Source organism: Pigmentiphaga daeguensis (genome assembly GCF_039523035.1).
Lineage (GTDB): Bacteria > Pseudomonadota > Gammaproteobacteria > Burkholderiales > Burkholderiaceae_B > Pigmentiphaga > Pigmentiphaga daeguensis.
This window is the reverse complement of record NZ_BAAAEN010000011.1, coordinates 131,851-185,435: the sequence shown is the minus strand read 5'-3', so window position 1 is coordinate 185,435 and position 53,585 is coordinate 131,851. Positions and strand designations below refer to the sequence as shown.

44 protein-coding genes and 1 pseudogene are annotated in these 53,585 nt (G+C 69.7%); 16 read left to right on the top strand and 29 right to left on the bottom strand.

The window, feature by feature from the left end; translation table 11 throughout:
• Together ABD104_RS15770 and ABD104_RS15765 are read left to right on the top strand one after the other, a co-directional pair.
• Positions 1 to 102 (top strand): annotated as a pseudogene (locus tag ABD104_RS15770) (IS481 family transposase); the annotation flags it as partial.
• 14 nt (positions 103 to 116) lie between these two features.
• Positions 117 to 2,012, top strand: coding sequence for an ATP-binding protein (locus ABD104_RS15765; RefSeq protein WP_343927800.1), 1,896 nt, complete (start codon positions 117 to 119; stop codon positions 2,010 to 2,012).
• 12 nt (positions 2,013 to 2,024) lie between these two features.
• On the opposite strand, the gene ABD104_RS15760 is transcribed toward ABD104_RS15765, so the two are convergent.
• The 3 genes from ABD104_RS15760 to ABD104_RS15750 form a co-directional block, all read right to left on the bottom strand.
• Complete coding sequence (locus tag ABD104_RS15760; RefSeq protein WP_343927799.1) at positions 2,025 to 9,212, bottom strand: two-partner secretion domain-containing protein; 7,188 nt, start codon at positions 9,210 to 9,212, stop codon at positions 2,025 to 2,027.
• 67 nt (positions 9,213 to 9,279) lie between these two features.
• Positions 9,280 to 10,920, bottom strand: coding sequence for a ShlB/FhaC/HecB family hemolysin secretion/activation protein (locus tag ABD104_RS15755; RefSeq protein ID WP_343927798.1), 1,641 nt, complete (start codon positions 10,918 to 10,920; stop codon positions 9,280 to 9,282).
• A gap of 3 nt (positions 10,921 to 10,923) precedes the next feature.
• A complete protein-coding gene (locus ABD104_RS15750; protein ID WP_343927797.1) occupies positions 10,924 to 13,032 on the bottom strand; it encodes a CHAT domain-containing protein in 2,109 nt (702 codons plus the stop codon).
• Between the two features lie 135 nt (positions 13,033 to 13,167).
• On the opposite strand from ABD104_RS15750, the gene ABD104_RS15745 reads away from it, so the two are divergent.
• Complete coding sequence (locus tag ABD104_RS15745; RefSeq protein ID WP_087837645.1) at positions 13,168 to 14,070, top strand: LysR family transcriptional regulator; 903 nt, start codon at positions 13,168 to 13,170, stop codon at positions 14,068 to 14,070.
• A gap of 45 nt (positions 14,071 to 14,115) precedes the next feature.
• On the opposite strand, the gene ABD104_RS15740 is transcribed toward ABD104_RS15745, so the two are convergent.
• The 10 genes from ABD104_RS15740 to ABD104_RS15695 all read right to left on the bottom strand — a co-directional run bounded on the left by ABD104_RS15740 (position 14,116) and on the right by ABD104_RS15695 (position 26,067).
• Entirely contained in the window at positions 14,116 to 14,907 is a 792-nt protein-coding gene (locus ABD104_RS15740; RefSeq protein WP_087837644.1) for an alpha/beta fold hydrolase, read from the bottom strand.
• Positions 14,907 to 16,109, bottom strand: a complete 1,203-nt coding sequence (locus ABD104_RS15735; protein ID WP_343927796.1) for a sulfurtransferase — start codon at positions 16,107 to 16,109, stop codon at positions 14,907 to 14,909. The genes ABD104_RS15740 and ABD104_RS15735 overlap by 1 nt, the downstream gene beginning before the upstream one ends.
• 2 nt (positions 16,110 to 16,111) lie before the next feature.
• Positions 16,112 to 17,086 (bottom strand): Bug family tripartite tricarboxylate transporter substrate binding protein, encoded by a 975-nt coding sequence (locus ABD104_RS15730; RefSeq protein ID WP_132979023.1) that lies wholly within the window; start codon positions 17,084 to 17,086, stop codon positions 16,112 to 16,114.
• A 31-nt stretch (positions 17,087 to 17,117) separates the two neighbouring features.
• Entirely contained in the window at positions 17,118 to 17,624 is a 507-nt protein-coding gene (locus ABD104_RS15725) for an aromatic-ring-hydroxylating dioxygenase subunit beta (RefSeq protein ID WP_343927795.1), read from the bottom strand.
• A gap of 13 nt (positions 17,625 to 17,637) precedes the next feature.
• Positions 17,638 to 18,891 (bottom strand): aromatic ring-hydroxylating oxygenase subunit alpha, encoded by a 1,254-nt coding sequence (locus tag ABD104_RS15720; RefSeq protein ID WP_343927794.1) that lies wholly within the window; start codon positions 18,889 to 18,891, stop codon positions 17,638 to 17,640.
• Between the two features lie 538 nt (positions 18,892 to 19,429).
• The gene (locus ABD104_RS15715; RefSeq protein WP_087837639.1) at positions 19,430 to 20,746 is read right to left on the bottom strand and encodes a TRAP transporter large permease; all 1,317 of its coding nucleotides are present in this window, start codon (positions 20,744 to 20,746) and stop codon (positions 19,430 to 19,432) included.
• Positions 20,743 to 21,273, bottom strand: a complete 531-nt coding sequence (locus ABD104_RS15710) for a TRAP transporter small permease (protein WP_243724374.1) — start codon at positions 21,271 to 21,273, stop codon at positions 20,743 to 20,745. Before ABD104_RS15710 ends, ABD104_RS15715 begins: the two co-directional genes overlap by 4 nt.
• Entirely contained in the window at positions 21,270 to 22,262 is a 993-nt protein-coding gene (dctP, locus tag ABD104_RS15705) for a TRAP transporter substrate-binding protein DctP (RefSeq protein ID WP_087837638.1), read from the bottom strand. The genes ABD104_RS15710 and dctP overlap by 4 nt, the downstream gene beginning before the upstream one ends.
• Positions 22,263 to 22,321: 59 nt before the next feature.
• On the bottom strand, positions 22,322 to 23,890 hold the full coding sequence (locus ABD104_RS15700; protein WP_343927793.1) for an indolepyruvate oxidoreductase subunit beta family protein: 1,569 nt from the start codon (positions 23,888 to 23,890) through the stop codon (positions 22,322 to 22,324).
• Entirely contained in the window at positions 23,887 to 26,067 is a 2,181-nt protein-coding gene (locus tag ABD104_RS15695) for a thiamine pyrophosphate-dependent enzyme (RefSeq protein ID WP_087837636.1), read from the bottom strand. The genes ABD104_RS15700 and ABD104_RS15695 overlap by 4 nt, the downstream gene beginning before the upstream one ends.
• 292 nt (positions 26,068 to 26,359) lie before the next feature.
• On the opposite strand from ABD104_RS15695, the gene ABD104_RS15690 reads away from it, so the two are divergent.
• The 4 genes from ABD104_RS15690 (at position 26,360) to ABD104_RS15675 (ending at position 32,321) form a co-directional block, all read left to right on the top strand.
• Positions 26,360 to 29,146, top strand: a complete 2,787-nt coding sequence (locus ABD104_RS15690) for a xanthine dehydrogenase family protein molybdopterin-binding subunit (RefSeq protein ID WP_132979153.1) — start codon at positions 26,360 to 26,362, stop codon at positions 29,144 to 29,146.
• Positions 29,143 to 29,691, top strand: a complete 549-nt coding sequence (locus ABD104_RS15685; RefSeq protein WP_087837635.1) for a (2Fe-2S)-binding protein — start codon at positions 29,143 to 29,145, stop codon at positions 29,689 to 29,691. Before ABD104_RS15690 ends, ABD104_RS15685 begins: the two co-directional genes overlap by 4 nt.
• 1 nt (position 29,692) lies before the next feature.
• Positions 29,693 to 30,973: a c-type cytochrome gene (locus ABD104_RS15680; protein ID WP_343927792.1), complete on the top strand. Its 1,281-nt coding sequence runs from the start codon at positions 29,693 to 29,695 to the stop codon at positions 30,971 to 30,973.
• Between the two features lie 373 nt (positions 30,974 to 31,346).
• Positions 31,347 to 32,321: a LysR family transcriptional regulator gene (locus ABD104_RS15675; RefSeq protein WP_087837633.1), complete on the top strand. Its 975-nt coding sequence runs from the start codon at positions 31,347 to 31,349 to the stop codon at positions 32,319 to 32,321.
• On the opposite strand, the gene ABD104_RS15670 is transcribed toward ABD104_RS15675, so the two are convergent.
• The 9 genes from ABD104_RS15670 to ABD104_RS15630 all read right to left on the bottom strand — a co-directional run bounded on the left by ABD104_RS15670 (position 32,315) and on the right by ABD104_RS15630 (position 37,694).
• Entirely contained in the window at positions 32,315 to 32,623 is a 309-nt protein-coding gene (locus ABD104_RS15670) for a type II toxin-antitoxin system RelE/ParE family toxin (protein ID WP_338617624.1), read from the bottom strand. The two genes, ABD104_RS15675 and ABD104_RS15670, sit on opposite strands and share 7 nt — an antisense overlap.
• On the bottom strand, positions 32,620 to 32,898 hold the full coding sequence (locus ABD104_RS15665) for a YlcI/YnfO family protein (protein WP_087837676.1): 279 nt from the start codon (positions 32,896 to 32,898) through the stop codon (positions 32,620 to 32,622). The genes ABD104_RS15670 and ABD104_RS15665 overlap by 4 nt, the downstream gene beginning before the upstream one ends.
• 73 nt (positions 32,899 to 32,971) lie before the next feature.
• Positions 32,972 to 33,742 carry a lysophospholipid acyltransferase family protein gene (locus ABD104_RS15660; RefSeq protein ID WP_254914558.1) on the bottom strand — a complete coding sequence of 257 codons (771 nt, stop codon included), beginning with the start codon at positions 33,740 to 33,742 and terminating at the stop codon, positions 32,972 to 32,974.
• Positions 33,743 to 33,744: 2 nt separating this feature from the next.
• Positions 33,745 to 35,037 (bottom strand): dihydroorotase, encoded by a 1,293-nt coding sequence (locus ABD104_RS15655; RefSeq protein WP_087837631.1) that lies wholly within the window; start codon positions 35,035 to 35,037, stop codon positions 33,745 to 33,747.
• Positions 35,038 to 35,040: 3 nt separating this feature from the next.
• The gene (locus ABD104_RS15650) at positions 35,041 to 36,036 is read right to left on the bottom strand and encodes an aspartate carbamoyltransferase catalytic subunit (RefSeq protein WP_087837630.1); all 996 of its coding nucleotides are present in this window, start codon (positions 36,034 to 36,036) and stop codon (positions 35,041 to 35,043) included.
• Positions 35,981 to 36,520 (bottom strand): bifunctional pyr operon transcriptional regulator/uracil phosphoribosyltransferase PyrR, encoded by a 540-nt coding sequence (gene pyrR / locus ABD104_RS15645; RefSeq protein WP_087837629.1) that lies wholly within the window; start codon positions 36,518 to 36,520, stop codon positions 35,981 to 35,983. Before pyrR ends, ABD104_RS15650 begins: the two co-directional genes overlap by 56 nt.
• Positions 36,521 to 36,532: 12 nt before the next feature.
• On the bottom strand, positions 36,533 to 36,943 hold the full coding sequence (gene ruvX, locus ABD104_RS15640) for a Holliday junction resolvase RuvX (protein WP_087837628.1): 411 nt from the start codon (positions 36,941 to 36,943) through the stop codon (positions 36,533 to 36,535).
• Entirely contained in the window at positions 36,936 to 37,502 is a 567-nt protein-coding gene (locus tag ABD104_RS15635; protein WP_087837627.1) for a YqgE/AlgH family protein, read from the bottom strand. Before ABD104_RS15635 ends, ruvX begins: the two co-directional genes overlap by 8 nt.
• Before the next feature lie 27 nt (positions 37,503 to 37,529).
• Positions 37,530 to 37,694, bottom strand: coding sequence for a rubredoxin (locus ABD104_RS15630; protein ID WP_087780643.1), 165 nt, complete (start codon positions 37,692 to 37,694; stop codon positions 37,530 to 37,532).
• Positions 37,695 to 37,829: 135 nt separating this feature from the next.
• Between ABD104_RS15630 and thiD the strand changes: the two genes are divergently transcribed.
• The 6 genes from thiD (at position 37,830) to ABD104_RS15600 (ending at position 44,412) form a co-directional block, all read left to right on the top strand.
• A complete protein-coding gene (gene thiD / locus ABD104_RS15625; protein ID WP_343927791.1) occupies positions 37,830 to 38,720 on the top strand; it encodes a bifunctional hydroxymethylpyrimidine kinase/phosphomethylpyrimidine kinase in 891 nt (296 codons plus the stop codon).
• The gene (thiE, locus tag ABD104_RS15620; RefSeq protein WP_343927790.1) at positions 38,717 to 39,400 is read left to right on the top strand and encodes a thiamine phosphate synthase; all 684 of its coding nucleotides are present in this window, start codon (positions 38,717 to 38,719) and stop codon (positions 39,398 to 39,400) included. The genes thiD and thiE overlap by 4 nt, the downstream gene beginning before the upstream one ends.
• A 2-nt stretch (positions 39,401 to 39,402) precedes the next feature.
• Positions 39,403 to 40,686 (top strand): glutamate-1-semialdehyde 2,1-aminomutase, encoded by a 1,284-nt coding sequence (gene hemL / locus ABD104_RS15615; RefSeq protein ID WP_087837624.1) that lies wholly within the window; start codon positions 39,403 to 39,405, stop codon positions 40,684 to 40,686.
• 51 nt (positions 40,687 to 40,737) lie between these two features.
• Positions 40,738 to 41,964, top strand: a complete 1,227-nt coding sequence (argJ, locus tag ABD104_RS15610; protein ID WP_343927789.1) for a bifunctional glutamate N-acetyltransferase/amino-acid acetyltransferase ArgJ — start codon at positions 40,738 to 40,740, stop codon at positions 41,962 to 41,964.
• A 326-nt stretch (positions 41,965 to 42,290) separates the two neighbouring features.
• Positions 42,291 to 43,157, top strand: coding sequence for an ATP-binding protein (locus tag ABD104_RS15605; protein WP_132979155.1), 867 nt, complete (start codon positions 42,291 to 42,293; stop codon positions 43,155 to 43,157).
• 145 nt (positions 43,158 to 43,302) lie between these two features.
• Positions 43,303 to 44,412, top strand: a complete 1,110-nt coding sequence (locus ABD104_RS15600; protein ID WP_343927788.1) for a thiamine phosphate synthase — start codon at positions 43,303 to 43,305, stop codon at positions 44,410 to 44,412.
• A gap of 46 nt (positions 44,413 to 44,458) precedes the next feature.
• Here ABD104_RS15600 and ABD104_RS15595 read toward each other — a convergent pair whose 3' ends face one another.
• Both ABD104_RS15595 and ABD104_RS15590 read right to left on the bottom strand, forming a co-directional pair.
• Positions 44,459 to 45,421 (bottom strand): Bug family tripartite tricarboxylate transporter substrate binding protein, encoded by a 963-nt coding sequence (locus ABD104_RS15595; protein WP_343927787.1) that lies wholly within the window; start codon positions 45,419 to 45,421, stop codon positions 44,459 to 44,461.
• A 61-nt stretch (positions 45,422 to 45,482) separates the two neighbouring features.
• The gene (locus ABD104_RS15590) at positions 45,483 to 46,631 is read right to left on the bottom strand and encodes an FAD-dependent monooxygenase (protein WP_343927786.1); all 1,149 of its coding nucleotides are present in this window, start codon (positions 46,629 to 46,631) and stop codon (positions 45,483 to 45,485) included.
• Positions 46,632 to 46,751: 120 nt separating this feature from the next.
• Between ABD104_RS15590 and ABD104_RS15585 the strand changes: the two genes are divergently transcribed.
• Positions 46,752 to 47,660, top strand: a complete 909-nt coding sequence (locus ABD104_RS15585; RefSeq protein ID WP_087837620.1) for a LysR substrate-binding domain-containing protein — start codon at positions 46,752 to 46,754, stop codon at positions 47,658 to 47,660.
• Between the two features lie 7 nt (positions 47,661 to 47,667).
• On the opposite strand, the gene ABD104_RS15580 is transcribed toward ABD104_RS15585, so the two are convergent.
• The 3 genes from ABD104_RS15580 to ABD104_RS15570 form a co-directional block, all read right to left on the bottom strand.
• Positions 47,668 to 47,883, bottom strand: a complete 216-nt coding sequence (locus tag ABD104_RS15580; RefSeq protein WP_087837619.1) for a DNA gyrase inhibitor YacG — start codon at positions 47,881 to 47,883, stop codon at positions 47,668 to 47,670.
• Between the two features lie 38 nt (positions 47,884 to 47,921).
• Complete coding sequence (zapD, locus tag ABD104_RS15575; protein ID WP_087837618.1) at positions 47,922 to 48,677, bottom strand: cell division protein ZapD; 756 nt, start codon at positions 48,675 to 48,677, stop codon at positions 47,922 to 47,924.
• Between the two features lie 167 nt (positions 48,678 to 48,844).
• On the bottom strand, positions 48,845 to 49,810 hold the full coding sequence (locus tag ABD104_RS15570; RefSeq protein WP_343927785.1) for a LysR family transcriptional regulator: 966 nt from the start codon (positions 49,808 to 49,810) through the stop codon (positions 48,845 to 48,847).
• A gap of 126 nt (positions 49,811 to 49,936) precedes the next feature.
• Here ABD104_RS15570 and ABD104_RS15565 point away from each other — a divergent pair, with 126 nt between their 5' ends.
• Positions 49,937 to 50,893, top strand: a complete 957-nt coding sequence (locus tag ABD104_RS15565; protein WP_279818099.1) for a Bug family tripartite tricarboxylate transporter substrate binding protein — start codon at positions 49,937 to 49,939, stop codon at positions 50,891 to 50,893.
• A gap of 15 nt (positions 50,894 to 50,908) precedes the next feature.
• Here ABD104_RS15565 and coaE read toward each other — a convergent pair whose 3' ends face one another.
• Complete coding sequence (gene coaE, locus ABD104_RS15560) at positions 50,909 to 51,550, bottom strand: dephospho-CoA kinase (protein ID WP_087837615.1); 642 nt, start codon at positions 51,548 to 51,550, stop codon at positions 50,909 to 50,911.
• Complete coding sequence (locus ABD104_RS15555; protein WP_279818150.1) at positions 51,544 to 52,398, bottom strand: prepilin peptidase; 855 nt, start codon at positions 52,396 to 52,398, stop codon at positions 51,544 to 51,546. The genes coaE and ABD104_RS15555 overlap by 7 nt, the downstream gene beginning before the upstream one ends.
• Before the next feature lie 192 nt (positions 52,399 to 52,590).
• Between ABD104_RS15555 and ABD104_RS15550 the strand changes: the two genes are divergently transcribed.
• Entirely contained in the window at positions 52,591 to 53,409 is an 819-nt protein-coding gene (locus ABD104_RS15550; RefSeq protein WP_132979039.1) for a copper resistance protein NlpE N-terminal domain-containing protein, read from the top strand.
• The last annotated feature ends 176 nt before the right edge of the window (positions 53,410 to 53,585 follow it).

The window sequence follows — 53,585 nt, the reverse complement described above, 5'->3', positions numbered from 1 at the left end:
CTGCAGAGCAAGACGCCTATGCAGGCTATGAGTGGGTGGTATGATTCACACCCTCATTTGTTCCATCGGCGGCCTTATGATCGTCCGGGACTCGACAACTAGGCCTGTTCCGCTCCATGGCTCTCATGCTCCCCGCCGCGCTTCGATCGGACAGTCTGCAACGGGACCTCATACGCCTCGGGGTGCTGCCGTGCGCCACCGCCGCCGTGGCGCTGACCCTGTGGTTCACCCACGAACGGCTGGACGCGCTGGAGCAGGCCTTCCGCGCCAACGGCGCGGCGATCGCCCGGCAGCTTGCCGTGGCCAGCGACCTGAGCCTGTATGCGGGCGACGTGGAAACGCTGCGCGACCTGGCCGAGAACATGGTGGCCAAGGGGATCGCGTCGCGCGTGGAGATTGGCAACGGCGCGGGCATCGCCATCGCGGCGGGGCCGGAGTCCGGCAAGCTCAAGCACGCCCGCCCTTTCGCCGAACCGGTGCGCCTGCGCGCCACGCGCGGCCTGACCGACTACCCCCGCCCCGGCGGACCGGCGCTGGACATCGGCACGGTGCGCGTGTTCCTGGACGATGCCCAGCACCGGAGCGCGCGCGCCGCCTCGATGCTGGCCGGCGGCCTGATAGGCGGCACGGCCCTGTTGCTGGCCTGGCTGTCGGCCCGCCACATGGCACGCGCCGTCGTCCGGCCGCTCAAACGGATCTCCGCCACCGTCTCATCCTTGCAGGAAGGGAAGCTGGACGCCCGCTGCGGTCCGTGCGGCCGCAACGAGATCGCCGCCCTGGCCAGCGACGTCGACCACATGGCGCAACGCCTGCAGGACGCCTACTCGTCCCAGGAAGAGCGCATCCAGGCCGCCACCCAGGAGGCGCTCGCGCGGCTGTCGCAGGCTGAACAGGCCACGCGTTCTCGCACGCGCTTCCTGGCCACGGCCAGCCACGACCTGCGCCAGCCGGTGCATGCGATGGGACTGTTCATCGACGGCCTGCTGCCCACCGCCAGCCCCGCGCAGTTGCCCGCCATGCAGCGCCTGCAGGAAGGCACCCAGGTCATGAGCGCACTGCTGGACGCGTTGCTGGACATCTCGCGGCTCGACGCCAACGTGCTGTCGCCGTCCTATGCCCCGGTGCGCGTGCGCGACCTGTTCGACCAGCTCGACGCCATGCATGGCGCGATTGCGCGCGAGGCCGGCGTGGAGCTGGTGTGGCGCGACCGCGGTCGCGCGGTCATGACCGATGCGGGCCTGGTCATGCGCGTGCTGGACAACCTCGTGCGCAACGCCGTGCGCCACAGCGAAGGCGGCAGGGTGCTGGTGGCGGCCCGGCGCGACGGCGCCGCCACCCGGATCGAGGTGCGCGACAACGGCATCGGGATCGCGCCCATCCAGCAATTGCGCATCTTCGAAGAGTTCTACCAGGTCGCCAATCCGCAGCGCGACCGGCGCAACGGCTTCGGCCTGGGCCTGTCCATCTGCGCCCGGATCGCCCGCCTGCTGCAAACCGACATCGGCGTGCGATCCGCGCCGCGCCGGGGCAGCACATTTTCGCTGCTGCTGCCCAGCACCGACGCACCGCCCGTGGCGCCCATGGCCGCCGCGTCCGAGGCCGCAGGCACGACCTCGCTGGACCTGGACTGCCTGCTGATCGACGACGACGAGGCCATCCAGGAAGGAACGGCCCACCTGCTGCGGCAATGGAACTGCCGCGTGGACCAGGCCCTTACGGCCGGCGACGCGCTGCGCAAGCTGCGCGACGCCAGCCGGCGCTACGACGTGATCCTGTGCGACCTGCAACTGGGCGACAGCGACGACGGGCTCGCGCTGCTGCTGCAGGCGCGGGAGCTGCGGCCGCGCGCCACCGCCATCATGATCTCGGGCACGACCACGCCGGACATCCTGCAGCGGATACGGGAAGCCTCGGTCACGCTGCTGACCAAGCCGGTCGCGCCCGCCAAGCTGCGGGCGCTGCTGGGGCGCTGGACGCCGGCCGGACGCGGCGCCCGGTCGGCCAGTCTCTAGAACCTGTCCCCCTTAGAAGTCCGAGCAGGCGTTGCGGCGATCGGTGGACACGCAGTTGCTCAGGTTCGGCCGTGTCCGCACCCGGGACCATTCCCGGGCCAGCACGTCGCCCGCCTGCTCGACCCGGTCGCCGGCTATCGGCCCGGTGGCGAAGCACATGGCCACGGGCGCCAGGTTCCGGTCGTACAGGTAGGTGGTCGGTATCTCGCGCTGGAGGTCCACGCTGGGCAGGGCGTAGCTGTTCACGGTCAGCACGCCGGGCACGACGTTGATGAGATACCCCTCGGCCGAGACGAAGGGCGTGACCGCCGTCACGGCGTAGGTGCCGGCCGGGCTGGCGGCATTGGCGGCCGAACCGGCCGCGCCGCTGATGCCGGTCCCGGTATCGTCCAGGATCAGGCCCTCCAGCGTGTAGCCCAGGGCGGGATTGCCGATGCCGGCCGGCCGCGAGGCGCTGTCCAGCGTCACGGTCACCGTCGGTTGTTGCCGGTAGATGAAGTGGTTGTCCGCGTCGGCGATGGATGCGCCATAGGCGCGGCCGTACAGGTTGGGCAGCGTGCCCGAGCCGGCCATGCCGCCGCGCGTCTCGCCCTCCCAGGTGTCGGCCCATACCCGCCAGCGCCCGGAAGTATCGATGCGCGCGCCGTCCGGATTCTGGAAGCGCGCCGCCGCCACCAGGTCGGCGGTGCCGCCGGTCACGCCGGCATCCAGCGTCAGGTCGCCGGACTGGGTCCGCACGACCGTGGTGGCGGCGGAAATGCCTCGTTCCGAGCCGGCCACCACGCCTTCCCCCGCGCCCAGTGTCGGCAGCGTGACTTCGCCTATGCGCAGGGCATCCGCGTCGGTGTAGGCGAACCCGCCGCGCGCCCCGCCCGCCACCGTGCCGACGCGGTTCGATGCCTGGTCCAGGACGACGCTGCCGTCCGTGCTGCGGGCCGCCAGTTCGTCGGCGATGATCGAGCCCGACGCATTCTGGCCGATGTCGCCGCCGGCAAGCAGCGCGACCGTGGCGGCCTGCACGGACTGCCCCAGCGTCACGTTGCCGGCGTCCGCCTGGAGCACCATCGACCCGGCCGCGGCCGAGGCGGCGGCGATGGACAGATTGCCCGAGGTGGCCCGCACGAACGCATCGCCGGCCGTCACGCCCGAGGCGGAGACCGTCTGCGGCGCGCCCGCCCCATCCAGCCCGGCGGCCGTCACGGTCGTCACGGCCAGGTCGCCGGTGCCGCGATAGGCCAGGCTGCCGGCCGCGCTGCCCGCCAGCGCGCGCACGTCGTTGCCGCCGTTCTCCAGCCGCACGTCGCCGCCGGTCGAACGCGCCAGCAGCGCATCCGCCGCGATGCCGCCGGACGTCGATTCGGTGATCCCTCCCGTGGCGAGCAATGCCACGGTCCGGGCCCGCACCGCGGCGTTCACGGCCACGGCGCCGGCATCGGCCTGCAGGCTGGCGGCATCGGTGGCCGTCACGCCCGAGGCGACCGTCAGGCTGCCCGTCCGCGCCGCGACCCGCACCGTGCCGGCCTGCGCACCGGCCACGGTCGATGACGACAGCCCACCCCCCGCATCCTGGGTGGCGACAGTGGCCTCGCCGACGGTCAGCGCATTCGCGTCCGCGTAGCGCAGCTCGGTGGCCGCACTGCCCGCGAACACGCCGGCGTCGTTGCCGGGGGCGGTCAGCGTCACCGACCCGGCCGTCGACCGGGCCGCCAGCGTGTCCGCCGTGATGCCGGCGCCGGCCTGCTGGCCGATGTCTCCGCGGGCCAGCAGGGCCACGGTTCGCGCCTGCAGCGATTGCCCGACTTGCACGCTTCCCGCGTCCGACTGCAAGGTCAGCCCGTTGGCTGCGTTCGAAGCCGCCTGGACCGACAGGTTGCCCGTGGTCGCCTGGACGATCGCATCGGTGGCCGTCAGGCCCGAAGCCGCGACGGTCTGCGGCGTGCCGCTGGCGTCCAGCGCCCCCGCCGTCACCGTTGCCACCGCCAGGTCGCCGCTGCCGCGATAGCGCAGGTCGCCCGCGGCGGATGCCGCCAGCGTACGCACGTCATTGCTCCCCGCCGCCAGTTGGACGTCGCCCGCCGTGGACCGGGCCAACAGCGCGTCGCCGGCAATGGCGCCGGCGGCGGCCTGCGTGATGTCGCCGCCGGCCAGCAGCGCCACCGTGCGCCCCTGGACCGCGGCACCCACTCCGATCGCCCCGGTGTCGGCCTGCAGGCTGAGCAGGTCGACGGCCGAGACGGCGGCGGCGACGTCCAGATCGCCCTTGCGAGCCGCGATCTGCGTCGTATCGGCCGAGATCCCCGACGCGGCAACGGCCTGCACGTTGCCCGCGGTGTCATGGCCCACGACGGCGGCATTTCCCAGGGTCAAGCCGTCGGCGTTCGCATACCGGAAATCGGTGGCCGCGCTGCCCGCCAGGATCCCGACCCGGTTGCCCGCGTCCGTCAGCGTCACGCTCGCGCCGGTCGAACGGGCGACCAGCGTGCCGGCGGTGATGGCGGCGCCCGCCTGCTGGCCGATCGCGCCGGCCGCCAGCAGGCCCACCGAACCGCTGTCCAGGGTCCGGTTGAGCTGGATGGCGCCGGCATCCGCCTGCAGCGTGATGGCGGTCGGCGCGGTAATCGCGGCATTGGCCGTGATGTTCCCGGCACGGGCCTGCACGATGGCGCGGTCGGCCGAAATGCCATCCAGCGCCCGGGTCTGCACGCCGTTGGTCGCGGCGTCCATGCCCAGGGCCGACACGTTGCCGACCGTGATGCCGTCGGCATCGACGTAGCGGAAGTCGCCCGCCGCGCCGCCGGAAACCGTGGCCACGGCATTGCCCGCGTTGGTCAGCACGACGTCGCCCGTGGCCGACCGGGCCGCCAGCGCGTTCGCGGCGATCGCGGCGGTGGGCGATTGGGTCACGTTGCCGCCCGCCAGCAGCGCCAGCGTGCCGGCCGTCACGTTGCCGCCCAGCGCGATCGCCCCGCCTCCTTCGTTCTGCAGGGTCAGGTTGCCGGCCGTGGCCACCGGCCCGTCCACCGAGATGTCGGCGGCGTGGGTATTGCTGCCGACGATGACGTTGGGCGCATCCAGGTTCCCCATGTCGGCGTCCGACAGCGAGAACCCGTTGCCGCCCGCCCCGCCCACGGAAATCCGGGTCGCCGTGTGGTCGGTGGCATTGCCCGCGGCATCGACGCCGCCCGGCCGCAGGTTGATCGACGCACCCGACCGCACCGAGGCCGCGAGCGCGATCGCATCGGCGCTGCCGTCGTTGTCGGCCCGCAGGACGACGCCTTGCTGGCCATCGATGGCATGCGACGACAGGCTGGACGAGCCGCCTTGCAGGTCTATGCCGGCGCCGCTGCCTTCGGACTGACCCGCCACGCGCACCCGGCCGGCCTGCGCGACCAGCGAAGAGTCCTCCAGGATCACGCCGGAAGCGGTCGTGCCCGCCCCCCGCGCCAGCCCGCGCACGTCCACGTCGCCACTGGCGGACTGCACGTGCGCCCCTTCCATCCTGACGCCTTCCGCGCCCGTCGACGAATCGCCGCCGCCGATGCCGACGATGGCGATGTTGCCGGACGTGGTCGTAATGATGGTGTCGTCGCTGCTGCCCGACGTCATCTGCACGCCCTCTCCATAACTGGAAGAGACGCCGCGCACCGTGACGCTGCCGCTGGCCGCGTCGATGCGTCCGCCTTCGATGTCCACGCTGGCCACCCCGTCGCCCGCGCCCCGCAGCAGGACGTTCCCGCCGGCGCCGGCATCGCTCTGGCCGACACGCGTGTCGATGACGCTGTCCACCAACCGGATGGCCGGCCCGCGATTGGAGCTGGCGCTGCCCGCCACCGGGTCGCTCTGGCCATACAGGCTGACCGATCCGCCGTTGGTGGTCAGCGTCGCGTTCTGGAAGGCGATGGACTGATCGCCCGACAAGGTGCCGCTTGCGTTGCTGTTGAACGCCAGGTCGAGCGCGCCCGCCTCGGACACGATGCTGAACGAATCGCCTCGTATGCCGCGGTACGCGTCCAGCGCGAACGCCAGCGGCGCCGCGCCGGTCGTGCGGCGGATATCCACGCCGCTGGCTATGGTGATGTCGCCGCCCGTGCCGCTGCCGGCCCCCGTCCCTATGCGTACGCTCGTGCCGGCATCCAGGGCGGTGTTGATGCTGGAATCCTGGATCGTGGTGTCGGCCACCGCCTCGAAAGGATCGGCCAGCGGCGCGCCCGGCCCGGTGCCGTGGACGATACGGACGTCATAGGGATCGACGATCCAGTTTCCCGCCGCGCCGGTGACGGTCCCGGCATTGACCCGGACGCCGCTCGCGTCGACGCCGCCGCCGGAAGTCTCGATCCGTCCGCCGTGGCCCGCGCCCGTGCCCCGCGCCTGGAGCGAGCCGTGGACGCGCAGGCCATCCTGCCCCGTCAACAGTACCTTGCCGCCATCGCCCTCGGCGCCGGTCGAGTTCGCCTGCACGCGCGCGAAATCGTCCACGGCCGCCACGGCCTCGGCCCGCACCGTCACGTCGCCCCCGCCGCCGGCGCCGTCGGCCAGCAGCGCGGTGGCGCCCAGCACGCCCACGTTGCGTCCGGTGACCTCGATGCTGCCGCCCCGGCCGTCCGCGCTGCCGGCGTCCACCTGCAACGTCGCGCCCACCTTGGTCGGTTCGCCCGCCAGCCAGACGTCGCTGTCGCGGCCGGCGATGCGTATGCGGCCACCGTCGGTGGCGATGTCGGGCGCCGTCCCGCCCGGCGCCTCCAGGGCCTCGACGCTTTTCTCGATGCGCACGCCGCGCGCGGCGATGGTGGTGAAGGTCGCCCCCGAGGCGCCGTCGCTCTGGATGAGCAGGCCGTCGCCGCCCGCCGCCCCGGTGATCAGGATGTCGCGGCGCGGACCGGCCAGCACCCGGGTGTCGAGCATGTGCACGCCATCGACGGCCTCGATGGTGTCGTAGCCCAGCACGCCGAAGATGTCGGGCGACTGCGTCAGCGCGTCCAGGTTGGAGCCCTTGCCGTCGATCGTCACGTCGCCGCCGGCCGCCACGGTGGTGTTCCGGATCGCCACGCCGGCTTCCGGGACCTCCACGGGAAGATTGTCGGCCAGCGTGGCATTGGCCGCCGTGCCGACGATGGTGATGTCGCCCGCCGCGTTCAACCGGTGCTGCGTGCCCCCTTCGCGGCGCCCGTCTATCCGTACGCCCGCCGCCGCCACGCCGCCGTGGCCGGTTATCGTGATGTCGCCGCCCGCCGCCACGCCGGTCCCGCTGAGGGTGACGCCCTCGCCCCCTTCCACGCCGCGGCCGGACGTCGCGTCGACGGTGGTGATGCCGGCCCCCGCGGCGGCCAGCGAACCGCCCGCCGAGCAGGCATCGTCGGCGCACAGCGACACGTCGCTCCAGCCGACGAAGATGCCGGCGCGGCGGGTCTGCGCCCGGCCATTCACGAAGGACGTGCCGCCGGTGGCCTTGCCGTTGGCGGCATCGCCTTGCCCGAACAGGCGCAGGTCGCCACCCCGGGTAGCGATGGTGGCGCCTTCCACGTCGATGCTGCCCCCGCTTTCCTCGACGAAATCGCTAGCGCCCTCCGGCCGGCGCATCGCGGCCTTGCCCGAGGAATCGGCGTTGAACTCGACGTTCAGCGCGCCCGCCTGCGACTCGATGCGCGCGCCGTTCCACATGTCGATGTTGCGCATGGCGTCCACGCGCAGGGTGGAAGTGCCGCCCTGGGTCTTGACCACGCTCGCGTCGCTCTCGAACACCACGTTGCCGCTCTGCCCCCGGCCGCCGTCGAGCGCGAAGCCGGTGGCGGCCACGGTCACATCGGTACGGTTCCCCAGCGCTTCGCCCACGGCGCCGCCGGATACCCGGCTGTCGTCACCGGCCACGGACACCTCGGTGGCGGGCCGTGCCGCCGGCGCGGTACCCACGGTCACGTCGCCCTGCGAGCTTATCGTCCATTTGCCGTTGGCGCCGCTGCCGGCGCCGGCCGCCGAGACATGGGCCGCCCCGACCTCGACCACGCTGCCCGACGTCTTGACGACGCCGCCCGCTCCGTCGCCCGCGGCATTCGCCGTCATGATGCCCGCCGCATGCAGCCCCGGGGCGCCGACGTCGACGGTGCCGCCGTTGCCCGCAGCCAGCGCATCCGCGTGCAGGCGGCTGGCCTCGTCCATAGTGACCGCCCGCCGGCCCGCCAGTTCGATGTGCCCGCCGCCGCCGTCGCCGGAGGCATCCAGGCGCGCCGATCCGGTCCGGATGCCGCCGGCCTCGATGCGGAGGGTGCCGCCCGACGCCCCCGCGGTGCCCGACACGTCCAGCGTGCCGCCCACCGTCACGTCGGCCTGGCCCGAGGCCCCCAGGATGATCTCGCCATTGCGCGCGGTCAGCGATTGCGCCCGGATCGTGCCCTGCTGGTTGACCACGCGCTGCGCCACCTGGGCCGAGTCCGCCAGCACCGCCACCCGGCCGCCGTTGGCCTGGAGCACCGCGCCGCTTTCGTTGGCGACCGCGGCCATGCTGGCGCCGGCGTCCGGCGCGAAGCGGAACGTGGTCAGTCCGTCGCCCTGGAAGTCCAGCGTCACCTGGCGGGCCGACACCAGCCCCACGGTGCCACCGTCGGCCACGATCTTGCCTTCGCCGCCGTTGACCACGGTAGCGGCCATCAGCGCGATGGTCGATCCCGGCGCGGTCAGGGTGCCCAGGTTCGTCACCGAAGCGGTGTTGGCGTCGTCGCGCTCGAACCGGAAGCGGCCCGCCATGAAGTCGGCATTGGAGATGTTGAGCGTCGAGGCGACCAGGCCGCCGGTCTCCACCTTGGAGCCCTGCCCGAACAGCACGCCCGCCGGATTGATCAGGAAGATCCGGCCATTGGCCGACAGATCTCCCGAGATGCGCGACAGGTCCCCGCCCAGCACCCGGTTCAATGCGATGCTGGAGGCGCCGGGCTGCAGGAAGCGGACCGCGTTGCCCGCGCCGATCGAGAACGTGCTCCACTCGATGATGGCGCGATCGCTCTGTTGCTGGATGGACATGACGTTGCCGCTCGTGACGGGCGCGAGCACGCTGCCCTGCACGGGATTGAAGCCGGTCGGCATCTGGGCGCCCGCGCTGGTGCCCACCAGGGCGAGCGCCAGCGCCAGCGGACGGGGACTCCAACGCTCCTGGGGCACCGCGGAAACGGGCCCGCGAACCTTGCGCGGGGAACGGATGGCTGCACTCATGTGATTCTCCTGGTCCCGGAGCGCGGTCCGCGCCGCCTTGGGCGCCGGTCTCCGCCGCCCCGGTTCCTTAAAACACTTTCTGGAATTGCACGAAGATCCTGGGCTTGCGATCGCCGCCGTCGGTGACCGGCGCCGAGGTGTTGCGGCGCCACGCCAGCGAGACGTTCACCATGAAATCGCCGGGCCGCGACCAGACCGCGCCGATGCCGAAGCCCTGCATGCTGCGGGTATTGTTGGTGTCCAGGCTGGTGGGCGAATGGAACATCCGGCCCTTGCCCACGTCGTAGAACACATAGGGCGTCAGGTCCTCGGTGGCGGACCAGCGCCACTCGACCACGCCCAGCACCCCCTCGTCCACCAGCAGTTCGCTGGACGGGAAGGCGCGCACGGCGCGGGCGCCGCCCAGCGCCAGCTTCTCGGACGCGTCCAGGTTGCCGTTGGTGAGCTGCCCGCCCAGGGACACGTACAAGGTGTGGCGCGGCAGCACCGATTGCAGGCGCGACACCTGCCAGGTCAGCTTGGTGAATCCGCCGTCCGTGCGGTGGCCCGCCGGCCCCTGGTCCATCGCGCGCGTCAGGTCGTCCTTGATGTCCAGGCGCCCGTGGTAAAGGGTACCGGTGCTGGCCCAATAGCCGCCGCCGAGCAATTCGTCGCGCCGCTCCCAGCTCCAGCCCAGTCCCACGCCGACGATGTTCTTGCGCGCCGAATACGAGAACATGGAAAGATCGTCGCGCAGGTCCTTGTGGTCCACGCCCAGGCGCAGGAACAGATTCTGGCCACGCTGCCGGATCACGGGGTAGTTCAGCGACAGGTCGGCCACCGTCGCCCGGCCCTTGGCGCCCAGTTGCGACCAGGGCTGGCCCAGTTCATAGCGCACCCGCGAGATGCCCGCGCCCAGGCGCAGGCCGTCCGTGCCCAGCGGCGCCTCGTAGCCCAGCCGTCCGAAGTTCAGCGAATTGCCCTCGGACATCATGAGCCGGGCGTCCAGGTTGTCCCCCAGCCCCAGCGGACTGGCCACGCGCATGGTGCCGCCCGCGCGGACCCGGCCCGACTCGCGCGTGCCGTGGTTGTCCGCGTCGAAGGCGAAGGTCACGCGCCGCGCCTGCGTCACCTCGACCACCAGGTCCGTCGTGCCGGGCTCGCCGCCCTCCTGCAGGCCGGACGACACCTTGATGCCGGGCAGGTCGGACAGCAGCAGCATGGCGCGTTCGTAGCTTTGCGCGCTGACCGGCTGGCCCGGCTGCAGCGGCGCGAGGTAGGCGCGGACGCGTCCCTCGGAGATCGGCGCATCCGGCGCGACCTGGATGTCCACCTTGCCCAGGCGCCCCTCGACGACGCTGATCTCGACCCGTCCCTCGCGCACGGTCTGCACCGGCACCAGCGCCTGGGCCAGGAAGTAGCCGCGGCTGCGGTACAGCCCGGTCACGTCCCGCGCCAGCGCTTCCAGGTCGGACAGCGAAACATCGCGCCCCACATACCCGGCCGCCAGCGCCTGCAATTCGTCCGCCGGTATGGCCGCGGCGCCGGTGAAGGTCACCTGCTGCAAGCGGAAGGCCGTCTGCGCGGCTGACGCGGGCGGTTCAGGCAGGCGCTGCGACGGCGCCTGCGCCAGCGGCCCGGGCGTCTGGGCCAGCGCGGCCGAGCATGCCAGCCCCATCGCCGCGGCGGCGATACCTCGGCGATTCCATGTCTTGTCGGCACCCCGCATGCTTCAGCCCTCCACCGTCAGGCGCCAGTTCCCGATCAGGTTGAACGGCGCCCAGAAGAACGGGTGCGCCATCTTGTTGCGCTTGAGGACGGCAAGCTGGCCGGCCTGCATCGCCCGCTGGATGTCGTTGCCCTTGGCCAGTTCGGCGTACAGGGTGCTCATCAACAGCTCCGCGGCGTCGTCGGACACCGGCCACAGCGAGGCGATCAGGCTGGATGACCCGGCGGACAGGAAAGACCGCGTGAACCCCAGCACCTCGTCGCCCTGCGCGATCCGGCCCAGCCCCGACTCGCACGCCGACAGCGTGACCAGGGCCGTGTGGTTCATGTCCAGCCCCAGGATTTCGCGCGCCTCCAGGAAACTCTGCCGGCCGTCCTCGTTGGCCAGCAGGATGCGCGAATAGAGCGGATCCACGGTGTCGGCCTGCGCGTGGGCGGCCACGTGGATCAGGGGCGCGCGGGCGGCGGCTTCCTTGAACTGGGTCTTGGTGGCGGCGGTGCCCATGTAGACGTTCTTCTGCGGGAACAGCCGCGCCAGTTCCTGCACCTCGCGCTCGGCGCCGGGCAGGTCGTACTGGTCCTCGATGCGCGGATTGCCGAACGCGGTCAGCGTGGGCGCGACGCGCGGCGTCCTGCGCGCGAGCTGCACGGCGATGCTCATGGACGGCGCCACCGACATCGCGTGGCTTTCGATCAGGTAGGCGCCGTTCAGGCGCAGCGCCTGGAACGGCAGGTAGTGCAGCGGGCCGTGCGGCACCACGACCAGCCGCTGCCCGGGCGCGATGCCCAGCGGCGCGATCAGCAGTTCGCCCACCCGTGCCGCGCCGTCCACCGCGCCGCGCTTGCCGTTGACGATCAGGTCGCGAAAGGCGTCGACCAGTTTGGCCAGGTCGTCGCGCCCGATCGGGATGGAGACTTCCCGCAGCTCGGATGGCCCGACGACCCAGGCCTGGAGGCGCTCGGGCAGGGCATGGAACTGGATCACCCGTTCGTCGGGCGCCAGGGACTGTTGCAGCCCCGACAGCGACAACGTGGCCATGGCGGCATCCGACACGCTGCCCCGCCCGCGCACCGCGTCCAGCAAGGCCCGGCTGCGGCTGCGCTCGCTCAACTCGAATGCCGCCGAGGCATTGCCCAGGTCGCTGTACAAACCGATCGCGCGCTCGAACACCGACTGCATGTCCGAGAACAGTCCCATCTTGAATTCGTCGCTGCGGAAACGCGCGCGCACCGCGTCCACCCCGTCGAGCGCCTTGCCCAGCGCATCGGCCGCCGCCGGCTTGTTGCCCAGCGCCATCTCGCTGCGCGCCACGCCGTCCCACGCCCACAGCTGGTAGTAGCCGCTGTCGGCGCCGGTCCGTCGCGTCGTGAGCGAGCGGTACAGGTCCGCCGCTTCCTGCGGCCGGTTCTCGGCCAGCAAGACCCGCGCGCGCGTGCGCTGCCACTGCGTGGCCAGGACCGGGTCGGAAGGTTGGGCGGTGGCGTCCAGCACCTGCCGCGCCCGCGCGGCATCGCCGTTCTCGGCCAGCGCGTTGACCAGCGACACGCGCACCAGCGGCGCATAGCGTTCCGAGCTGTTCGCCAGCGCGGTCTCGTAGCTCTTGATCGCCGCGGGGTAGTCGCCACGCCGGACTTCGACGTCGCCCAGCACCTTGTGCACCGGACCCAGCACCTTCTCGGGTTCCTTGGGAGGATGCCGCAGCGCCTCGCGCGCGAAGGACTCCGCCTTGTCCAGGCGGCCCGCATAGCTGTAGGCGATCGCCAGGTCGCGGTTGGCCAGCGCGGCCAGGTTGGGATCGTTGGTGGCCTGGGCCAGGTGCAGCGCCTTGCTGGCGGCGCGCACGCTCTGCCGGAACTCGCCCTGTTCGGCCAGCGCCACCGCCTGGCTGCAATACTGGTAGCCGCTGAGCTTGACCGGATCCTGGGCATACAGGATCGCACCGTCCTGGGTCAGCGCCAGCAGGGTGTCGGCATCGGCCAGCCGCTCCTGCGCGACCTGCCCCACCTCGGCGTCCGGCACGGGCTCCTGGGCCCATGCCGGCGAAAGGGCCAGTCCGAACGACAGCGCGCACACGGCCTTGCGCGCGCCGCTCCAGATCCTCTCCTTCCGCATCGCCCGCCCCATGCTCTCGCGCTCCACGTTCGCAGCGGGTGCGTCCCGCCATGGATATAGGAACGAAGTCTAGGTAGCGTGCGCTAACATGCCTATACGCAATAGGACATAGCGCTAAAGGGGTAAGGCCGCGACATGCATCTGTCACTCGACCTCGACGATCTGATGCTGTTCCAATCCGTGGTGGAAAGCGGCTCGCTCACGTCGGCCGCGCACAAGCTGGGCGTGCCGCGCGCCACGCTCAGCCGCCGCCTGATCGCGCTGGAGAAAAGCTGCGGCGCGATGCTGCTCAAACGCAATACGCGCAAGGTCTCGCCCACCGCCCTGGGCCTGGACCTGCTGCAGGAGTGCGCGGACATCGCGCGCGCCCGCGACAGCATCGCGCGCAAGATCGCGCGCAGCGCCACCAGCATGTCGGGCACGCTGAACGTCGCGATGCCCATCGAGTTCGGCACGGCGTGGCTGGGGCAGGCCATCTCGGAATTCGCCCTGGAACACAACGACCTGCAGATCGTGGTCGACACCACCACGCGGCCCATCGACCTGATCGGCGAAGGCGTGGACATCCTGATCGCCTTCGGCGAGCCCAAGCCGTCGCGGCTGACGGTGCGCAAGCTGGGCGAGATCCGCTACGGGCTCTATTGCAGCCCCGCCTATGAAGCCGGCCTGCCCCAGCCCATATCCCTGGCCACGCTGCCCGCGCTCGACTGGGTGGTGACCGAGCTGCAGTCCGGACAAAGCCTGTGGAACACCGTGCCGTCGGGCGCGGGCCGCTCCGCGCTGGGGCGGGTGCGGGCGCGCGTGAACAGCATCCGCCTGCTGCGCGAGATGGTGGCCTGCGGAACCGGCGTGGGGCTGATCCCCGAGATCCTGGGACGCGACTACGTGCCCGGCGGACGCCTCAAGCGCATCGTTCCCGAGTGGGAGCCCCGCCTGCCGCTCAATGCCTACATCGTCTCGCGCACCAGCGTGCCCCGTGCCACCCGGGCGATGCTCAAATACCTGGCGGATGCCATCCGCAAGTCGCAGGACGCTTAGGGCCTGGTCACGCCAGCGGGAACCCCGCGCAGGCCCCAGGCGCGCCTACGCCTTGCCGAAGTGCCCCGCCATCATGGCCTCGAAGGCGGCCGGATTCTCGAGCTGGGGCAGGTGCCCGGCCCCGGGTATCTCCACCCATTGGGCATGCGGCATCGCCCGCGCCTGCTCGCGCATGGCCGGCACGATGACCCCGTCGGCCTCGCCCGCCGTCAGCGTTGCCCTGACCGGGCTGCGCGCCAGCCCGTCGCGATAGTCGAAGCGGCTGATCGCCCGCGCGCAATGCGCATAGCCTTCCACCGGCGTCTTCAGGATCTGCTCGCGGACCCGCGCGACGAGGGCCGGCTGCTCCGCCAGCGTGGCCGGCGTGAACCAGCGCGCCAGGGTCTCGTCCGCCAGCGCCGCCATGCCGTCGCGCCTGGCGCGCGCGATCCGCTCGTCCCACAGCGCCCCGTAGTTGTCCGGCGTGCTGGACGGCGCATCGCATGCCACCAGGCTGGCCAGCCGCGCGGCATGGCGCGTGGCCAGGTCGAAGCCGATCATGGCGCCCAGCGATACGCCCATGAAATGGAAGCGCGCAAGGCCGAGCGTGTCGGCCAGCCGCGTGATCGCATCGGCCAGGCCGGGCAGCGTCACCTCGCCGGCGACAGGCGCCCGGCCATGGCCCGGCAGGTCGATGGCGACCACCTGGTACGTGCGCGCCAGCCAGGCGGCCTGCCGCGCCCAGCTTTCCCCGTCGGACATGATCGAATGGACCAGCAGCACCGCCTCGCCCGCCGACGGCCCCTGCACCGTGTAGTAAAGGCCCGACCCCGCATCGAACTTGCCCTGCGCGCTCATCACCGCATCTCCCCTGTTGAAGTACCCAGCATCATAGACTCCTGGCGGGCGATCAAGGGTCCCTGCGCTTCCGAGCGGCGCTTGACCTCCAGCCAGCGCGGATCCCGCGCGAACGCGTCCCAGGCCTGGTCGAAATCCACGCACGACCGCCATTTCAGCAGGTAGACGAAGGTGTCGGGCGCCTCGGGCGGCGTCCAGCTTCGTTCCAGCATCAGCCCTTGCTCGGCCAGCAGGGGCGCGGCCGATGACAGGAAGCGGTCGCGCATGGCGGCGAACTTGCCGGGAGCCGCCACGTAGGTCTTCAAGGCATAGACATGGCCGTCCCCCGTCTCGACCGGCAAGGCCGCATCGCTGCCCCATTGCGTCCAGGACCCGTCGTAGACCCTGACGTCGCGTTCGCCCAGCTTGTGCAAGGCCAGGGCCAGCACGCAGGCCGACACGCCGGATCCGCAGGAGCAGACGAAGCGGATGTCCCGCCCCAGCCCGAGCCCATGCGCCCGCATGACCTCGGCCAGCCGGTCGTCAGGCAGGTAGGCATGCGAAACCGGGTCGAGCAGTTGTTCGTAGGGCAGGTTGACGCTGCCCGGGATGTGGCCGGCGCGCAGTCCCGGCCGCGGCTCGGGCGCCAGGCCCTGGAAGCGTTCGGCGCTGCGCGCGTCCACCACCTGGGACGAGGCGTGCGCAGCGGCAACGCGCGTGGCGGCGGTATCGGCCACCGCGTCGTGCTCGCGCATCGCGCTCCAGTCCCCTTCCCGCGCGGGCGCGGCCGGGCCCTGCTCCACCGCGCCGTCGGCGGCCCGCCACGCGGGCAACCCGCCGTCCAGCACCGCCACGCGCTCGTGGCCGTAGCCCCGGAACATCCACCACAGCCGTGGCGCGGTGCGTATGCCGTGAGTGTCGTAGACCACGACCAGATCCCCGGCCTGGATGCCCAGTCCACGCATGACGGCCTCGAACTGCGCCACCGGCGGCAGCATCGTGGGCAGGCCGGACGCCGGATCGCTGATCTCGGCCAGGTCCACGAAGCGCGCGCCCGGTATGTGCGCCGCCTCGAACTCGCGGCGCGCGTCGCGCCGCTCCGCGGGCAGGTGGCTGGTGCAGTCCAGGATGGCCACGCCCGCGCCGCCCGCGATGCGGGCCAGGTCGGAGGCGGCGATCAGTGGTCCGGTCGGCATCGGGGCGGCTTCACGCTCGTTGGCCATGCCTATTCCACCTTGATGCCGGACTCGGCCACGAAACCCTGCCAGCGCTTGATCTCGCCGGCCATGAAGGTCCGGAACTCCTCCGGCGACATGTTCCCCGGCGGGCTGCCCATGGCCTCGAGCTTGTCCTTCATCGCGGGTTCGTTCAGCGTCTTGCGCACCACCGCCGAGATCTTCCGCACGACGGCGGGCGGCGTGCCGGCGGGCGCCAGCAATCCGGTCCAGCCGTCCATGCCGTACCCGGGCACGCCCGACTCCGCGATGGTGGGCAGGTCGGGATTGCGGGGATAGCGCTTGGGACTGGTGATGGCGACCGCGCGCAGCCGGCCGGACTCGATCCAGGGCTGCACGTCGGAATAGTTGGCGAAGGTCATCTGCACGTCGCCGGCCACGGCGGCCGCCACGGCCGGCGCGCCCCCCCGGTAGGGCACGTGCACCATGTCGGTCTTGGTGTCGTACTTGAAGACCTCGCCGGCGAACTGCGTCAGTCCCCCGGCGCCGCCGAAGTTCAGCTTGCCGGGATACTTGCGTGCATACGCAATCACATCGGCCACCGTCTTGACCGGCAGCGAGGGATGCACGGCCAGGATCAGCGGATTGGTGTTGAGCAACGCCACCGGCGCGAAATCGTTCAGCCCGTGGTAGTCCACCTTGTAGATGAACTGGTTCAGGGTCTGGGGCGCGGCCAGGCCCACCAGCAGCGTATAGCCGTCGGGCTTGCTCTTGGCCACGTAGGACGTCGCCAGGCTGCCGCTGGCGCCCGGCTTGTTCTCGACGACGAAGGGCTGGTTGAACGCGGCCTGCAACGCCTCGGCCGTGATGCGCGCCATCTGGTCGGCGATGCCACCCGGCGCGTAGGGCACGATCAGCCGCACGGCATGCCGCGGCCAATCGGTGTCGTCGGCGGCTTGCGACGGCGCGATACAGGCGGCCCATGCCGCGGCGGCCAGGCCGGCGGCTTTCAAGCTTTTCTTCATGATGTGTCTCCTCCGGTGCGCGGCGCGCCCGTTATAGTGGAATGACGGTCAGCACGTCGACGCAGCGCGAATCCAGCACGACCACGCGTTCCCGCAGGCGCGGGCCGTCGCCCTGGGCATGCAGGATGTCCAGGTACTTGCCGACGCCGTACAGCCGGGACTCCCCGCTCTCGAACGTGCGATAGACGCTGAAATTCGACCGCACGCGCCAGATGCCGTCGCCCACCGCGGCCACCCGGCTGGGTCCCAGCACGTGCGTGTAGCAATGCGGCTCGAAGATGTTGGCGGTACGCAGCGCCGCGATGCGATCGCGCAGCATGCCGCGCCCCTCGCAATGGATGATGCCCACGGGCAGCCCGGCCGCCACGTTCTCGCGCGTGGTCAGCCGGTAGGTGCCATCGTCGGTGAAGAAGTCCGGCCAGGACTCCAGTTCGTCGTCGTCCAGCGCGTGGGCATAGTCGGCCATCAGCCGTACGATCGCGGCCTGGACGTCCTCGCGCACGGCGGGGGAAGAAGCAGTACGAAGTGTGGTCTGCATGATCAGCGTTCCGTCAGAATCCCATGATGTCGCGATAGCCGTGCCAGAACCCCCGGACCGAGGCCTCGGTGGCGCGCGACGACTCGTTCGACTCGGCCACGCGGCCGCCCATCTCGATGAACGCCGCGCGCTGGCCCGCCCCCACCGTGCCCCGCTGCACGAACTCGTTGATGCAGCCGTCCTCCAGGGCCACCAGGCCGGCCGCGCCCGTCAGGTTCGACTGCATGATGCGCATCTTCGACTGCTCGGGCGTGTCGCGCTCGTAGCCCAGGAATATCCATTTCAGTTCGGTCCTGTCCACGCCCTGGGGCACGAAGAACCGGATAGCCAGGGAGTTGAGCGTGAACTGGAACACCACGTTGGGAAACACGGTCTGGATGCTGTGGGTGATGCCGTCGTCGAACTCTTCCCAGGCGTCCAGCAGTTCGGGGCCTTCCAGCGCCGATTCGCCGTGCTTGGCGCCGTACTTGGCGGAGTGCACCTCGGCCGTCAGGTACTCCTTGTCGAGATTGAAGGTGGCGCGCTTGGAATAGCTGATGTGGTGCCACTTGCGGTCGGACAGGATGATGCCCCCGTCCATGTCCAGCCGGTTGACCTTGAACGTGGTGTAGAAGGTATGCAGCAGCGTCGCGTGATAGGAATCCCGCACGTTCTCGGCATACAGCTTCCAGTTGTTGTGGATGATCTGGCTGTGGCGGCCCAGCACCTTCAGCGGCCGGCCGAAGTTGCGCTGGATGAAAGCGCTCATGCGCGGGCCCAGGAACTCGTCCAGCGGCGGCGTCTCGTCCGACAGCGTGCCGAACACCAGCCCGCAGAAGGCCTGCACGCGCACCGGCTGCAGCCGGTGCGCCTCGACGTCGAAATCCTCGGGCATGCCGCCCTTGCCGTTGACGCCGTTCTGGAAAGCGATGGACCGCAACCGGCCGTCCAGCCGGTACGACCACGCATGATAGACACAGGTCAGGTTCTTGACCTTGTCCTTGGCCTTCAACGCGACCAGCGCGCCCTTGTGGGCGCAGCGGTTGACCATGGCGTTGACCTGGCCATCGTGGTCACGCGCGACGATCACCGGCGTCTCGCCCATCCAGGACGTGACGACGTCGCCGGGCTCGGGGATGTCCTGTTCGATGCAAAGAAACTGCCAGACCGGGCCGCGGAAGATCCGCCGCTGTTCCCGGTCGTAGACTTCCTGGTCGGAAAAGACCTGGAACGGCACCCGGGTGATGCCTTCGCTGGGCCAGTCGACCAGCGCCTCTCCTGCCTCCATCGTTTTCTCCAATACGCCTCGCGAACTTGGGGCGACGGAGCGATGGTAAGGACTTGCCCGGCCGGGGCATAGCCACATGGCTGGAACTCATCATCCCACTTTTGACGCAAATCACATTCAATTATGGGCGGAATCGACATTCGTGCTCTTTACCCGGTCTTGTTGAATGGAAGAGGGAACCCTCGCCGTATCTCGACCTGCGATCGTCACTCATCACCGTCGGTAGTCCTTGATCGGTGGGGTGGGGCGGCCCGCGGTGGGGCGCATTCGGAGCCGCCGGAGTTGGCGCGGTTGGCGGGGAAGCAAGGGCGTGCATGTTTGAGCGCGGCAGTAGGGACAGTCCGGGGGACTGTCCCCGCGCGAGTTCACGCCCGCCCCGCCAACCGCGCCAACTCCGGGAAGTCCCGCGCAGCGGGACCGGCTACGCTGCGCCCCACCGCGGGCCGCCCCACCCCACCGGTCAAGGACGGTTCAATATCTCAATCCCTGCAGTTGAGGCCAGTCATCATGGATGCCATGAATGGCGATTCAGCCCAGGCTAGCCGATCATCTTCGGCAGCCAGGTCGCGATGCCCGGCAGGAAGAACACCGCGCCCAGCAGCAGCAGACTCATGACCACGTAGGGCACGACCGCGATGAAGATCGTCCCCATGGAGACCGACGGCGGCGCCACGCCGCGCATGGTCATCAGCAGCAGCCCATGCGGCGGCAGCAGGAGGCCGAGCTGCATGCAGATCAGGAACATGACCCCGAACCACACCGGGTCGATGCCCAGCACGCCGACGATGGGCATGAAGATCGGCAGCGTGATCATCATCATGCTGATCTGGTCGACGAAGATGCCCAGGAAGATCAGCATCAGCATCATGCCCAGCACGATCATGCCGGTGGACAGGCCATGGCCGGTGATCGTCTCCACCAGGCCGTTGCTCGCCCCCGAGAACGACAGGATCTGGGCGAAGGTCGTGGCACCCAGGATGATGAACAGGATCATGCCCGAAATGGCGGCCGTTCCCTTGAGCGACTTGACCACGGCTTCCCAGGTCAGGCGCCGGTAGAGCGCGGCCAGCAGCATGGTGGCGAAGGAACCCAGCGCCGCGCACTCGGTAGGCGTGGCCCAACCCGCCGCCAGCGCCCCCACCACGACGCCGAAGATGGACAGCGTGGGCAGCACGTAGGCCACGAACAGGTTCCATCGCGCCCAGCCGGTGCGCCGCTCGCCGGTATCAGACGCCGGCGCCCAGGACGGCGTGATGCGCACGCGCACCACGATCCACAGCACGAAGGCCACCGACAGGATGATCCCCGGCATCACGCCGCCTATCAGCAGCTTGGAGATGGAGATGCCCGACAGCGAACCCAGCAGCACGGTCAGCGCCGACGGCGGGATCAGCATGTCCACGGCGCCGATGGCCATGATGGGGCCGGTCGCGATGCGGGGATGGTAGCCGCGCGACAGCATGACCGGCAGCATCAGCGATCCCAGCATGGCGGTGGTGGCGATGGTCGATCCGGAAATGGCCGAGAACACCGTTCCGGCCACCACCGCGACCACGGCCAGGCGGCCCGGCACGCGCGTGATCAGCCGTTCGATGCCGTCGATCACCTTGAGCGCGAGGCCGGTGTGGAACAGCACCTCGCCCATCAGCACGAACAGCGGAATGGGCGTGAGCGAGAAGGCCGCCACCGAGCTGACGCTATTGCGGGCGAGCTGCATCAGCCCGATCTCGCCTCCCATGTACAGCCACGCGCCGATGATATTGATGGAGATGAAGGTCAGCGCCACGGGCATGCCGATGAACAGCAGCACCGTGGATCCGCCCAGCAGGATCCAGGCCGCGATCTGCCAGCTCATGATGCGCTCACCGCTTCGTTGCGCGGGCCCGCCTCGGCATGCAGCAGGCGGTGCATGCGGAACAGCATTTCCACCGCCAGCAGCAGGAACACCACGGGCAGCGGCGCCAGCATCCACCATTCCGGCGTGACCAGCGTCTTGATGTTCATGGCGCCCGACTGGTAGCTGGCCCAGGCCGACTGGGCGCCATACCAGGCGATCGCCAGGCAGCATCCCAGGCCCAGGACGTCGCCGAGCCATTCCAGCCCCCAGGCCACGCGGCGCGGAATGGCCTGCAGCACGATGTCCACGCGAATGTGCTGGCCCTGGCGCAGCAGCCAGGGCGCCAGGCACAGCGTAAGGAGATACAGCATGGCCTCGGACACCTCGTTGCTCCAGGCCAGGCCGCGGGGCAGGCCGGCGATGGCGAGGTTGCGCAGCAGCACGTCGGCCACGATGATGAGCATCATGGCCAGCAGCAACGCGCATCCCACGGCGGCCAGCGCCGTCAGCAGCCGCCCGTAGGCGGCGGACACGCGCGCGATCATGGACGGCTGCCGGCGGCCGGACGGGACAGCAGCGACTTGAAGCGCGCCGCGACCTCGGGGCTCTGCTTGGCCGCGGTGGCCCAGCCCACTTCGTAGGCCATGTCGCGATAGCGCCTGGCGGTGGCATCGTCGAACTTGATGGTCTGGATGCCGGCCTTGGCCTGCCGCGCGGTTTCTTCCTCGGCGTAGCGGTCCCAGAAGCCGTTCTGCGCTTCCAGGGCCAGCAACTGCTTGTTCAGGTAGGCCAGCTGCGGCGGGGTCAGCTTCTTGTAGGCCGGCAGGTTCATGATCAGCGAGACCTCGGCGTCGTAGAAGCCCGGGTCCACGCGGAACTTGGTCTTCTCCTGCCAGTTCAGGTCGAAGATGCCGCCTATCGGCCAGCCATAGCCATCCACGACGCCGCGCTCGAGCGCGGTGTAGACCTCGCCCGGGGGCGTGGTGATGACGTTGGCGTTCAGGGCCTGGAAGAACTCGCGGTAGACCGGCGTGATGCGGATCTTCATCCCCGTCAGGTCCGGCTTGTCGATCTTCTTGTTGATGTACAGGTGGAAGGGCTGGTGTTCGACCATGCGGGCCAGGTACTGCATGTTGCCCTTCTCGTTCCAGACCTTGTTGATGGCCTCGAACGCGCCGTTCTTGCGCTGCTCGGCGACCGGGACGTCGCTGAGCTTCAGGAAGTCGGCCTCGGGCAGCACGTTGGTGTAGAAGGCGCCGGTGTTCAGCGCGATGTCCACCACGCCGGTCTTGACCGCGTTGCCCACCTCGAACGGGGGCATGGTCTTGGGGCCGCCCAGGAAGTTGAGCTGCAGCACCCCCTTGCCTTCCTCGTTGAACTTCTTGACCCATGCCTGCAGGTGCTGCACGTAGATGCCGTTCTCGGGAAAGGCCGAGATCAGCCGCAGCGTCGCCTGCTGGGCCTGGACGGGGCCGGCGGACATGGCCGCGCAGGCCAGGAAAGCGGCGGCTGCCTTGACGAGCGGAAATTTCATGCGTTGTCTCCTGTCTTTTCTTGTACCTACGAAGTGCTGCGTGATGGCGCCGCCTCATCCTAGACGGTCGCGAGTTTTTCCTCCAGCGCGCGGCCGCTGTCGTCCGACAGGGCCGCCTTGACCAGCGCCCGCAGGCGCGGGGGGCCGTCGTCGGCCTGCCGCAGCGCCGGCAACACCGACATGATGCGCTGGAAATTGCCCCAGCCGCGCACGTGGGTGTCGCCGTAGCCCTTGATCAGCCGCTGCGCGCGCGCCACTTCCACGGCCAGCGCCGGCTGCCCGGCCGCCAGCGAGACGATGGCCTCCATCCACCGATCCATGCGCTCGCGCTCGACCCGATAGCGCAGCGACGCCCGGCGCATGCCGCGCAGCCCCGCCACCGCGTACAGCAGCAGGAAACCGCGCAGCGAACTGGTGCGCACCACCCGGCCCTTGCGCGTGAACGGCCCGATGCAGGCCCGCGCGAAGGCGCTGCGCATCATCCACCGTCCCAGCCAGGCGGGCATGGCGTCGGCCAGTTCCTCGAGCCGGGGGTGCATGAATTCATTGATCTCCAGTTGCTGCGCCGGCGTCAGCCGCACCTCGGCGGCCACGCGGGCGAAGCGCGCGCCGCGCGTCTTCAGGTCCGCCACCCGCGCCACGTCCTCGTAGGTCATCCACAAGGCCAGGTGGCGCGCCGTCTCGGACAATACCTCCATGCTGGCGGCGCCGCGATCCGGCAGCGCGGACAGCAGCGGGACCAGCCGGTCCAGGTACTCGCCGGCATAGGCCACGTCCTGGTAGTCGGCCGCGCGGACCAGGCCGGCGCGCAGCACCGCGTGGCACTCGGCCGGGAATTCACGCGCCATCCGCTCTTCCAGGGACGCCAGCCGGGGGCCGACGGCAGCGGGCAGCCGGCCGGGGGCCGCGAATGCCTCCGCCGGCGAAGCCGCCGCCGGCACCTCGCGCCGCACGGTGGTCTCGTGCAGCACCGTCTCCTGGCCGGCCATGGCGGCGTCGAAGCCCGCGGCGAAGGCCTCCAGGCTGGCCTTCACCCCCACGCCCCCGCGGCGGATGGCATCCTCGAACCGTTCGCGCCCGAAGGGCAGCGCGCCCGTCGCCGCCAGCGCCCCGTACAGCGCCGGACTGATGGGACTGCCGGCGTCCTCGGCGATCCGGCTGAAGTCGGCGGCCACGAAACGCCGCGCCGCCACCCGTCCGCCTTCCAGCAGCGCGGCCGAATCGACCCGGTCGTCGCCCATCGCCGTGCGCTCCGTCATGGAATACACCCGGTGGGTGGACGCGATCAGCGTGGTGCGGTCGTCCGCCACCAGGCCCCGCTGCAAGGCGCGGCCCGCCTCCATCAGCTCGGAGGCGATGACCACGTCGACCTCGCCGGGCACCGGCCCCAGCGCCATGACCGGCGCCTTGCCCGGCGGCACGTCCGCCTCGCGGAACATCTCGATGTAGTACACCGTCGCGCCCGTGCGCTGGGCCACGCCCGGCACCGAGGTGGTCTGGGCCAGGTAACCGTTGTGCTCGGCCAGGTCCACCAGCCAGTCGGCCAGCACCCCGCCGCCCTCGCCGCCCATGGCCAGCACCGCGATGGTCAGCGCGCGCGGCGCGCCTGTCTCGTTGCCGATGCTCATGCCGCCAATCCCTCCAGCCGACGGTCGATGCGGCGCTGCAAGGCGCCGATGACGGCCTTCCTGACGCGCGCCTTGAATTTGTCCCAGCGCCCCGGGTTGTTGATGATCTCGGCCCGGTAGAACGATGGGCACAGCACCGCCGCGTGCGACACCTCGCCGCACAGTCCGCAGCCCACGCAACTGTCCACCACCGCCGCGACCGGATCGGTGCGCAGCGGATCCGGATTGTCCCGTATGGTCAGCGAGGGGCAACCGGACAGGCGGATACAGGAATGGTCGCCGGTGCACGTATCGGGATCCACGCCGAAGCGCTCGCGCACGACCCGCCGGCCTTCGCCTATGGCCTTGCGCATGAGCGGACGCACGCGGCGCTGCTTGTTCAGCATGCATTCGCTTTGCGCCACCACCACCTTCGGCCCCTTCTCGCGCGTGGTCAGCGCCTCGCGCAGCGTGTCGCGCATCTGCGCCACGCTGTAGGTGCGCGTCACCGTCCGCACCCACTTCACGCCCACCCCGCGCACGGCGTTCTCGATGGGGTTGTTGGTGCTGCGTATGGGGTTCTCGGCCTTGGACGACAGCACGTCCTGTCCGCCGGTGGCGGCCGAATAGCCGTTGTCCACCACCAGCAGCACGTTGTCGGTCTCGTTGAACACGGCGTTGCCCACGCCGCTGGTCAGGCCGTTGTGCCAGAACCCGCCGTCGCCCATGATGGAGATGGTGCGGCGGGAAGTCTCGCGCGTGTTCAGCGCCGAGGCGCCGGCCCACCCCAGGCCGTAGCCCATGGTGGTGGCGCCCAGGTTGAAGGGCGGCAGCACCGAGAACAGATGGCAGCCGATGTCGCAGCTGATGTGGTGCCGGCCCAGTTCGCGCTCGACCAGCTTGATGGCGGTGAAGATGGGCCGTTCCGGACAGCCGGTGCAGAACGACGGCGGCCGGCCCTGGACCTGGTCGGAAGCACGCTGGATGGCGAAGGCCTTGGGATTGTCCGGCATGCGCGCGGGCGAGGCCGGCCGCGCGGCGCGAGGCAGCGTCCGCCCTTCGAGCAGGCCGGGCTCGTAGCGGCGCACATACTCCGCCAATCCCTTGAGCAACACGCCGCCGGTGTATTCGCCCGCCATCGGCAGCACGTCCTTGCCATGGACGCGCGTGTTCAGGTCGGCACGCCGCAGGATGGCGTGCACCGCCTGCTCGATGTAGTCGGGCTGCCCTTCTTCCACGATCAGGATGCTGCGCTTGCCGGCGCAGAAGCGGACGAACTCCTCGTCCACCAGGGGATAGGTCACGTTCAGCACGTACAGGGGAATCCGCGACTGGCCGAAGGCATCGGCCAGCCCCAGCAGCTCCAGCGCGCGCAGCACGCCGTTGTACATGCCTCCCTGCATGACGATGCCGATGTCCCGGTCGTCGGCGCCGAAGAACTCGTTCATGCCGTGCTGGACGATGTAGCGCACCGCCGCCGGCCAGCGCTTGGCCACCTTTTCCTGTTCGTGCAGGTAGGAGGCCGGCGGCAGCACGATGCGGTTGACGTCGCGCTCGGGATTCTCGATGGCGTCCTTGAGCGTGAACGCCGGCCGCTTGTTGGCCCGCGTGGTGAAGCGGCCATGCACGTGGCAGGCGCGGATGCGCAGCTGCAGCATGACCGGCGTATTGCTGGCCTCGGACAGCTCGAAGCCCCGCTCCACCGCGCCCACCATGCTTTCCAGGTTGGGGCGGGGGTCCAGCAGCCAGACCTGCGATTTCATCGCGAAGGCATGCGAGCGCTCCTGCATGATGCTGGAGCCTTCGCCGTAGTCCTCGCCCACGATCAGCAGCGCGCCGCCGGTCACGCCGCCCGAGGCCAGGTTGGCCAGCGCGTCCGAGGCCACGTTGGTGCCCACGGTGGACTTGAAGGTGACGGCGCCGCGCAGCGGATAGTTGACCGAGGCCGCCAGGGTGGCGGTGGCCGTCGCCTCGGAGGCGCTGTGCTCGAAGTGCACGCCCAGCTCTTCCAGGATGTCGTTCGCGTCGGTCAGCACATCCATCAGGTGCGAGATCGGCGCTCCCTGGTATCCCGCCACGTACGACACGCCGGACTGCAGCAGGGCCTTGGTCACCGCCAGGATCCCCTCGCCGCGGAACTCCTCGCCCTCTCCCAGCTTCAGCTTGCCGACCTCGTTCGTGAACGAACGCTCCGCCATGGTCCCGTTCTCCTCTGCCTGGTGTCAGCGCATCATTCTTCTCCAGCGGCGGGCCGTGGGCTAATGGTTTATTCGTATATCCCACATTTGTTTTGTGAATACCCCGGATAATCCCTATAAGGATCATCCATGAATATCGGCCCGGCCTGTCTTGATTCCCTACATTTTCCGGTATTGATAAATCCATCCTTTGCTGCCAGCATGACAGCTGCGGTTTTGCTGCAAGGAGCGTGCTGTGAAGCAAGATCCTGCCTGGAACCCGACGGCCCGCGCGGACTCCACCGGAGCCGGCATGTCCCGCCGTGGCTTCCTGAAGGCCATCGCGGTGGGCGGCGTCACGGTGTGGATCGCCCCCCTGTACAGCGCCGCCTTCGGCGCCCTGTTCGAGGAACGCATCTTCCGCGGTCCCGAATGGAACCGGGCCAGCGGCCGCACCCGCTTCCGGGTCGACGGCCACGAGAAGGTGGTCGGCGGCAAGGTCTTCGCCCGCGACATCCGCGCCGCCGACATGCCGCACTGGCCCAAGCAGCAGTCCCACGCGCTGATCCTTCGCGCCACGCTGGCCGACCGGCTCTACGAGGGTTTCGACCTCGCGCCGCTGGGCGATGACCTCAAGCCCGACCGCGTCGTCACGGCCGAGGATCTGGCCCGCGACAAGCTCGCCTTCCCCAGCTTCTACGGCGACGACATGCTGCTGCCCGCCGGCAAGACGCCGGCCTACCTGGGACACGCGGTCGCCATCCTGATCTTCCACGACTTCGCGCGCTACCAGCTCGCCCGCGGCCGGCTGCGCGCCGCCCGCGACGTCATCCGCTACGGCGCGACCACGGGGCCGCTCGACCGCGAGCCCTGGGGCGTGTTCCGCTACGTGCGCGTGGGCGGCGCCTCGCCCGACGACGAAGATGCTTATTCCAGCCTGAAAGACAGCCCGCTCTTCCCCACGGAAAAGAAGACACTGATCTGGCCCTCCACCAAGGCCGAGGACAGCATCGACGCGCAGGGCATGCGCGCGGCCGAGCAGATCGGCGCGGAACTGGCCTCGCCGCCCGCCGACTGGCTGGTCATGAAACGACGCTACACCACGCAGTCCATCGACACCGCCGCGCTCGAGCCCGACAACGCGAACTGCTGGTATGACCCGGCCACCCGTTCCCTGCACATGGTGCTGGCCACGCAATCGCCGCAGGAAGTGGCCGAGGCCGCCGCCAAGATGGTGGCCGACAGCGGCTTCCCGCTGGAACACCTGTTCGTGCACCCCTGCTACACGGTCGGGTACGGCTCCAAGGACCATTGCAACGTGCCGTTCTACGGCCTGGTCGCCGCGCTGTACGGCGACGGCCATCCGGTGCGCTTCGCGGTCGACCGCTTCGAGCACTTCCAGACCTCGCTCAAGCGCCACGCCTTCGACATGCAGTACACCATGGCGGTGGACCGCAAGACCGGCAAGCTCCAGTCCTTCCAGGGCACGCTGACCGGCAACGGCGGCGGACGCGCGAACTTCTCGCCCTCGGTGGTCATGGTGGCGGCCACCGCCGCGCAGTCGGTGTACTACTTCCCCAAGAACGACCTGATCGCCGTGGCCGAGGCCACGCGGGCCATCGACGCGGGCTCGGCGCGTGGCTACGGCACGCTGCAAAGCATGGCCGCCACCGAGATGATGATCGACGAGATGGCGGCGGAACTCGGGCTCGATCCGATCGAGTTCCGTATCCGCAACGCACTGCTGTCGGGCATGAAGAACACCCAGGGCGCCATCGCCGGCGGCGCCCTGCGGGTGGACGAGGTGCTCGAGCGCGCGCGCCGCCATCCGTTGTGGGCCGAACGGGCGCAGCGCAAGCTCGACTACGAGGCCGCCCATCCGAACGAACGCTATGGCGTGGGCTTCGCCTGCGTGCAGAAGGACTTCGGCACCGGCGGCGAGGCCGCCTTCGTGCGCGTGGAGCTGACAAGCGAAGGCCGCATCGTGCTGCACCATACCGGCGTCGAGATCGGCACCGGCATGAGCACCTCGCAGGCCGTGATGTGCGCCGAATGGTTCGGCCGCCCCGCCGACGAAGTGCGCACCGCCGTTACCGACTGGTCCGACCTGCCCATGGTCGGCAACGTCGATACCTACACGGTCAAGCAGGAGGAACAGGACCGGCTGGCCGCCGATCCGATGTGGACGCCGGTCCACGCCTCGCCCTCCAGCGCCAGCAACTCCGTCTACTTCTTCGGGCACGCCACGAAGGAAACGGCCCGTGTCGTGTTCGAGCACGGACTGTGGCCGGCGGCGATGGCCATCTGGACCCGCGGCGCGGGTGGCGGCCAGGCCGCGCCCCTGGTCGTGCGGCGCGAGGACGCGCGCTGGACCGAACGCGGCCTGACCGCGAACGGCCTGGAACCGCTGCCGCTCGAGCGCCTGGTCAAGGCCGCCTACGAGGCCAACCTGGTGACCGCCGCCGTGGGCCATACCTTCAACCGCTGGCAATGGGCCGAGGCCGACTTCGACGTAGGCGGCACGACCGTCCGGCGCCCGCTCGACGGCCTGGCCGTGCGCTACGGCGACGGCGGCCGCTCGGCCAGGCCCTACGACGTCGTCAGGCGGGCCAACGTCTTCTATCCGCCGGCCCAGCGCAACAACGCCGGCGTCACCTACTACAGCGCCAATGCCGCCCTGGCCGAGCTGGCCGTCAACCCGACCAGCGGCAAGGTGCGGCTGCTGTCGCACCACTCGGTGCTCGAATGCGGCAAGCCGGTGGTCGAGGAACTGGTGTCGGGGCAATTGCAGGGCGGCATCGCGATGGGCATCGGCCACGCGCTGCACGAGTACCTGCCGCTGTACGAGGACGGCCCCGGCAACGGCACCTGGAACTTCGACCGCTACCACCTGCCGCGCGCGCACGACGTGGCCGTCTGGAGCCAGACCGGCGACATCCTGCCGCCCATCTCCGACACCGATCCGCCCAAGGGCATCGCGGAAGTCGTCATGATCCCCATCGTCGCCGCCATCGTGAACGGCATCGCGCATGCCATCGGCCACCGCTTCACCGACCTGCCGGTCACGCCGGAGAAAATACGGGAGGTCCTGGAATCATGACGATCACGACCTCGCCCCTGACGCTGACCATCAACGGCAAGCAAGTCGGGCCCATGGACGTGCCCGACACCTTGATGATGGTCGACTTCCTGCACGAGTACCTGGGCCTGACCGGATCGCGCTTCGGCTGCGGCATCGGCGTCTGCCATGCCTGTACGGTGCTGTTGGACGGTCCGGACGGCACCGAGGAGATCCGTACCTGCATCACCGGTGCCCACTACTTCAACGGCAAGCGTATCCGGACCATAGAAGGCCTGGCCGAGCGCGACGATAAGCGGAAGATCATCGCCATCACCCCGATCCAGCAGGCCTACCTGGACCACTACAGCTTCCAGTGCGGCTACTGCACGCCCGGCTTCGTCATCGGCGCGACCGCGCTGATGGAACGACTCAAGGCCCACCCCGTGCGCGCCGACCAGCTGGAAGACACGATCACCGAGCACCTGGGCCGCCACATCTGCCGCTGCACCGGCTACGTACGCTACTTCGAGGCGGCCAAGGCGGTGATCCTCGCCACCCCCGGCCTCGTCCTCAAGGAGAACTGAGATGGCCCGCCCGTCCCCCCGGCGACGCGGTCCCATCGTCGCCCTCGTCATCCTGGTCCTGATCGTGGTCGCCGTCGCCGCGGCGATCCTGGGCAACCGCGACGATCCGCCCGACCGCCCGCCCCAGCAGGTCCAGGCCACGCCGGAACAATTACAGCTGGGCCGCTACCTGGCCCGCGCCGCCGACTGCGCGGCCTGCCACCAGACCGCCGACGGCGCCGCCTACGCCGGCGGCTTCCCGCTGCAGACTCCCTTCGGCACGCTGTACGGCACCAACATCACGCCCGACCCCGACCACGGCATCGGCCGCTGGACCGCCGACGAATTCCACCGCGCGCTGACCCGGGGCAAGGCCCCGCACGGCCGCAACCTCTACCCGGCCATGCCGTACACGGCCTACCACGACATCCCCCGCGCCGATTCCGACCTGATCTACGCCTACCTGATGAGCGTGCGCCCCAGCGCCCAGCCCAACAAGAAACCGGAGATCCCCTTCCCGCTCAACCTGCGCATCCTGATGACGGGCTGGAACCTGCTGTTCTTCGACCACGACCCGCTGCCCGCCGCGTCGCAGGGCGAATCGGCGCAATGGGTGCGCGGCCGCTACCTGACCAACGTCCTGGGGCACTGCGGCGAATGCCACACCCCGCGCGGCAAGCTGGGCCAGCTCCACCGCGACGACTGGCTGCAGGGCTACACCCTGAACCGCTTCGAGGCGCCGTCCCTGACCCCTCGGGCCCTGGCCGAACGCGGCTGGACGCCTGAAGACCTGCAACGCTTCCTGCGCACCGGACTCGCCCCCCAGGGCATCGCCGCCGACGAGATGTACCCCGTCATCCTGCACAGCACCCAATACCTGAGCGACGACGACCTGAAGGCCATGTCCGCCTTCCTGCTGGGCGACCAGCCCCCCAAGCCCGCCCCCGCCCCGCAAGCCAAGCCCGACAACGCCTCCCCCTCCCCCGGCCGCCGCGTCTACCTGAACACCTGCGCCGCCTGCCACGGCGTCGACGGCGAAGGCCACCCGCCCGGCATGCCTCCCCTGGCCAACAACAGCACCGTCCGCCTGGAAAACCCACGCAACCTGCTGCTCTCCATCCTGGACGGCCTGCCCGCCCAACGCCTGCCCGACGGCACCACCATCGGCGACATGCCCGGCTTCGCCAGCCGCCTGACCGACGACGAGATCGCCCAACTGACCAACTACCTGCGCACTACCTGGGGCGCCCGCGAAGGCCAGGTCACCGCCGCCGACGTGACGAAACTGCGCGAGGGCAAATGAAAGGGGGTAAGCCCCCTTCATTTGCTCGCTGAATATTCCGTAGAATCCCCATAAGGCCCCAGGATACCCGCCCGCCCCTCATCCAGGACGCTCACCACCATCACACAGGCAGATGGCGCAGGCCGGTGGCAGGGGCGCAGGCCATGGGGGCGCATTCGGAGCCGCCGGTGGGTGGGTAGTCGGCGGGGAAGCAAGGGCGCAGCTGTTTGAGCGCGGCAGTAGGGACAGTCCGGGGGACTGTCCCCGCGCGAGTTCTGTGCCCGCCCCGCCGGCTGCCCACCCACCGGGAAGTCCCGGCAACGCCGGGACCGGCTTCGCTGCGCCCCCATGGCCTGCGCCCCTGCCGCCGGCCGTCTCAAGAACTCAAACCATCATGAACTTCCGCCAACTAGACCTGAACCTCCTACGCGTCCTGGTCTCCATCCACCAAACTCGCTCCGTCACCGCCGCCGGCAAACTCCTCTCCCTCTCCCAACCCGCCACCAGCAACGCCCTGGCCCGCCTGCGCTACTTCTTCGACGACGAGCTCTTCGTGCGCACCCCCCAGGGGCTGGTCCCCACCCGCATCTGCGAACAGGTCGCACCCACCGTCGCGGCGGAATTGCGCGCCCTGGAAACCGCGGTGACCGGACGCGAAGCCTTCGATCCCCAGCACAGCCACGTCGAGTGGCGAGTCTCCATGTCCGACCTGGGAGAAATGACCTTCCTGCCGACCCTGGCCGCGGCACTGCACACCGAGGCCCCCCACTCCCGGCTGACCAACATTTCCGTGCCCGCCAACGACGTCGCCGCCGCCCTGGAAGCGCGCGAGATCGACTTCTGCCTGGGCATCCTGCATCCCAAGCAGCGCGGCATCCAGGCCGACGTGCTGTTCCACGAGCCCTATGTGGCGATCACTTCGCCGGACTGGACGCCCACGCCCGGACACAAGGGCAAGACACTGAGTCCCGCCGAACTGGCCAGCGCATCGCTGCTGGTGGCCTCGCCCACGGCAACCTTCCACGACAGCGTCAGCGAAATGCTCACGCGCATGAAGCTCGACGACCGTATCGCCGTGCGGGCACGCCATTTCGGCGCGCTGCCCGAGATGGTCATGAATTCGCGCATGCTGGCGATCGTACCCACCACGTACGCGCGCAACGCGCAGCCGCGCTATGGATTCAAGGTATGGACCCTGCCCTATGCGCCCGCCTACGACGTGCGCCTGCTGTGGCACGCCAGCACGGCGCGCGATCCCTCGCTGCAATGGGTACGGGCGCTGGTGCACAGGCTGTTCCGGGTGCCCGCGGCGGGCGAGGATGGCGCCGCTCCGGCCAAACGCGCGCGGCGGCGGGCGGCGCCTCAGTGATAGTCGTCTTCGCGCTGGTGGCGCACGGCAAGGATGGTGACGGAATCAGGCCCATCGATCTCGAACAGGGCGACGTAACCCGTACGGCCGAAAGGAATCACCAGTTCGCGCAGGTAGGGCGAATGCGGCGTCGCTTTTCTGCAGGTATAGGGCGAACACTCGAGAATCTTGACGCCACCCTGGATTGCGACCAGGGCCTGGGCGGCCAGGCCCGGATCATCGGGATCCCTCTCCAGGACAAAATCATAGAGCCGCAGAAGGTCCTGCTCGGCTTCCCGCGTGAAACGAACGCGGTACATCAAGACCGCTTGCGCCGGTCGACCTTCGCTGCCTCCAGGCGCTGCTGCAACTTGTCCAATACGGCTTGCGACGATGCGTAGTCCCCCGACTCCCGCGCCTGATCACGCGAGGCCAAGGCCCGGGCCAGGAAAGCAGCCTGCGCCTCGCGGCGCGATACAGCCGAACGAACAGCCTGCTCGACAAAGCTGGACAAACTCTCCCCGGCTTCGAGGACTCTTTCAGCAGCCTCGCGCAGTTCCGGCTCTACCCGCAGGGGAGGAAGCGTGGCGGTTTTCATGGCAACTCCCAAATGCATCGCATTTGCAATACATTAACGCAACGCTGGGCCATCGGCAAGCCAGGGGACGTATTCAATCCGCCTGGCGCACCTCGGCCCGTATGGCTTCCCGCACCCGCGCCGCCATCGCATGGCGATGGTCCTCGTCGCCGTTCTCGGCCGTGGCGGGCGGCAGGTAGACGACCTGCACCGCCACGCCGGTCGAGCCCAGCACCCGCCAGGCATTGCCCATCAGCGTTTCTTCGCCCACGTACGAAGGCAAGGTGCTGCGCGCGCCATGATGGAGATAGCGCAGCGCCACCGGCAGCACCGGCACGCCGGCGCGGCGAGCGGGCTCGAACAGGCCGGCGTGGAAGGGCAGCACGTCCAGGCCGTCTGAGGTCGTGCCTTCGGGAAAGAGTCCGATCAACTGGCCGCGCGCGAAGCGCTCGCCCATGGCCTGGGCCACGTGGTGCAGGGCGCGCCGGTTGCCCCGTTCGATGAACACCGTGCCCACGCCCGCGATCAGCCAGCCCAGTACCGGCCAGTCACGCAGCTCGCGCTTGCCGACGAAGATGGTGCAGCGCACGCTGCTGAGCGCGTAGATGTCCAGCCACGACACGTGGTTGGCGATCAGCAGGGCCGCGCCCTCGACCGGCGGATGGCCGCTGACGTAGACGCGGACGCCGCACCAGCGCAGCAGCCAGCGGGACCACCAGCAGTTGATCCGGTCGCGCCGCGCCACGTCGAACCGCCGGAACACGGTGGCCAGCACGATCAGCCCGAATATCACCCACAGGGTGACAAGCAGGAACCGCAGCGAGAACCGCAGCAGGTGCGCGGCCAGGCGAAACCAGGCGCGCACGATCAGGCAGCCGCCTCATACGCGACGTGGCCCGCGACGATGGTCATGCGGACTTTGCCCGGCAGTTCCATGCCCAGGAACGGCGTGTGCTTGCCCTGGCTTTGCAGGCTGTCCTCGCTGACCAGCCAGTGCGCGTCCAGGTCGACCAGGCAGAGGTCGGCCAGCGCCCCGGCGCCCAGTTGACCGCACGAGGCCAGCACCTTGGTGCCCAGGACCCGGGCGGGTTCGCTGGTGACGCGCGCCACCGCGCGCGAAAGCGGCAGATCGGCGTCGCGGGCCCATTTCAGCGCCAGCGACAGCAGCAGTTCCAGGCCCGTCGCGCCGGGCTCGGCCTCGCCGAAGGGCAGCAGCTTGTAGTCTTCGTCCACCGGCGTGTGGTCCGAGCAGATCGCGTCGATCGTCCCGTCCGCCAGCGCGGCCCGGATGGCATCGCGGTCGCGCTGGCCGCGCAGCGGCGGGGTCAGCCGGCAATGCGCGTCGAAGTAGCCGATGTCCACGTCGGTCAGGTGCACGTGGTGGGCGCTGACGTCGCAGGTCACGGGCAGGCCCTCGGCGCGGGCGCGGCGCACCAGTTCGATCCCGGCGGCACTGGAAATGCGGCACAGGTGCAGGCGCGCGCGCGTGGCCCGCTGCAGTTCGAACAGCGTGTGCAGGGCGATGGTCTCGGCCTGCTCGGGGATGCCCGCCAGGCCCAGGCGCGAGGCCATGGCGCCGCTGGCGGCCACGCCCTCGCGGGCCAGCCAGGGATCCTCCGGGCGCAGCCACAGCGCATAGTCGAAGGTGCGGGCGTACTGCATGGCCCGCAGCAGCACGTTGGTGTCGGTGACGTGCGCGTCGGCCTGCGAGAACGCCACGCAGCCGGCCTCGGTCAGCTCGGCCATCTCGGTGATGATCTCGCCCTTCAGGCCGACCGTCATCGCGCCCAGCGGATAGACGTGCGACTGGTTGAGCTGGCGGGCGCGATGCTTGAGCATCTCGACCAGGCCTGGCTCGTCCAGCACCGGATCGGTGTCGGGCGGCAGCACCAGGCTGGTCACGCCGCCCGCCAGCGCCGCCTGCAGTTCGGACTCCAGCGTGGCGCGGTGCTCGAAGCCGGGCTCGCGCAGCCGGGCGGACAGGTCCACGAGGCCCGGCAGCACCGCCAGGCCGCGCGCGTCGATCAGGCGGTTGGGCACGAAACCGGCCGGCGCCTGGCCGATGCCGACCACGCGTCCGGCGGCGATGTAGATGTCGTTGACGGCGTCCACGCCGTTGGCCGGGTCGATCAGGCGGCCGCCCTGGATATGGATTTTCATGGGTCAGGCTCCTGCGACGATGCTCATGACGGCCATGCGGACCGCGATGCCGAACGTGACCTGGTTCAGGATGACGGCCTGCTTGCCGTCGGCCACCGGGGAATCGATCTCCACGCCGCGGTTCATCGGTCCGGGGTGCATGACGATCGCATCGGGCCTGGCCAGCGCGAGCTTCTCCTGCGTCAGGCCGTAGTGCTTGAAGTACTCCTGCGCGGAAGGCAGCAGGGCGCCGCGCATGCGCTCGTTCTGCAGGCGCAGCATGATGATGACGTCCACGCCCTTGAGGCCTTCGGCCATGTCGGTGAACACGCGCACGCCCATCTGCTCGAGGCCGGAAGGCAGCAGCGTCAGCGGACCGATGGCCCGCACCTCGGGCACGCCCAGCGTGGTCAGCGCATGGATGTCGGAACGGGCCACGCGCGAATGCAGGATGTCGCCGACGATCGCCACCGTGAGCTTGGTGAAGTCCTTCTTGTAGTGACGGATGGTGTACATGTCCAGCAGCCCCTGCGTCGGGTGCGCGTGGCGGCCGTCGCCGGCGTTGATCACGTGCACGTGGGGCGCCACGTGCTGGGCGATCAGGTGCGGCGCGCCGCTGGAGGCGTGCCGCACCACGAACAGGTCGGCCTGCATGGCCGACAGGTTGTTGATGGTGTCCAGCAGCGACTCGCCCTTGCTGGCCGACGAGGCGTTGATGTTCAGGTTGTAGACGTCGGCCGACAGGCGCTTGGCCGCGATCTCGAACGTCGTGCGCGTGCGCGTGGAGTTCTCGAAGAACAGGTTGAACACGCTCTTGCCGCGCAGCAGCGGCACTTTCTTGATCTCGCGGTCGGCCAGGGGCACGAAGGATTCCGCGGTATCGAGGATCTGGTTCAGGATCGCGCGCGGCAATCCCTCCACGGTCAACAGGTGGGTGAGTTCGCCGTTGCTGTTGAGCTGCGGGTTACGCATGGTGCGGCTCCTGGGGCGGCAGGGTTTCGAAATCGATCTTGAAGGCATCCCCGGCGCGCGACAGCACGAGGCTCTGTCCCGGCGCCAGATCGACGGTGGCCGCGGCGAAGTCGGCGGCCACGGGCAGCTCGCGCCCGCCCCGGTCCACCAGCACGGCCAGCCGGATGGAGGCCGGGCGCCCGTAGTCGAACAGTTCGTTCATGGCGGCGCGTATGGTGCGGCCGGTGTAGAGCACGTCGTCCACCAGGACCAGGTGCTTGTCGTCCACGTCGAAGGCGATGTCGGAGGGCTTGACCTGGGGATGCAGGCCGATGCGCGCGAAGTCGTCGCGATAGAAGCTGATGTCCAGCTTGCCGGGCGCCTCGGGCAGGCCCAGGTCGCGGTGCAGCCGCTCGGCTATCCACGATCCCCCGGAATGGATGCCGACCAGGTGGGTGCGGTCGGCCGGCAGCGTGTCCAGCAGCTTGCGCACGGCATCGCGCAGCCGCGCATACAGCGCCTCGGCGTCGAGGTTGGGAGGAGTTGGGTTCATGGCAGTCTCGGATCAGGGAGAACGGGGCGTGTCGAAGTAGCTCTGCAGGATGATGGCGGCGGCCACCGCGTCCACCCGCAGCCCGCGGCCGGCCGCCCCCATCTCGGACTGGGCGGCCAGGCTGGTGCCGCGCTCGTCCACCAGTTCCACGGGCAGGCCGTAGCGGCCGTTCAACTGGTTGGCGAAACGCCGGCACAGGGCCGTCATGGGCTGCTCGCCGCCGTCGGCATCCAGCGCCAGGCCCACCACCAGGCGGGACGGCTGCCATTCGCCCAGCAACTGCTCGATGCGGCCGAAGCGTGCCTCGCGCGTGGTGTTGGCGATGACTTCCAGCGGACGCGCGTGGCCGGTCAGCGTATTGCCGACGGCAACGCCGATGAATTGGGTTCCGTAGTCGAAGGCGAGCAGCGTTTCGTCAGGCATGGCCGGCTTCGCCCGCCAGCATGATCGGGGCGATGCCCAGCAGCGCCAGCGCGGCGTCGAAACGCTCGGACGGCGGAACGTTGAAGATGATGTCGGACGATGCCGACACGCTGAGCCAGGCGTTCTCGGAGATTTCGTCCTCGAGCTGGCCCGCGCCCCACCCCGCGTAGCCCAGGGTGACCAGCAGCTTGCCGGGCCCCTGGCCGTCGGCAACCGCCTGCAGCACGTCGCGCGAGGTGGTCAGGGCGAGGTCGCCAACCTTGATGGAGGAGTTGTAGTCGCCCACCGGGGCATGCAGCACGAAGCCGCGGTCGGTCTGGACCGGCCCGCCGAAGAACACCGGGGACGCCGCCTGGGGGGAATCGTCCAGCGACAGCTCGATCCGCTCGAACAGGCCCGCCAGGGTCAGGTCGGTGGGCCGGTTGATGACCAGGCCCAGCGCGCCCTTGGGGGTGTGTTCGCATACATAGATGACCGCGCCGGCAAAGTTCGGATCGGCCATGGCCGGCATGGCGATCAGGAACTGGTTCGTGAGATCGATATTGGCGCGTTCGCTCATACCTGAATTGTAAACGCCCGCGGCGGGTCAGATCTCGACCATCTCAAAATCTTCCTTGCGGGCGCCGCATTCGGGGCAAACCCAATTGGGCGGCACGTCTTCCCACTTCGTTCCAGGAGGGATACCCTCTTCCGGCAGGCCGGCCGCCTCGTCGTAGATCCAGCCGCAAATCAGACACATCCAGGTACGCATCGTCGCTCAATCTTACCAAGCCCTGTCCCCGCGGACCGGGAACCATCGGGCATCCATTAGAATCTCGCATCTTACCGAAACACCGTGGGCCCCGCCCGGATCCCGCCGGACGGCGCCGCCTTTCGAGACTTTTCGTTGCCAGCCGCCCCCACGCCTCCCCTCGTTCTGACCTTCGCCCCCTCCGACCCCAGCGCCGGCGGGGGTATCCAGGCCGACCTGCTGACCTGTGCCAGCATGGGATGCCATGCGCTGACCGTGCTGACCGGTTATACCGTGCAGGACTCGGCCGGGCTGGAAGACGGCGAAGCCGTCGCGCCCGAATGGATAGACGACCAGGCCCGCAGCCTGCTGGAGGACATGCCGGTGCGGGCCTTCAAGATCGGCGGGCTGTTCTCGGCCGAGGCGGTGGCGGCCGTGGCCGAGATCCTGGCCGACTACTCGGCCGTCCCGGTGGTGCTGCACCTGGGGGCGGATCCCCCGGACGCTGACGACGCGGAAACCGAGGACTCGGCCGAGGAAATCATGGCCGCCACCATCGAACTGCTGGTGCCCCAGTCGACCCTGGTCGTGGCCGACAGCCTGCGGCTGGAGCAACTGGTGGCGGACGGCCTGCTGGACCTGGACTCGGCCGACGAGACCGCGGCCCAGGCGCTGCTGCGCCGGGGGGCGGCCTGGGTGCTGGCCACCGGCCTGCACCAGCCCGGCGACATCGTGGTCAACACGCTGCGCGGCGGCGGCGACACGGCCGCCGAACCGGCGGGCGAATACCGCTGGCCACGGCTGCCCGGCAACTTCCGGGGCGCCGGCCCGACCCTGTCGGCGGCCCTGGCCGCCCTGCTGGCCAGCGGCATGGACGTGCGCGACGCCACGGCGGAGGCCCAGGAATACACCTGGCAGGCGCTGGCCTCGGGCTTCCAGCCCGGCATGGGCCGGCTGCTGCCCGACCGTTTCTTCTGGGCCAAGCAGGGCGAGCAGGCGACGGCCGGCGACGACGCGGCGCCCGATTCCACGGAGTCCGCGCCATGAGCACCAATCCCGCCCCGAACCACCCGCTGCGCGGCCTGTACGGCATCACGCCCGAATGGGACGACACCGCCCGGCTGGTGGCCGCGGTGGAAGCGGCCGCCCGCGGTGGCCTGCGCGCCGTGCAACTGCGCCGCAAGCTGGCCGAGCCGGCCAAGCGGCTGGAACAGGCACGGGCCTTGCGAACCGCCTGCGACCGGCTGGGCGTGCTCCTGGTCATCAACGACGACTGGCGGCTGGCCATCGAGGCCGGCGCCGACGGCGTCCACCTGGGGCGCGAGGACGGCGACATCGCCCAGGCCCGCCAGGCCGGCGGACCGGCGCTGCTGGTGGGCGCCTCCTGCTACGACGAAATCGGGCGCGCCCGTGCCGCGCTGGCCGCGGGCGCCGACCACGTGGCCTTCGGCGCGGTGTTCGACTCCCCCACCAAGCCCGCGGCCGTGCACGCCCCGCTGTCCTGCCTGACCGAGGCACGGGGGCTGCGGCGCCCCGGCGCCGGCCGGCCGGCCATCGTCGCCATCGGCGGCATCACGCCGGCCAACGCGCGGCTGGCCGCGTCGGCGGGCGCCGACGCGCTGGCCGTCATCACCGCGCTGTTCGGCGCCGACGACATCGAAGCCGCCGCGCGGGACTTCGCCCAGGCCTGGGCCGAGGACCCCGCCGGCAACCCCAACAAGGCATGACCATGATCCGCAACGCAGAACTCTTCGAACGCGCCTGCCGCACCATTCCCGGCGGCGTCAATTCGCCGGTGCGCGCCTTCCGCTCGGTGGGCGGCACCCCTCCCTTCATCGAACGCGCCGCCGGTCCCTACACCTGGGATGCCGACAAGAAGCAGTACATCGACTACGTGGGCTCGTGGGGCCCGGCCATCCTGGGCCACGCCCATCCGGAAGTGATCCGGGCCGTGCAGGAGGCCGCCGTCAACGGCCTGTCGTTCGGCGCCCCCACCGAGGCCGAGGTCGAGCTGGCCGAGATGCTCGTGCACCGCCTGCCCTCGATCGAGCAGGTGCGCCTGGTCAGCTCGGGCACCGAGGCGACCATGAGCGCGATCCGGCTGGCCCGCGGCTACACCGGCCGGGCCAAGATCATCAAGTTCGAGGGCTGCTACCACGGCCATGCCGACAGCCTGCTGGTGAAGGCCGGCTCGGGCCTGCTGACCTTCGGCAACCCGACCTCGGCCGGCGTGCCGCCCGAGTTCACCTCGCACACCCTGGTACTGGACTACAACGACATCGCCGGCGTGGAAGCCGCGTTCAGGCAGTACGGCGACGAAATCGCCTGCGTGATCGTGGAGCCCGTGGCGGGCAACATGAACCTGGTCCAGCCCGTGCCCGGCTTCCTGCAGGCGCTGCGCGACCAGTGCACCCGCTACGGCGCGGTGCTGATCTTCGACGAGGTCATGACCGGCTTTCGCGTCGGCCCCCAGGGCGTGCAGGGCCGCACCGGCATCGTGCCCGACCTGACCACCCTGGCCAAGGTCATCGGCGGCGGCATGCCCATCGGCGCCTTCGGCGGCCGGCGCGACATCATGGCCCACATCGCCCCGCTGGGCGGCGTCTACCAGGCCGGCACGCTGTCGGGCAACCCGGTGGCGGTGGCCGCGGGCCTGACCACCCTGCGGCTGCTGGCCGAACCGGGCTTCTACGAGAAGCTGGAAGCCCAGACCGGCAAGCTGGTGCAAGGCCTGCGCGCGGCCGCCGCCAGCGCGGGCGTGCCCTTCAGCGCCGACCACGTGGGCGGCATGTTCGGGCTGTATTTCCGTGACACGGTGCCGACCTCGCTGGCCGAGGTCTCGGCCTCGGACACCGCCGCGTTCAACAAATTCTTCCACGCCGCGCTGGTGCGCGGCGTGAGCTTCGCGCCGTCGGCGTTCGAGGCCGGTTTCGTCTCGATCGCCCACGACGACGACGTCATCGCCCGGACCGTCGCCATCGCCGGCGAGGCCTTTGCCGAACTCAATCCCTGATCCGGCGGGGCGCAGGCCGCGCCCCGCCCCTTCCGCTCCGCGAGGACAGCCATGGCCGTCAATCTGCACATTCCCGCTCCCGAACTCGTCTTTCCGGTGGACGGCGTCGAAATCGGCGTCACCGAAGCCGGCATCCGCAAGGCCGGCCGCCGCGACCTGACCGTGTTCAGGCTGGCCGAAGGCACCAGCGTGGCCGGCGTATTCACGCGCAACCGCTTCCGCGCCGCCCCGGTCCAGGTGTGCGAGGAACACCTGGCGCAGTCGCTGCCCATCCGGGCCATGGTCATCAACACCGGCAACGCCAACGCGGGCACGGGCGAGCCCGGCCTGGCCGCCGCCCGCGCCACCTGCGACGCGCTGGCGAAGCTGCTGGGCCTGGACCCGCGCCAGGTCCTGCCGTTCTCGACCGGCGTGATCCTGGAGCCGCTGCCGGTGGATCGCATCGAGGCCGGCCTGCCGGCCGCCGTCAAGGCGCTGGCGCCGGGCAACTGGACCGAGGCCGCGCACGGCATCATGACCACCGACACGCTGCCCAAGATCGTGTCCAGCAAGGCCAACATCGGCGGCCACCAGATCACCCTGACCGGCATCAGCAAGGGCGCCGGCATGATCCGGCCCAACATGGCGACCATGCTGGGTTTCCTGGCCACCGACGCCGCCATCGCCCCCGCCCTGCTCAAACGCATGGCGGGCCAGGTCGCCAACGTCTCGTTCAACCGCATCACGGTGGACGGCGACACCTCGACCAACGATTCCTTCATCATCGCCGCGACCGGCCGCGCGGGCCTGCGCATCGAGTCCGAGTCGGATCCGCTCTACCCCGAGCTGCTGGCCACGCTGAAGGCCGCGGCGACCGAGCTGGCCCAACTGATCGTGCGCGACGCCGAAGGCGCGACCAAGTTCATGACCATCCGGGTCGAGGACGCCGGCAGCCAGGAAGAGGCGCTCAAGGTCGCGTATTCGGTGGCGCATTCGCCGCTGGTCAAGACCGCCTTCTACGCCTCGGACCCCAACCTGGGACGCATCCTGGCGGCCATCGGCTACGCCGGCATCGACGACCTGGACGTGGGCCGGGTCAACCTGTGGCTGGACGACGTGTGGGTAGCGAAGAATGGAGGACGCAATCCCGACTACCGGGAAGAAGACGGCCAGCGCGTGATGAAACAGGCCGAGATCGCCGTCCGTATTTCGCTGGGCCGGGGGAAAGTGACCGAGACGGTGTACACCTGCGATTTCTCGCACGAGTACGTGAGCATCAACGCCGACTACAGATCTTGATCCTCCACGCTCCGGTGGCGCGGGGTTGTGCATACGCATGATCTGCTCTCCTGGTGATGACCCTGATCGTCCACCAGGACAGCGTCCCCGTTCTCGACATAGAACAGGTGCGGTGCCGTTTGCCTGTAGCCAGGCAGGCAATCCGGCCCTGCGGGCGCGCCCTTGAAAAAAATGGTGCAATACCCGATGCCGTAGGCGGATTTCGATCGGACGGCGCCCCTGCCCGGGCCGGAATCCGTCGTTCAAGAACACGATCCGGGGCCTGCGCGGCTCCGGCCGAAGATAGGAACGCTGCTGTGCCGAACGAGTCTTCCCCACCTGTCGATCTGGCCTCTTTCCTGAAACGCGCCGAGGGCGTCCTCGCCCAGCTCGAAGCCTGGCTCCCCCCCGCCCCGCCCCCCGTGGACTGGAATTCCCACGCCTTCCGCTGGCGCAAGCGCGGAACGCGAGGCTGGCTGGAGCCGGTGCGGCACATCGCGCGCATCGACCTGGACGACCTGCAGCACATCGATCGCCAGAAGGAAGTGATCGACCGGAATACGGTGCAGTTCCTGGAAGGCAAACCGGCCAACAACGTGCTGATGACCGGCGCCCGCGGCACCGGCAAGAGTTCCCTGGTCAAGGCCATGCTGGCCACGTATGGCGATCGCGGACTGCGCCTGATCGAAGTCGACAAGAGCGACCTGGGCGACCTGCAGGAGATCGTGGAGACCGTGGCCGAGCGGCCCGAGCGCTTCCTGGTCTTCGCCGACGACCTGTCGTTCGAGGAAGGCGAGGCCGGCTACAAGGCGCTCAAGTCGGTGCTGGACGGCTCGATCGCCGCATCCACCCAGAACGTGCTGATCTACGCCACGTCCAACCGGCGCCACCTGATGCCGGAGTACATGCACGAGAACCTGCAGGCCAAGCACCAGAGCGACGGCGAGATCCATCCCGGCGAGACCGTCGAGGAAAAGATCTCGCTGTCCGAGCGCTTCGGACTGTGGTTGTCGTTCTATCCATTCAAGCAGGACGACTACCTGGACATCGTGGCGCACTGGCTGCGCGACCTGGGATGCAGCGAGGAATCCATCGCGCGCTCGCGTACGGCCGCGCTGCAATGGACGCTCGAGCGCGGCTCGCGTTCCGGCCGGGTCGCCTGGCAGTTCGCCAAGGATTGGGCCGGGAGGGAGGCCCCCCCCCCTTCGCGCTGACAGGAGGGCTCCCCCCTACGCGCTTGCGCGCGCCCCCCCAGGGGGCGGCACTGGCGGACCGGCGGAGCCGGATCCGCTGTGCCCTGGGTATTGTTCTTGTGTGGATTGCATTTTAGGAAGGATTATGGGGTCTCTGGGTTCTGGGGTGAAAGTCGTCGATGTCGCGGTGGGCGTGATGCTCCGGCCGGACGGCAGCCTGCTGCTGGGCCAGCGGCCCGAAGGCAAGCCTTACGCGGGATGGTGGGAGCTGCCCGGGGGCAAGCTGGAGCCGGGCGAGACGATATTGCAGGCCCTGACGCGGGAATTGAAGGAAGAACTGGGGGTGACGGTGCTGGAGTCGTCGACCTGGGTCACGCACGTGCACGCCTACTCGCACGCCACCGTCAGGCTGTATTTCTGCCGGGTCACCCGCTGGGAAGGCGAGCCCCGGGGGCTGGAATCACAGGCCTTGCAATGGGGGCGGATACGGGACGCGAGCGAGGCCGAGATGCAGGCGGCGCGGCGCGATCACGGGGAACGGCTGAAGGCGCTGGAAGCGCGCATCGCCCGGGGCGAGCAGCCGACCGACCTGGAAACGGCCCAGGCGCGCGCGCAGTCGCCGGAGGACGCGCTGGGACTGGCGCTGGAGCCGCGCATCGGCCCCCTGCTGCCGGCCACGCTGCCGCCGCTGCGGTGGCTGCACGTGCCCGATACCTATGCCATCACCCATATCGGCTCGCCCGGCAACGTCGATGCCTTCCTGCGGCGCCTGGATGCCGCGCTGGCCTCGGGCCTGAAGCTGGTCCAGTTCCGTGAACCGGACTGGCCCGGCGGCGCGGCGGACGACGCGCTGCGCCAGGTGCTGAAACAGGTGGTGGCACGCGCCCGGCCGGCCGGCGCGCGGGTACTGGTCAACAGCGCGCATCCGCGCGACTGGATCGCCGATGCCGACGGCGTGCACCTGCGCGCCGCCGACGTCCCGGCCCAGCGCCCCAAGCTGCCGCCCGGCGCGATGCTGGGCGTATCGGCCCACAATGCCGCGGAACTGGAACGCGCGCGCCAGCTGGACGCCGACTTCGCGGTGCTGGCGCCGGTGCTGCCCACGCGCTCGCATCCCGGCCAGCCCGGCCTGGGCTGGGAGACCTTCGGCACGCTGGCGCTGCACGCCGGCCTGCCGGTGCTCGCGCTGGGCGGGCAGTCGGCGGACACGCGCGCGACGGCCCTGGCGCACGGCGCGCATGGCATCGCGGGCATCAGCGGCTTCTGGGGCGGCTGACCCGGGCGACGGACCGGCGGCCCCCTCCGCCGGCCTCCCGGCCGCGTCACTGCACGGTGATGCTGGCCTCCTTGATCACTTTCTCCCAACGCGCGGCCTCGGTGTCGATCAGGCGCTTGAACTCGGCGGGCGTATTGCCCACCGCGATGCCGCCGTGGGCCTGCACTTTCTCCTTGATGTCCGGCGACCGCGCGATGCGGGCCAATGCGTCGGCAAGCTTGCGGACGATCTCCGGCGAGGTGCCGGCGGGCGCGACCACGCCGTTCCAGACGGTCGCCTCCAGGTCCAGGCCCTGTTCCTTCAGCGTGGGCAGCTCGGGCATGGACGCCAGGCGCTCGCCGCTGGTCACGCCCAGGCCGACCACCCGGCCTGACCGGATCGGCGCCATGCCCGAACCGGTGAAGGCGAAATGGATGCGGCCGGCGTTGAGATCGACCTCGGCCGAGGCGGTGGACTTGTACGGCACGTGCAGGGTGTCGACCCCGGTCATGGAAGCGAACAGCGCGCCCACCAGGTGCGGCGACGTGCCCGACCCCGGCGACGAATAGTTGAGCTGCCCCGGCCTGGACTTGGCCAGCGCGACCAGTTCCTTCACGTTCTTGACGCCCAGCGTGGGGCTGGCCATCAGGTAGAACGGCAGCGCCGCGACCATGGAGACCGGCGCGAAGTCGCGCTTGGGATCGTAGGTGATGTTGGGATACAGCGAAGGATTGATCGACAAGGTGGTCACCGAGGCCATCAGCAGCGTGTATCCGTCCGGGGCGGCCTTGGCGACGTACTCGGCGCCTATCATGGTGCTGGCACCGGCCTTGTTCTCGACGATGACCGGCTGCTTGAGCTCGCGCGCCAGTGCATCGGCGAAGATGCGCGACACCGTGTCGGCGACGCCCCCCGGCCCGTGCGGCACCACCAGCTTGATGGGCCGGTCCGGATACTGGGCGTGCGCCGCCAGGGCCGGGACCGCCGCGAGCATCATGGCCGCGACGAAAGTCTTGCTGCGTGTCTTCATGCTGTCTCCTATTTTGATGCGCCGGACGGGCACCGGCCTCCCGGCTCCGTCCGGCGAAGGCTTATTGCGCGCCCGCGTCCAGGGACACGTTCCAGGCGTCGTAACCGTAGACCCAATCGGGATTGGTGGACTCGCGCATCCAGTTGTTGGCGCTCGATCCGGCCTGCACCGCCGACGTGCGGGGCTTGCGAACCTGCTCGAACAGGCGGAACGCCGCGTCGAGGTCGGTGCGGTGGGCGGCCACGCAGCGCGCCAGGACGACCGAGTCCTCCAATGCCATGGCCGCGCCCTGGGCCATGTAGGGCGTCATCGGATGGCAGGCGTCGCCCATCAGCACGATGTTGCCCCGTCCCCAGTTCGGCAGCGGATCGCGCTGGAAGATCGCCCATTTGTGCACGTCCGGGCATGCCGCCAGCACCGCGCGCACGTCGGGATGGAAATCGGCATAGGCCGCCCGCAGCACCTCCAGGTCGCCCTTGGCCGACCATGATTCAGGGGTCAGCCAGCCGGCGTCCTCGGGTTGGCTGGTGACGAAATAGATTTCGTCCTGGTTCCGGGTGACGTAATAGATGACGATGTGGCGGTCCGGTCCCCACCATTTCGTGCGCGACTGGCCGATGTCGAGCGCGCCCAGCCGGCTGGCCGGGAACGTCGTCCGGTAGGCGACGCGGCCGGTGAAACGGGGCTGTTCTTCGCCCAGCAGCAGTTCGCGCACCAGCGAATGCACGCCGTCGGCGCCGATCACCGCGCGGGCGCGGGCCTGGGTGCCATCCTCGAAGCGCAGTACGATCTCGCCATCGCCCTGGTCCAGGTGCACCAGCTTCTTGCCCAGCGCGATGTGCGCCGCCGGTACCCGCGCCGCCAGCGCCGCGTGCAGGTCGCCCCGGTGCATGGCCAGAAAGGGCATGCCATAGCGCTCCAGGACCGCGCCGGCCAGCGGAAACTCGTTCGTCACGGCGCCGGTGTCGTGCGCGCGGTTCAACGACGACCGGGGGGCGAAGGCGATCGATTCCAGTTGCGGGCGCAGCCCCAGCCCATCGAGCACCCGCATGGCATTGGGCGTCATCTGGATGCCCGCGCCGATGCGCGCGAACTGCCGCGCCTGTTCGTAGACCTGCACTTCCACGCCCTGGGCGCGCAGCGCGGTCGCCGCCGCCAGCCCGCCTATACCCGCGCCGATGATCGCAACCGGCAACTCCGACTTCTTCATGAAACGCCTCCGATGGGTCCGCCTTTGCGGAAGCGCCCATTATTGAAGTCGGGACATATCGAGTAAATTGCAGAACAGCTCTAGCAGCTATAGAACTTCTCTATGTAACGCGAGACAGGCATGGATATCAAGCAACTCGAGTACTTCGTCCAGGTCGTCGATGCCGGCAGCTTCACGCGCGCCGCCATGGTGCTCGAAATGACCCAGCCTTCCCTGAGCCGGCAGATCCGCCTGCTGGAGGTGGAGCTGCACGAGCACCTGCTGTACCGCAACGGCCGCGGCGTGGAGCCGACCGAGGCGGGCAGGTGCCTGCTGGAGCACGCCCGGGTCGTCCTGGCCCGCCTGGCCACCGCGCGCCAGGAAATCCACGAACTGAAGGCCGTGCCCCGCGGCAAGATCGTGGTCGGCTTTCCGCCGCGCATCGCCCACCTGCTGGCCCCCAGCCTGGTGCGCGGTTTTCGCGAACGCCTGCCGGGCGCCGCGCTGACCGTGACCGAGGGGTTGAGCGTGAGCCTGAGGGAATGGCTGCACGAAGGCCGGGTCGACGTCGCGCTGCTGTACGATCCCGCCCCCGGCGAGACGCTGGACTACGAACCGGTATTCCAGGAGGAACTGATGCTGGTGGGATGCGTGCCGGGTCCGGGCGAGCGGCTGCCCGAATCGCTGCCGGTCGATGCCCTGGCGGACTATCCGCTGATCCTGCCCTGCGAGCCCAACACCATCCGCGCGGTGGTGGACGCCGCCTGCCGCCGGCGCGGCATCGCCCTGAACATCGTCGCCGAGGTCAACGCGGTCCACACCATGGTGGCGCTGGCCGAAAGCGGCGAAGGCTACGCGCTGCTGTCGGCCAGCGCCATCGGGCCGCAGCGGCGCGCCGGCACGCTGGCCACGGCCCGCGTACACACGCCGTCCATGCACAACAATCTGATCATGTGCACGGCACGGCTGCAGCCGCTGACCCGGTTGACGCGGGAAACCATGCAGTTGCTGCGGTCGCTGGACATCCGGGCACTGCTGGCCAACGCCTAGGGCCCGTTCAGTTCACCGATTGCGGCGGAGGAAACAGGCGCCCCGAGGTGTCGCCGCTCAGGTCGTCGGTCTCCAGCGGCGCGCCGGGAATGGAGAATTTCTCGGCCGCCCACGCCCCCAGGTCGATCTGGCGGCAGCGCTCGGAACAGAAGGGCCGCCAGGCGTTCTCGGGGCTCCACGGAGCCAGCTTGGCGCAAGTGGGACATTTGACGTTCTTGACCATGGCAGCATTGTAGCCAGCGGACGAAGGGGCCGCCGCGCTTAGAAACTGTTGCACAGCGTCAGCTGGAAGGGCACGTCGGCCACCACCGGCTGGGGCTTGAGGTCGCCCCCCTGCGACGAGAAGCGCACCGACACCATGTACTTGTTGGCGCTGACCTCGGGAAACACGCCCAGCGCCTCGTCGACGTAGATGCGCAGCAACTGATAGGCCTTGCCTCCCAGCATCTGCTGGAAGGCGCCGCCCTCGGCCACCACCGCGACCTGGCGGCCCGATTCGCGCAGCATCTTCAGCACGATGGCCAGGCCGTCGCGTATGGGCAGGAAGGGCTCGACCCACTGGGCGAGATCCTGGACCCGATGCTCGACAGGCTTGTGCTTCCAGGCATGAAAGGAAGGAACGTCGAACTCGCACGCCCCGCCCGGGATCGCCAGGCGGCTGCGTATGCTGGTCAGCCATTCGTTCTGCCGCAACGGCTGGCCGGTCTTGCCCTGTGCCACCAGCGAACCCGTGGCCTGCTCGATGCTGGACAGCATGACGTCCAGGGTCTGGCGATCGACGCCGGGATGCTCGCGCAGCGAGCTCAGGGATTGGCGATAGCGCTCCAGGTCCTGCAGCAGGTCGGACTTGAGATCGGCGCGCGCCGATACATCCAGGATTTCGAACAGCGTGGTCAATGCGACGTGATGCCCGCGGGCATCCGGTTGCCGCACGAAGAAGAACAGATTGTCGAAGAGGCTTTCCAGACGCAGCAGCGTACGGACGCGCTCGTTGAATGGGTATTCGTAAAGAACCACGTAGACCGTCCGGAATCGGAATTTCGTAGAAATATACCTGTACGGCATGGACACGGCGACACTTGCCGCGCCCGCTTCCGAACGGCCCTTGCGCGGGCGCTTCGGAACACCTCCATTGTAGGTACGGAGCCCACCGGAAAAACACTCAACCGTGGCCCGATCACCCCTTACTTTGAAGCAGGCGGCTCGGCAATGCGGTTTCGAGTTGTGACGCCCGCCGCGCCGGCCGCTTCCAGCAAGGCCTCGTGGAAGTCGCGATGCAAGGCGGTGTCGGGCGCGTCGCGATGGCGCAGGATGCCCACCATGCCCTGCCGGCGCGTGGGCAGGTCCAGCGCCACGAGCTGCCCGGCGGCCTGGAAGTAGCCCAGCACGCGGCGCGACAGCGCGGTCAGCAGGTTGGCCCGCTGCATCATGGCCACCAGCATCAGGATGCCGACCGCCTCGACCCGGTAGCGCGGCGCGGGCAGGCCGGCCAGCGCGAACTCGGCGTCCAGCTCGCGGCGCAGCGGGTTGCCCTGGGGCGGCACCACCCAGCCGCATCCTTCCAGATCCGTCCAGGCCAGGCCGCGGCGGCCGGCCAGCGGGTGCGAGGGAGGCGCGGCCACCGCGATGCTTTCGCCATAGACCGGCGTGCAGCGCAGGCGATCGTCGATGGCGTCGCCCTCCAGGCGCGTGACCACGAAATCCAGGCGGCGCTCGAGCAAGGGCGACAGAAGCTGGTCCAGCGTCGACTCGGTGATCGACAGCCGGGTCTCGGGACGCCGGGCCAGCAGCAAGGCCACGCTGTCCGGCAGCAGGCCGGTCGAGACCGTGGCCGTCACCCCGATCGACAGGTGCCCGTCCGCCCCTTCGGCCATCAGCGCCATGGCGTGACTGGCCCGCTCGACCTCGGCCAGCATGACGCGGGCATGTTCGGCCATGGCGGTGCCGAAACGCGTGGGCACGAGGCCGCGCGAATGGCGCTCGAACAGGGGCACGCCCAGTTCGGCCTCGAGCTCGGCCAGCCACTTGGACAGGGCCGGCTGCGTCATGCAGAGACGTTCGGCGGTGTGGCTGAGATTGCACGTGTCGGCCAGGCTGCTCAGCACTTCGAGCTGCCGGATGCGCAGGCGCCGGGTCCAGTCCATTGCCATGAATTTTATGTATGACAGAGCGGCATTTTATCATTGAAAACAAATACCTCTCCGTTCCCATAATGCCGGCACGGCGCCGACCAGACTGGCTCCAGCCAGCCCGCCCCCCTTCCACGGAGACACCCCATGCGACCGCTTGCGCGCCTTTTCCTCGTGCTTTCCCTCGTTGCCGCCGCGCCCTCGGTGCGGGCCGCCGACTATCCCGACCATCCGGTCAAGCTGGTCGTCAACTTCGCCGCCGGCGGGCCGCTGGACCTGATCGCCCGTTTGATCGCCGAACAGGCGGCATCGCGCCTGAAACAGCCCGTCATCGTCGAGAACCGGGCGGGTGCCGGCGGCAACATCGGCGCCGAATACGTCGCGCGTTCGCCCAAGGACGGCTATACGGCGCTGGTCAGCGTCGACCACCTGCTGACGATCAATCCGTCGGTCTACCGGAACATGGGACTGGACCCCTACCGCGATCTCGTGCCGGCCGGCATCTTCGGCACCACCTCACAGGTGCTGGTGGCCCACCCCAGGCTGGGACTGAAGGATTTCCGCGACTTCCTGGACCGGGCCAGGAAGGAGGACCTGACCTACGCCTCGGCCGGCCTGGCCTCGCCCGGCCACCTGACCTTCGAACTCCTGAAGGCCCGCACCGGCATACGCGGCACGCACGTGCCCTACAAGGGCAACGCCCCCGCCCTGTCGGACGTGGTGGCCGGCCACGTGCCGCTGGCCTTCGTGGCCTCGTCCAACACCCTTCCCTATGTCCGGTCCGGCGCGCTGCAGGCGCTGGCCACGTCCGCCGCCATCCGCAATCCCCAGTTGCCGCAAGTCCCCACGGCGCAGGAACAGGGCGTACCCGACTTCGACGTGCGATTCAGCCAGGTGGTCCTGTTTCCCGCCGGCACGCCGGCGGCCGTGGTGACGAAGTGGGAAGGCCTGCTGCACGACATCCTGGAAAGCGCGGAAGTGCGCCGGCAACTGGATCAGATGGCGGTGACGCCGTTCTGGGCCGACTCGGCGCAGACCACGGCGTGGTTGCGCGACACGCGTGCGCGTTGGGACACGTTGATCCGCAAGCTGGACATCCAGTAAAGCCCGGGCAGCCTGCTAGGGCAGCGCCAGCAGGTCGAGCCACGCGCGATGCCGGGCCAGCGTACGCTCGGACAACTGGCCGGGCGTGGTCTGGCCATCGTTGAGGATGACGTCGTCGGCCACGGCCAGCCGCTGGGCGCGCGTCGCCTGGGCGGCCATGATGCGGGCGACCATGTCGGGAGCCAGGCCGCTGCGGCGCTGCACGCGCCGGACCTGGGTGGCCTCGTCGCAATCGACCACGCAGATCCGGTCCACCCGGTCCCGCCAGCGACCCGACTCCACCAGCAGCGGCACCACGAAGACCTGATAGAGCCCCTGGCGCCGGGCGGCCTCGCGCTCGACCTCCTGGCCGATGAGCGGGTGGATCAGCGCCTCGAGCCGCGTCTTGGCCTGTGCGTCGGAAAACACCAGGGCCCGCATGCGGGGACGGTCCATCGCGCCGTCGGGACCGATCATGTCCGGACCGAATTCGCGCCGCAGCGGCTCGATGGCGAGTCCGCCCGGCGCGGTCAGCGCATGCGCGATGGCATCGGTATCGATGACGGCCGCACCCTGCGCCTCCAGGATATCGGCCACGGCGGTCTTGCCGGATCCGATGCCGCCGGTCAGGCCCACGCGCAAGGGACGGGCGGGGAAAGAAGGAAGTGTGCCTACCATGCCAGCAGCTTAATCCATGCGTCGCCCGCGAACATCGCGGCCACGCCCGCCGCCGCCAGGTACGGCCCGAATGGCAGCGGCTGGTCGCGCCGCACGCGGCCGGCGATCATCAGCACCCCGGCCACCGCCACACCGGCCAGCGAGGCCGCCACCATGACCAGCGGCAGGCTCTGCCATCCGAGCCAGGCGCCGATGGCGGCCAGCAGCTTGAAATCGCCGTAGCCCATGCCTTCCTTGCCCGTCAGCAGGCGGAACAGCCAGTACACGGACCACAGCACCCCGTAGCCGGCCATCGCGCCGATGACCGCGTCGGGCAGGAAGGCGAAACCGCCCCACAGGTTGACGAACAGGCCCGCCCACAGCAGCGGAAGCGTCAGGTCGTCCGGCAGCAGCGAGGTCTGGTGATCGATCACGGCCAGCGCCAGGCAGGCCGCGCAGAATGCCATGGCGGCCAGGCTGGTCCAGGTCACGCCGAACACCGCGACGCAGGCCGCGAACAACGCCGCCGCCGCCAGTTCCACCAGCGGGTATTGCCAGGAGATGGGCGCGGCGCAATGGGCGCAGCGGCCGCGCAGCGCCAGCCAGCCCAGCACCGGGATGTTGTGGCGCCAGGCGATCGGATGCCGGCAGGCCGGACAATGCGAGGGGGGATAGGCCAGGTCGAAGCGGGCCTGCCCGGGTTGCGCGGCGCCGTGCAGCTCCGCGCACTGCTCCTGCCAGGCGCGCTGCATCATCTGCGGCAGGCGCGCGATCACGACGTTGAGGAAGCTGCCCACCACCAGCCCCAGCACGGCGGCGGCCGCATAGGCCAGCCACGGGGTGGCCGCGAGTATCTGCACGAATGACATAGACAAGGATGTAAACGCCGCCACGGCGGCCCCCCGCAAGCTTAACCGCCCCCGGGGCCCCGCGTGGGACGGGCACGGCAATAAATGTCCTGCCCCCGGCACGGCATCCGTCGATGCCCGCCGCGCTTCCCGTCGCATGCCGGCAGACGCAACAGGTTAGACTTGCGATAAATCTCAAGAGCCGGAGCCGTCATGACCAACCCGCCCCTTTCCTCCCGCCCCGCCCCTTCCCGCCTTGCCACCCTGGCCGCCGCCCTGGCCGTGGCGGCCGGATTGGGCGCGTGCTCCATCCCCCTGCCCGACCGCGAGCGCTCCGGCACCCTGGCCGCCGCCGACGCGGTGATCCCGCCGCCGCCCGCCGTGACGCGGGAACAGGCCGAGCGAGGCGGACAGGATAGGGGCGTGCCCCTGGCCCAGCCGCAAACCTTCCGCGGCGTGATCCCCTGCGCCGACTGCGCCGGCCAGCGCGTCACGCTCACGCTGCTGCCCGACTGGACCTGGCGCATGCGCCGGGTGTATTTCGGCACGCGCGACAACAAGGAACAAAGCTTCATCAGCACCGGCCGCTGGGAACGCCTGTTCGACTCGCCCGACCAGATCCGCCTGATCGGCGACCGCAACGAGGGCGGACTCTACGAGTTCATCTCCGGCAGCACGCTGCGCATGCTGGACCAGAACGGCGAACCCATCCAGTCCACGTTGAACTACGCCCTGACCCAGCAGTTCGAGGTGGACTTCATCACCGACACCTTCACCATGCGCGGCAAGGTGGTGGCCAAGGACGGCCAGCCCACCTTCGCCATCTGCAGCACCGGCAAGCGCTATCCGGTGTCGCCCACCGGCCAGGCGCAGGCCCTGGCCGACGCCTACGCCAAACTGCGCGTGGCCCCCGGCACCCCGGTCCTGATGTGGATAGACGGCCACATCGCCCGCAGCGGCGAACCCCCGGTAGAGTCGGTGGTCGTAGACAAGCTGGCCCGCGGCACCTTGGACAGCCCCTGCGAGGACTGATAGGCCCTCCCCCTACGCCCTTCGGGCGCCCCCTCAAGGGGGCGATGCGGGTGGACCGGCAAAGCCTGATCCACCGCATCCTGGGTCTAGTTCCTTTATCTTGGGTTGTGGCGCCGGTGCTTCGCTGGCAGCCAGCGGTAGCAACGGTGTGGCGTACCAAGAAACGGGTACTAGAC

Bases quoted from the DNA above. Each gene is read 5' to 3' on its own strand.
- ABD104_RS15765 (WP_343927800.1), top strand. From the start codon at position 117: ATGGCTCTCATGCTCCCCGCCGCGCTTCGATCGGACAGTCTGCAACGG.
- ABD104_RS15760 (WP_343927799.1), bottom strand. From the start codon at position 9,212: ATGAGTGCAGCCATCCGTTCCCCGCGCAAGGTTCGCGGGCCCGTTTCC.
- ABD104_RS15755 (WP_343927798.1), bottom strand. From the start codon at position 10,920: ATGCGGGGTGCCGACAAGACATGGAATCGCCGAGGTATCGCCGCCGCG.
- ABD104_RS15750 (WP_343927797.1), bottom strand. From the start codon at position 13,032: ATGCGGAAGGAGAGGATCTGGAGCGGCGCGCGCAAGGCCGTGTGCGCG.
- ABD104_RS15745 (WP_087837645.1), top strand. From the start codon at position 13,168: ATGCATCTGTCACTCGACCTCGACGATCTGATGCTGTTCCAATCCGTG.
- ABD104_RS15740 (WP_087837644.1), bottom strand. From the start codon at position 14,907: ATGAGCGCGCAGGGCAAGTTCGATGCGGGGTCGGGCCTTTACTACACG.
- ABD104_RS15735 (WP_343927796.1), bottom strand. From the start codon at position 16,109: ATGGCCAACGAGCGTGAAGCCGCCCCGATGCCGACCGGACCACTGATC.
- ABD104_RS15730 (WP_132979023.1), bottom strand. From the start codon at position 17,086: ATGAAGAAAAGCTTGAAAGCCGCCGGCCTGGCCGCCGCGGCATGGGCC.
- ABD104_RS15725 (WP_343927795.1), bottom strand. From the start codon at position 17,624: ATGCAGACCACACTTCGTACTGCTTCTTCCCCCGCCGTGCGCGAGGAC.
- ABD104_RS15720 (WP_343927794.1), bottom strand. From the start codon at position 18,891: ATGGAGGCAGGAGAGGCGCTGGTCGACTGGCCCAGCGAAGGCATCACC.
- ABD104_RS15715 (WP_087837639.1), bottom strand. From the start codon at position 20,746: ATGAGCTGGCAGATCGCGGCCTGGATCCTGCTGGGCGGATCCACGGTG.
- ABD104_RS15710 (WP_243724374.1), bottom strand. From the start codon at position 21,273: ATGATCGCGCGCGTGTCCGCCGCCTACGGGCGGCTGCTGACGGCGCTG.
- dctP (WP_087837638.1), bottom strand. From the start codon at position 22,262: ATGAAATTTCCGCTCGTCAAGGCAGCCGCCGCTTTCCTGGCCTGCGCG.
- ABD104_RS15700 (WP_343927793.1), bottom strand. From the start codon at position 23,890: ATGAGCATCGGCAACGAGACAGGCGCGCCGCGCGCGCTGACCATCGCG.
- ABD104_RS15695 (WP_087837636.1), bottom strand. From the start codon at position 26,067: ATGGCGGAGCGTTCGTTCACGAACGAGGTCGGCAAGCTGAAGCTGGGA.
- ABD104_RS15690 (WP_132979153.1), top strand. From the start codon at position 26,360: ATGTCCCGCCGTGGCTTCCTGAAGGCCATCGCGGTGGGCGGCGTCACG.
- ABD104_RS15685 (WP_087837635.1), top strand. From the start codon at position 29,143: ATGACGATCACGACCTCGCCCCTGACGCTGACCATCAACGGCAAGCAA.
- ABD104_RS15680 (WP_343927792.1), top strand. From the start codon at position 29,693: ATGGCCCGCCCGTCCCCCCGGCGACGCGGTCCCATCGTCGCCCTCGTC.
- ABD104_RS15675 (WP_087837633.1), top strand. From the start codon at position 31,347: ATGAACTTCCGCCAACTAGACCTGAACCTCCTACGCGTCCTGGTCTCC.
- ABD104_RS15665 (WP_087837676.1), bottom strand. From the start codon at position 32,898: ATGAAAACCGCCACGCTTCCTCCCCTGCGGGTAGAGCCGGAACTGCGC.
- ABD104_RS15655 (WP_087837631.1), bottom strand. From the start codon at position 35,037: ATGAAAATCCATATCCAGGGCGGCCGCCTGATCGACCCGGCCAACGGC.
- ABD104_RS15650 (WP_087837630.1), bottom strand. From the start codon at position 36,036: ATGCCTTCAAGATCGATTTCGAAACCCTGCCGCCCCAGGAGCCGCACC.
- pyrR (WP_087837629.1), bottom strand. From the start codon at position 36,520: ATGAACCCAACTCCTCCCAACCTCGACGCCGAGGCGCTGTATGCGCGG.
- ruvX (WP_087837628.1), bottom strand. From the start codon at position 36,943: ATGCCTGACGAAACGCTGCTCGCCTTCGACTACGGAACCCAATTCATC.
- ABD104_RS15635 (WP_087837627.1), bottom strand. From the start codon at position 37,502: ATGAGCGAACGCGCCAATATCGATCTCACGAACCAGTTCCTGATCGCC.
- ABD104_RS15630 (WP_087780643.1), bottom strand. From the start codon at position 37,694: ATGCGTACCTGGATGTGTCTGATTTGCGGCTGGATCTACGACGAGGCG.
- thiE (WP_343927790.1), top strand. From the start codon at position 38,717: ATGAGCACCAATCCCGCCCCGAACCACCCGCTGCGCGGCCTGTACGGC.
- hemL (WP_087837624.1), top strand. From the start codon at position 39,403: ATGATCCGCAACGCAGAACTCTTCGAACGCGCCTGCCGCACCATTCCC.
- argJ (WP_343927789.1), top strand. From the start codon at position 40,738: ATGGCCGTCAATCTGCACATTCCCGCTCCCGAACTCGTCTTTCCGGTG.
- ABD104_RS15595 (WP_343927787.1), bottom strand. From the start codon at position 45,421: ATGAAGACACGCAGCAAGACTTTCGTCGCGGCCATGATGCTCGCGGCG.
- ABD104_RS15590 (WP_343927786.1), bottom strand. From the start codon at position 46,631: ATGAAGAAGTCGGAGTTGCCGGTTGCGATCATCGGCGCGGGTATAGGC.
- ABD104_RS15585 (WP_087837620.1), top strand. From the start codon at position 46,752: ATGGATATCAAGCAACTCGAGTACTTCGTCCAGGTCGTCGATGCCGGC.
- ABD104_RS15580 (WP_087837619.1), bottom strand. From the start codon at position 47,883: ATGGTCAAGAACGTCAAATGTCCCACTTGCGCCAAGCTGGCTCCGTGG.
- ABD104_RS15570 (WP_343927785.1), bottom strand. From the start codon at position 49,810: ATGGCAATGGACTGGACCCGGCGCCTGCGCATCCGGCAGCTCGAAGTG.
- ABD104_RS15565 (WP_279818099.1), top strand. From the start codon at position 49,937: ATGCGACCGCTTGCGCGCCTTTTCCTCGTGCTTTCCCTCGTTGCCGCC.
- coaE (WP_087837615.1), bottom strand. From the start codon at position 51,550: ATGGTAGGCACACTTCCTTCTTTCCCCGCCCGTCCCTTGCGCGTGGGC.
- ABD104_RS15555 (WP_279818150.1), bottom strand. From the start codon at position 52,398: ATGTCATTCGTGCAGATACTCGCGGCCACCCCGTGGCTGGCCTATGCG.
- ABD104_RS15550 (WP_132979039.1), top strand. From the start codon at position 52,591: ATGACCAACCCGCCCCTTTCCTCCCGCCCCGCCCCTTCCCGCCTTGCC.